This is a genomic window from Mycobacterium sp. NGS17 (assembly GCF_059813205.1).
This window is the reverse complement of record NZ_JCALED010000003.1, coordinates 451,367-503,218: the sequence shown is the minus strand read 5'-3', so window position 1 is coordinate 503,218 and position 51,852 is coordinate 451,367. Positions and strand designations below refer to the sequence as shown.

The 51,852-nt window shown below is 66.8% G+C and carries 46 protein-coding genes and 2 pseudogenes (1 of these 48 running past the window's edge); 27 read left to right on the top strand and 21 right to left on the bottom strand.

The window, feature by feature from the left end; genetic code table 11:
* Nucleotides 1–424, top strand: a pseudogene (locus AC5Y7E_RS10265) (MCE-family protein MCE1A); the annotation flags it as partial.
* 63 nt (nucleotides 425–487) lie between these two features.
* Here the strand turns inward: AC5Y7E_RS10265 and AC5Y7E_RS10260 are convergent.
* Complete coding sequence (locus AC5Y7E_RS10260) at nucleotides 488–1,405, bottom strand: DMT family transporter (protein ID WP_499921853.1); 918 nt, start codon at nucleotides 1,403–1,405, stop codon at nucleotides 488–490.
* 113 nt (nucleotides 1,406–1,518) lie between these two features.
* Nucleotides 1,519–2,412, bottom strand: a complete 894-nt coding sequence (locus AC5Y7E_RS10255) for an oxidoreductase (RefSeq protein WP_499921855.1) — start codon at nucleotides 2,410–2,412, stop codon at nucleotides 1,519–1,521.
* Nucleotides 2,413–2,594: 182 nt separating this feature from the next.
* Between AC5Y7E_RS10255 and AC5Y7E_RS10250 the strand changes: the two genes are divergently transcribed.
* The 5 genes from AC5Y7E_RS10250 to AC5Y7E_RS10230 all read left to right on the top strand — a co-directional run bounded on the left by AC5Y7E_RS10250 (nucleotide 2,595) and on the right by AC5Y7E_RS10230 (nucleotide 10,260).
* Nucleotides 2,595–3,587 carry a diacylglycerol/lipid kinase family protein gene (locus AC5Y7E_RS10250; RefSeq protein ID WP_499921857.1) on the top strand — a complete coding sequence of 331 codons (993 nt, stop codon included), beginning with the start codon at nucleotides 2,595–2,597 and terminating at the stop codon, nucleotides 3,585–3,587.
* A 449-nt stretch (nucleotides 3,588–4,036) separates the two neighbouring features.
* Nucleotides 4,037–7,297 (top strand): thioester reductase domain-containing protein, encoded by a 3,261-nt coding sequence (locus AC5Y7E_RS10245; RefSeq protein WP_499921859.1) that lies wholly within the window; start codon nucleotides 4,037–4,039, stop codon nucleotides 7,295–7,297.
* A gap of 22 nt (nucleotides 7,298–7,319) precedes the next feature.
* Nucleotides 7,320–8,237 carry a metal-dependent hydrolase gene (locus AC5Y7E_RS10240; protein WP_499948791.1) on the top strand — a complete coding sequence of 306 codons (918 nt, stop codon included), beginning with the start codon at nucleotides 7,320–7,322 and terminating at the stop codon, nucleotides 8,235–8,237.
* A 2-nt stretch (nucleotides 8,238–8,239) separates the two neighbouring features.
* On the top strand, nucleotides 8,240–9,169 hold the full coding sequence (locus tag AC5Y7E_RS10235; RefSeq protein WP_499921861.1) for an alpha/beta fold hydrolase: 930 nt from the start codon (nucleotides 8,240–8,242) through the stop codon (nucleotides 9,167–9,169).
* Between the two features lie 8 nt (nucleotides 9,170–9,177).
* Nucleotides 9,178–10,260 (top strand): PDR/VanB family oxidoreductase, encoded by a 1,083-nt coding sequence (locus AC5Y7E_RS10230; protein WP_499921862.1) that lies wholly within the window; start codon nucleotides 9,178–9,180, stop codon nucleotides 10,258–10,260.
* A gap of 70 nt (nucleotides 10,261–10,330) precedes the next feature.
* On the opposite strand, the gene AC5Y7E_RS10225 is transcribed toward AC5Y7E_RS10230, so the two are convergent.
* Nucleotides 10,331–11,386 carry a hypothetical protein gene (locus tag AC5Y7E_RS10225; RefSeq protein ID WP_499921864.1) on the bottom strand — a complete coding sequence of 352 codons (1,056 nt, stop codon included), beginning with the start codon at nucleotides 11,384–11,386 and terminating at the stop codon, nucleotides 10,331–10,333.
* Between the two features lie 94 nt (nucleotides 11,387–11,480).
* On the opposite strand from AC5Y7E_RS10225, the gene AC5Y7E_RS10220 reads away from it, so the two are divergent.
* From AC5Y7E_RS10220 to AC5Y7E_RS10210, 3 genes are all read left to right on the top strand, one after another.
* Nucleotides 11,481–12,764: a hypothetical protein gene (locus AC5Y7E_RS10220; RefSeq protein WP_499921866.1), complete on the top strand. Its 1,284-nt coding sequence runs from the start codon at nucleotides 11,481–11,483 to the stop codon at nucleotides 12,762–12,764.
* A 45-nt stretch (nucleotides 12,765–12,809) separates the two neighbouring features.
* Nucleotides 12,810–13,100 (top strand): YiaA/YiaB family inner membrane protein, encoded by a 291-nt coding sequence (locus AC5Y7E_RS10215; RefSeq protein WP_499921868.1) that lies wholly within the window; start codon nucleotides 12,810–12,812, stop codon nucleotides 13,098–13,100.
* 117 nt (nucleotides 13,101–13,217) lie between these two features.
* Nucleotides 13,218–14,534 carry an acyltransferase family protein gene (locus AC5Y7E_RS10210; protein ID WP_499921870.1) on the top strand — a complete coding sequence of 439 codons (1,317 nt, stop codon included), beginning with the start codon at nucleotides 13,218–13,220 and terminating at the stop codon, nucleotides 14,532–14,534.
* On the opposite strand, the gene AC5Y7E_RS10205 is transcribed toward AC5Y7E_RS10210, so the two are convergent.
* Both AC5Y7E_RS10205 and macS read right to left on the bottom strand, forming a co-directional pair.
* Nucleotides 14,498–15,163, bottom strand: coding sequence for a response regulator (locus AC5Y7E_RS10205; protein ID WP_499921871.1), 666 nt, complete (start codon nucleotides 15,161–15,163; stop codon nucleotides 14,498–14,500). The two genes, AC5Y7E_RS10210 and AC5Y7E_RS10205, sit on opposite strands and share 37 nt — an antisense overlap.
* Nucleotides 15,153–16,313, bottom strand: a complete 1,161-nt coding sequence (macS, locus tag AC5Y7E_RS10200; RefSeq protein WP_499921873.1) for a MacS family sensor histidine kinase — start codon at nucleotides 16,311–16,313, stop codon at nucleotides 15,153–15,155. Before macS ends, AC5Y7E_RS10205 begins: the two co-directional genes overlap by 11 nt.
* 139 nt (nucleotides 16,314–16,452) lie before the next feature.
* Here macS and AC5Y7E_RS10195 point away from each other — a divergent pair, with 139 nt between their 5' ends.
* The 3 genes from AC5Y7E_RS10195 to AC5Y7E_RS10185 all read left to right on the top strand — a co-directional run bounded on the left by AC5Y7E_RS10195 (nucleotide 16,453) and on the right by AC5Y7E_RS10185 (nucleotide 20,022).
* On the top strand, nucleotides 16,453–17,427 hold the full coding sequence (locus tag AC5Y7E_RS10195; protein ID WP_499921875.1) for an Acg family FMN-binding oxidoreductase: 975 nt from the start codon (nucleotides 16,453–16,455) through the stop codon (nucleotides 17,425–17,427).
* Between the two features lie 217 nt (nucleotides 17,428–17,644).
* Nucleotides 17,645–18,313: a response regulator gene (locus AC5Y7E_RS10190; RefSeq protein WP_499921877.1), complete on the top strand. Its 669-nt coding sequence runs from the start codon at nucleotides 17,645–17,647 to the stop codon at nucleotides 18,311–18,313.
* A gap of 59 nt (nucleotides 18,314–18,372) precedes the next feature.
* Nucleotides 18,373–20,022, top strand: a complete 1,650-nt coding sequence (locus AC5Y7E_RS10185) for a GAF domain-containing sensor histidine kinase (RefSeq protein ID WP_499921961.1) — start codon at nucleotides 18,373–18,375, stop codon at nucleotides 20,020–20,022.
* A 27-nt stretch (nucleotides 20,023–20,049) separates the two neighbouring features.
* On the opposite strand, the gene AC5Y7E_RS10180 is transcribed toward AC5Y7E_RS10185, so the two are convergent.
* Nucleotides 20,050–20,733, bottom strand: a complete 684-nt coding sequence (locus AC5Y7E_RS10180; protein WP_499948788.1) for a PAS and ANTAR domain-containing protein — start codon at nucleotides 20,731–20,733, stop codon at nucleotides 20,050–20,052.
* A 106-nt stretch (nucleotides 20,734–20,839) separates the two neighbouring features.
* Nucleotides 20,840–21,289 carry an Hsp20/alpha crystallin family protein gene (locus AC5Y7E_RS10175; protein WP_499921881.1) on the bottom strand — a complete coding sequence of 150 codons (450 nt, stop codon included), beginning with the start codon at nucleotides 21,287–21,289 and terminating at the stop codon, nucleotides 20,840–20,842.
* Between the two features lie 142 nt (nucleotides 21,290–21,431).
* On the opposite strand from AC5Y7E_RS10175, the gene AC5Y7E_RS10170 reads away from it, so the two are divergent.
* Nucleotides 21,432–21,797: a MerR family transcriptional regulator gene (locus AC5Y7E_RS10170; protein WP_499921883.1), complete on the top strand. Its 366-nt coding sequence runs from the start codon at nucleotides 21,432–21,434 to the stop codon at nucleotides 21,795–21,797.
* A gap of 63 nt (nucleotides 21,798–21,860) precedes the next feature.
* Nucleotides 21,861–22,397, top strand: coding sequence for a DUF1360 domain-containing protein (locus AC5Y7E_RS10165; RefSeq protein WP_499921885.1), 537 nt, complete (start codon nucleotides 21,861–21,863; stop codon nucleotides 22,395–22,397).
* Between the two features lie 11 nt (nucleotides 22,398–22,408).
* Here AC5Y7E_RS10165 and AC5Y7E_RS10160 read toward each other — a convergent pair whose 3' ends face one another.
* Nucleotides 22,409–23,719, bottom strand: coding sequence for an NAD(P)/FAD-dependent oxidoreductase (locus AC5Y7E_RS10160; RefSeq protein WP_499921886.1), 1,311 nt, complete (start codon nucleotides 23,717–23,719; stop codon nucleotides 22,409–22,411).
* 268 nt (nucleotides 23,720–23,987) lie between these two features.
* Between AC5Y7E_RS10160 and AC5Y7E_RS10155 the strand changes: the two genes are divergently transcribed.
* The 4 genes from AC5Y7E_RS10155 (at nucleotide 23,988) to AC5Y7E_RS10140 (ending at nucleotide 29,054) form a co-directional block, all read left to right on the top strand.
* On the top strand, nucleotides 23,988–24,695 hold the full coding sequence (locus AC5Y7E_RS10155) for a GAF and ANTAR domain-containing protein (RefSeq protein ID WP_499921888.1): 708 nt from the start codon (nucleotides 23,988–23,990) through the stop codon (nucleotides 24,693–24,695).
* A gap of 62 nt (nucleotides 24,696–24,757) precedes the next feature.
* Complete coding sequence (locus AC5Y7E_RS10150) at nucleotides 24,758–25,939, top strand: zinc-dependent alcohol dehydrogenase (RefSeq protein ID WP_499948786.1); 1,182 nt, start codon at nucleotides 24,758–24,760, stop codon at nucleotides 25,937–25,939.
* 92 nt (nucleotides 25,940–26,031) lie between these two features.
* Nucleotides 26,032–28,182 carry a glycogen debranching protein GlgX gene (gene glgX, locus AC5Y7E_RS10145; RefSeq protein WP_499921891.1) on the top strand — a complete coding sequence of 717 codons (2,151 nt, stop codon included), beginning with the start codon at nucleotides 26,032–26,034 and terminating at the stop codon, nucleotides 28,180–28,182.
* 104 nt (nucleotides 28,183–28,286) lie between these two features.
* Nucleotides 28,287–29,054 carry an SDR family oxidoreductase gene (locus tag AC5Y7E_RS10140; protein ID WP_499921963.1) on the top strand — a complete coding sequence of 256 codons (768 nt, stop codon included), beginning with the start codon at nucleotides 28,287–28,289 and terminating at the stop codon, nucleotides 29,052–29,054.
* Here the strand turns inward: AC5Y7E_RS10140 and AC5Y7E_RS10135 are convergent.
* The 3 genes from AC5Y7E_RS10135 to AC5Y7E_RS10125 all read right to left on the bottom strand — a co-directional run bounded on the left by AC5Y7E_RS10135 (nucleotide 29,051) and on the right by AC5Y7E_RS10125 (nucleotide 32,261).
* A complete protein-coding gene (locus AC5Y7E_RS10135) occupies nucleotides 29,051–30,022 on the bottom strand; it encodes an aldo/keto reductase (protein ID WP_499921965.1) in 972 nt (323 codons plus the stop codon). The genes AC5Y7E_RS10140 and AC5Y7E_RS10135 overlap by 4 nt on opposite strands.
* 87 nt (nucleotides 30,023–30,109) lie before the next feature.
* Entirely contained in the window at nucleotides 30,110–31,120 is a 1,011-nt protein-coding gene (locus AC5Y7E_RS10130) for a sensor domain-containing protein (protein ID WP_499921893.1), read from the bottom strand.
* A gap of 67 nt (nucleotides 31,121–31,187) precedes the next feature.
* Nucleotides 31,188–32,261: a hypothetical protein gene (locus AC5Y7E_RS10125; RefSeq protein ID WP_499948784.1), complete on the bottom strand. Its 1,074-nt coding sequence runs from the start codon at nucleotides 32,259–32,261 to the stop codon at nucleotides 31,188–31,190.
* Nucleotides 32,262–32,407: 146 nt separating this feature from the next.
* Between AC5Y7E_RS10125 and AC5Y7E_RS10120 the strand changes: the two genes are divergently transcribed.
* Nucleotides 32,408–32,968: a hemerythrin domain-containing protein gene (locus AC5Y7E_RS10120; protein WP_499921896.1), complete on the top strand. Its 561-nt coding sequence runs from the start codon at nucleotides 32,408–32,410 to the stop codon at nucleotides 32,966–32,968.
* A gap of 70 nt (nucleotides 32,969–33,038) precedes the next feature.
* The gene (locus tag AC5Y7E_RS10115) at nucleotides 33,039–33,701 is read left to right on the top strand and encodes a UdgX family uracil-DNA binding protein (RefSeq protein WP_499921897.1); all 663 of its coding nucleotides are present in this window, start codon (nucleotides 33,039–33,041) and stop codon (nucleotides 33,699–33,701) included.
* Nucleotides 33,702–33,711: 10 nt separating this feature from the next.
* On the opposite strand, the gene AC5Y7E_RS10110 is transcribed toward AC5Y7E_RS10115, so the two are convergent.
* From AC5Y7E_RS10110 to AC5Y7E_RS10095, 4 genes are all read right to left on the bottom strand, one after another.
* Nucleotides 33,712–35,505: a thiamine pyrophosphate-requiring protein gene (locus tag AC5Y7E_RS10110; RefSeq protein WP_499921899.1), complete on the bottom strand. Its 1,794-nt coding sequence runs from the start codon at nucleotides 35,503–35,505 to the stop codon at nucleotides 33,712–33,714.
* A 253-nt stretch (nucleotides 35,506–35,758) separates the two neighbouring features.
* Nucleotides 35,759–36,814, bottom strand: a complete 1,056-nt coding sequence (locus AC5Y7E_RS10105; RefSeq protein WP_499921900.1) for a DNA topoisomerase IB — start codon at nucleotides 36,812–36,814, stop codon at nucleotides 35,759–35,761.
* A 129-nt stretch (nucleotides 36,815–36,943) separates the two neighbouring features.
* Nucleotides 36,944–37,342: a heme-binding protein gene (locus AC5Y7E_RS10100; RefSeq protein ID WP_499921967.1), complete on the bottom strand. Its 399-nt coding sequence runs from the start codon at nucleotides 37,340–37,342 to the stop codon at nucleotides 36,944–36,946.
* A 243-nt stretch (nucleotides 37,343–37,585) separates the two neighbouring features.
* Nucleotides 37,586–38,404: an SDR family oxidoreductase gene (locus AC5Y7E_RS10095; protein ID WP_499921902.1), complete on the bottom strand. Its 819-nt coding sequence runs from the start codon at nucleotides 38,402–38,404 to the stop codon at nucleotides 37,586–37,588.
* A 168-nt stretch (nucleotides 38,405–38,572) separates the two neighbouring features.
* Here AC5Y7E_RS10095 and mbp1 point away from each other — a divergent pair, with 168 nt between their 5' ends.
* Nucleotides 38,573–38,809, top strand: a complete 237-nt coding sequence (mbp1, locus tag AC5Y7E_RS10090) for a microaggregate-binding protein 1 (protein WP_499921904.1) — start codon at nucleotides 38,573–38,575, stop codon at nucleotides 38,807–38,809.
* A 102-nt stretch (nucleotides 38,810–38,911) separates the two neighbouring features.
* Here the strand turns inward: mbp1 and AC5Y7E_RS10085 are convergent, their stop codons facing one another.
* The 3 genes from AC5Y7E_RS10085 to AC5Y7E_RS10075 form a co-directional block, all read right to left on the bottom strand.
* Nucleotides 38,912–39,676 (bottom strand): endonuclease/exonuclease/phosphatase family protein, encoded by a 765-nt coding sequence (locus tag AC5Y7E_RS10085; RefSeq protein WP_499921906.1) that lies wholly within the window; start codon nucleotides 39,674–39,676, stop codon nucleotides 38,912–38,914.
* A 118-nt stretch (nucleotides 39,677–39,794) separates the two neighbouring features.
* Nucleotides 39,795–40,568 (bottom strand): PIG-L deacetylase family protein, encoded by a 774-nt coding sequence (locus AC5Y7E_RS10080; protein WP_499921908.1) that lies wholly within the window; start codon nucleotides 40,566–40,568, stop codon nucleotides 39,795–39,797.
* Nucleotides 40,565–41,518 carry an acyl-CoA dehydrogenase family protein gene (locus AC5Y7E_RS10075; RefSeq protein WP_499921910.1) on the bottom strand — a complete coding sequence of 318 codons (954 nt, stop codon included), beginning with the start codon at nucleotides 41,516–41,518 and terminating at the stop codon, nucleotides 40,565–40,567. The genes AC5Y7E_RS10080 and AC5Y7E_RS10075 overlap by 4 nt, the downstream gene beginning before the upstream one ends.
* 295 nt (nucleotides 41,519–41,813) lie before the next feature.
* Here AC5Y7E_RS10075 and AC5Y7E_RS10070 point away from each other — a divergent pair, with 295 nt between their 5' ends.
* Nucleotides 41,814–42,389 carry a nucleotidyltransferase family protein gene (locus AC5Y7E_RS10070; protein ID WP_499921911.1) on the top strand — a complete coding sequence of 192 codons (576 nt, stop codon included), beginning with the start codon at nucleotides 41,814–41,816 and terminating at the stop codon, nucleotides 42,387–42,389.
* Here AC5Y7E_RS10070 and AC5Y7E_RS10065 read toward each other — a convergent pair.
* Both AC5Y7E_RS10065 and AC5Y7E_RS10060 read right to left on the bottom strand, forming a co-directional pair.
* On the bottom strand, nucleotides 42,386–42,643 hold the full coding sequence (locus AC5Y7E_RS10065) for a DUF7218 family protein (protein WP_499921913.1): 258 nt from the start codon (nucleotides 42,641–42,643) through the stop codon (nucleotides 42,386–42,388). The two genes, AC5Y7E_RS10070 and AC5Y7E_RS10065, sit on opposite strands and share 4 nt — an antisense overlap.
* A gap of 74 nt (nucleotides 42,644–42,717) precedes the next feature.
* A complete protein-coding gene (locus AC5Y7E_RS10060) occupies nucleotides 42,718–44,820 on the bottom strand; it encodes a catalase (RefSeq protein WP_499948780.1) in 2,103 nt (700 codons plus the stop codon).
* A 114-nt stretch (nucleotides 44,821–44,934) separates the two neighbouring features.
* Here AC5Y7E_RS10060 and AC5Y7E_RS10055 point away from each other — a divergent pair, with 114 nt between their 5' ends.
* From AC5Y7E_RS10055 to AC5Y7E_RS10045, 3 genes and pseudogenes are all read left to right on the top strand, one after another.
* Nucleotides 44,935–45,948 (top strand): chemotaxis protein CheB, encoded by a 1,014-nt coding sequence (locus AC5Y7E_RS10055; protein ID WP_499948778.1) that lies wholly within the window; start codon nucleotides 44,935–44,937, stop codon nucleotides 45,946–45,948.
* Nucleotides 45,945–46,703 (top strand): STAS domain-containing protein, encoded by a 759-nt coding sequence (locus AC5Y7E_RS10050; RefSeq protein WP_499948776.1) that lies wholly within the window; start codon nucleotides 45,945–45,947, stop codon nucleotides 46,701–46,703. Before AC5Y7E_RS10055 ends, AC5Y7E_RS10050 begins: the two co-directional genes overlap by 4 nt.
* 52 nt (nucleotides 46,704–46,755) lie before the next feature.
* Nucleotides 46,756–48,596, top strand: a pseudogene (locus AC5Y7E_RS10045) (CheR family methyltransferase).
* Here AC5Y7E_RS10045 and AC5Y7E_RS10040 read toward each other — a convergent pair.
* The gene (locus AC5Y7E_RS10040) at nucleotides 48,593–49,501 is read right to left on the bottom strand and encodes a chemotaxis protein CheB (protein ID WP_499948773.1); all 909 of its coding nucleotides are present in this window, start codon (nucleotides 49,499–49,501) and stop codon (nucleotides 48,593–48,595) included. The pseudogene AC5Y7E_RS10045 and the gene AC5Y7E_RS10040 sit on opposite strands and share 4 nt — an antisense overlap.
* 174 nt (nucleotides 49,502–49,675) lie before the next feature.
* On the opposite strand from AC5Y7E_RS10040, the gene AC5Y7E_RS10035 reads away from it, so the two are divergent.
* Both AC5Y7E_RS10035 and AC5Y7E_RS10030 read left to right on the top strand, forming a co-directional pair.
* Nucleotides 49,676–50,848, top strand: a complete 1,173-nt coding sequence (locus AC5Y7E_RS10035; protein ID WP_499948771.1) for a glycosyltransferase — start codon at nucleotides 49,676–49,678, stop codon at nucleotides 50,846–50,848.
* A 34-nt stretch (nucleotides 50,849–50,882) separates the two neighbouring features.
* Nucleotides 50,883–51,852, top strand: the 5' portion of a protein-coding gene (locus AC5Y7E_RS10030) for a helix-turn-helix domain-containing protein (protein ID WP_499948769.1). The gene runs 107 nt beyond the window's last position; only the first 970 of its 1,077 coding nucleotides appear in the window; it begins with the start codon at nucleotides 50,883–50,885; its stop codon lies beyond the right edge, outside the window.

The window sequence follows — 51,852 nt, the reverse complement described above, 5'->3', positions numbered from 1 at the left end:
AATCTACTGCTTGATGCGCAATGAACACGATGCGCTGCCCGCCACGGGCGCGGCCGAGGGCGGTTTCAACGGCTACTCGTTGAACATGAACACCGAGGCGCTCTCCGGGCTCGGATTGATCGCCAACCCGGTATCCGCGCTGCCCGTCCTCGCGTCGATGGTGGGCGGCGTCGTCGGCGTGGTGGGCGGGGCGCCCAACCCCTACGTCTATCCCGAGAACCTGCCGCGGGTGAACGCGCGCGGCGGCCCGGGCGGTGCGCCGGGGTGCTGGCAGAAAGTCACCCGCGATCTGTGGCCGGCACCGGAGTTGGTGATGGACACCGGCAACAGCATTGCGCCCTACAACCACCTCGACACCGGATCGCCGTATGCGATCGAGTACGTCTGGGGCCGCCAGGTCGGCGACAACACCATCAACCCATAGCAGCCCGTCAGGCGCCGTGAGAATACTTACCCGGCAAGCCAATTCGGTGTGTAGATCAGCCGCTCACGCTTGGGAAGCCGCCTTCGACCGCGCGCTGGATTTCAGGTCACGCCCAGCGCCGGCCGACATCGAGGCGGCCTCCCCGCGAGCCAGACCGACGGTCGCGATGATCACCACGGCCGTCGTCACCGCGATGACAAACCATTCCCAGCCGCCGGCTGCCAAGGTCTCGTTGAGCACGACGATGCCGAGCACCCCACCCACCACGGGCTTCGCCACGATGATCGTCGGCAGCGACGCGGTGAGGGCGCCGGCCCGATAAGCAGACTGGTGATAGATCATCCCGGCCACCCCGCAGGACACCAGCGCGTACAGCTCGAAGCTGTGCCACACCTGGCCGGGATGGCGTTCCAGGATGTCGACGACGCCCTTCATCAGGACCGCGAACACCGCCAGTAAGGTGCCGGCCACCGCCGCCAGCAGCAGAGCCGCAACCGGGCGATCCGCCCACACCCGCGCGCCGAACAAACCCAGCAGCAACAGCGGGACGATCACCACGGCCACCACGATCCACGTGTGCAGCGGTGCCCGCTGCTGGCCGCCGGTCGGGTCTCCGACCGAGATCAGCACCGCCAGCGCCACCGCCAGGACCAGCGCCCAGCTCCATTCCCGGCCGGTGATGCGGTTACCGGTCATCCGCGAATAGATCGGCAGGGCGAACAGCAACGCCGTCACCTGTAACGACATCACCAGCAGCACGGAGCCCTTGTCCAATGCGGCGGCCAGCAGCACGTAACTGCCGATATCGCCCAAACCGCCCAGCCACCAACGCTTGTCGCGCAGCAGCATGCCGAACAGGGTCAGGTGGCCCACCCGTTTGTCGGTCACTTCCTGCGCGGAGCGCTGCCGAACCACGTTGCCGATCGCGGACGCCAGCGCGGCGCACAGGGCGAGAAGGGCCGCCAGATTCGCGTCCGACATGGCATTACCTCCTCGCTGCGTGCGGTTGAGTTACCCAACTAATCTAGCCGCGCCCCGCGTGCCCGGTGCGCGGACGGGGTTGTCCGGGTGAGCGGGTTGAATGCCGGGACCGCTCAGAGCGGGAATTTCGTTTCGGTGAGCCGCTCGGACAGTTCCCAGAGGGCGGTGGCAGTGCCGGCGCGCTTTGCCGGCCAGTTGCGCCATGTCGGCTGGGTGCGGCCGTACAGTCCGAACCGCGGGCCGACGAAGGTGTCGCCCGGCAAATCCTGCGAGGCCGCATACAGCGTCTGGCGGGCGCCGAACTCGGCGTCGGTGGAGACGATCCGGTCGACCGCCAGGACCGCCGCGTCGCCCAGCTTGCGGCCCGAATTGCCTTGCAGGTTCGTGTGCGACCAGCCGGGGTGGGCCGCCAGCGCGCGCACCGATGTGCGGGCGCCGTCCAACCGCCGCTGCAGTTCCTTGGTGAACAACAGGTTGGCCAGCTTCGACTGGCTGTAGGCCAGCCAGGCCGAATACGGCCGGGACTGGAAGTTCAGGTCTTTGAGGCTGATGTAGCCGAAGTGGTGCATCAGCGAGGACACCGTCACCACGCGATCGGTCAGCTTAGGCAACAGCAGGTTCGTCAACGCGAAATGGCCGAGGTGGTTGGTGCCGATCTGGCCCTCGAAGCCGTCGACGGTGACCGCATGTTTGGTGGCCATGATGCCGGCGTTGTTGATCAATACGTCCACCGTGTCGATGCCCTCGGCGAAGCGCCGCACCGACGACAGGTCTTGCAGGTCGAGCTGACGCACCTCGGCCGTCCCCGCCCCGGTGCCGGGCGCTGAAGCGGTCATGCGCGCGGCGGCGGCATGGCCCTTGTCGGTATTGCGGACGGCCAGGGTGACCCGGCCACCGACCCGTACCAACTCGCGCGCGGTGATCTCGCCCAGCCCCGCGTTGGCGCCGGTGATGACGATGCTCCGCCCGGCGAACGAGGGCAGCTCCGCTGCGGTCCAATTCGGCATGGCAAACACCCTAACTTCGTAATTGCGACGGCGGCTGCCGGGCCGCGGGGACTGGCGGAGGCGTGCGGCAGCGTTGCGGGGCAACTCGGACGCGCGGGTATCGTGCCTGGGATGCCCAGCGAAATCCCACCTGAGCGATGGATCGGACGACATTTTTTCGGGCGCGCATGGGGGTTCGCCGGATGTATCTAGGCGTCATCGTCAATCCGAAAGCGCGGAAGAATCGCGCCGCCTCTCGCGACCGCATCGCCGGACTGCGTCGCATCGTCGGTTCGCACGGCGAGGTGCACGAGACCAACTCGATCGAGGAGCTGCACGGCGCCATCCAGCAACTCGCGCCGCGGGTGACCCACCTCGTCGGCGACGGCGGCGACGGTGCGCTGCACTGGTTGATCAACGAGATCGAGCGCTGCATCGATGATCCGCAGCGCTGGCCTTCGTTCGTCCCGACCAACGGCGGCAGCGTCAACGCCGTCGCGCGCAAGGCCCGGGTGCGCGGACGGCCCGAAAAGATCATCCGTGCGCTGGTGTCCGCCGCCGAGACGGATCAACCTCCACCCGACGAGATCCTGGACACACTGGTGCTCGACGGCGAAACCGACGACGGCGCAGCGTTTCACCGGCTCTGCTTCGGGCTGGCCGCCGGGGGCGTCGGGAACCGTTTCTACGACCGGTATTACGACTCACCCGATCACGGTCGGCTGGCGGTCGCCCGGGTGATCGCTCGCAGCTTCGGCGATTACCTCACCTCGAAGGTCGCCCCGAGCCGGGTGAAGACGCCCAACTACGCCTCCATCCTGTTCACACCGACGCGGGCGCGGGTGGTGATCGACGGCGATGAGGTTCCGTCGCGCACGCACAGCTTGTTGCACGCCGGCGCGATCGACCTTCGCATCGGTGGGCCGCTTCGGTTGTTCCCCAAGGCGTCCGAGCCCGGTGCGCTGCATTTCCAGGCCGGAAACCTCCGGCCATCCCTGATCGTGGCGCAGCTTCCGACGGCACTGACCAACGGCATGCTGCGCGGCAACGGGCTGCGCGACGTCAACGGCAAGGAGATGACGATCGAAGCCGAGGACGAACCCCTGTCGCCCATCATCGACGGTGAGCGTTTCCTCGGCATCGTGAAACTGGTGGCGCGCGCGGGACCGCGGATCCGCATCGCCAGGCCCGCGTAGCCGGCTGCGGCCGGCATCCAATCGCCCTTGGCGGCCCACCCGCACGCGCGGTTTCCGGGCTCGCGTTATCCTGCGGATAATTGCGATTTCTATTTGCGATTTGGCCTGTGAGTGCGACGATGGTAAAAGACTTAATTGACTCGGGCGGTCGCTTGACCGTTTATAGTAAATGCGCGGATTAGTAGATACGTACTTCAGTAATTCAGGCCGTGGCGCAGGGATAATACCTGGTCGCGAGCGACTGAGATACTGAAATCCGTAGCCGCGGAGATCAGCATCCGTGCATTTAAATCGGACGGGTATCTGAATCCTGTGAATGCAATGTGTGATGACCATTTAGGCTGTTCAACCCTTTGCTAAGGGCGGGCCGGCAGCGCTACATTGGATTAATAATTACCGACGTGAGTCGTGCTCGGGCCAAGCCAACCTGGAAGGGGGATCACTCCGACATGGAGACTCTGATCGATTACCTACACAAGTGGGAAGCGCAGAAGCCGGACCAGACCCTGTTTCGCTTCGTCGATGCCGATGGCCGGGAACTCGAGCACTACACCTACCAGGGCTTCGCCGAACGCACCCGTGAACTGGCCGCCTACCTGTCCAAGGAGGCCGGCCTCGAGTCGGGCGATCGTGCACTGCTGGTCTACTCGCCCGGACTCGAAATGGTCGCGGCGCTCTATGCCTGCGCCCGCATCGGGGTGATCGCCGTTCCGGTCAGCCCGCCCTTGCCGATGTCCTTCGATTCCGGGCTCGCCAAGCTCAGCTTCATCGCCCGCGATTGCGGGGCCAAAGCCGTGCTGTCGACGAAGCAGTTCGAATATGACTTCCGTCTGCTGCTTGGCCAACGGCACGGCCAGCAACTCTGGGCGGACGAATCCGGCGCCGGCCTGCCCGAGCTGCCCTGGTTCGCCACCGACGGCGCCCAGGACTTCGGCGGCGCGCCCGTCGCGGACACGCCCGGCGAGGTGCTCTTCCTGCAGTACACCTCGGGCTCGACGAGCGATCCCAAGGGTGTGATCGTCACCCACGCCAACATCATCGCCAACGGTTTCGCCTTCAGCGGCGGCGACGTGGTGGTGGCCTCGTGGCTGCCGCAACACCACGACATGGGGCTGATCTCGGCCTACATGTTCGTCGTGCTGTTGGGCGGAAGCACGCATGCGATGTCGCCCCTGGACTTCCTCGCCCGGCCGGCATCCTGGCTTCGGCTGATCAGCGACGTGCGCGCCACGCACACGCCGGGCCCCAACTTCGCGCTCGAATACTGCCTGCGCGAGGACAAGCTGCCCGCCGCCGAGTTGACCGGCGTGGACCTCAGCAGCCTCGAATGCATCGTGGTGGGCGCAGAACCGCTGCGCGCCAACACCTTCGCTCGCTTCCGGCAGCGATTCGCCGAGTATGGCCTGCGGCCCGAGGCGCTCACCGGCGCCTACGGCATGGCCGAATTCACACTGACCGTGTCGATCCGCGGGCGCCAGACCATCGCGGTGAACAAGCGTGGACTGGAGCGCAACGTCGCCCGCGTCGAAAAGGCGCTGCCCGAGAACAGCAACCAGGTCACCTTGGTCAGCTGCGGCAAGCCCATCGAGGATGCCGTGGTTCGCATCGTCGATCCCGAATCCCGGCAGGCGTTGCCCGACGGCCGCGTCGGCGAGGTATGGCTGGCCGGACGCTCCAAGGGTGCCGGCTACTGGAACCGGCCGGAGCTCACCGCGGAGATTTTCGGCGCGCGCGTCGCCGGTGATGACGGACGCACCTACCTGCGGACCGGAGATCTCGGCTTCGTCTACGAGGGCGAGTTGTTCGTCTGCGGCCGCAGCAAGGATCTGATCATCGTCCGCGGCGTCAACTGCTACCCCTCCGACATCGAAGCCGTCGTCGAGCGCACCGCCGCGCAGATCCGCAAGGGTTGCGTCGCCGCCTTCTCGGTCGAGCACGATGAGTCCGAGGCGCTGATCGTCGTCGCCGAGGCGCGCGACGAGCACAGCCTTCCGGACGCCAAGGCCCTGGCCCGCGCGATCCGGCGGCACTGCCACATCGATCCGCACACAATCGTTTTCGCACCGCCGCGCAGCATTCCGAAGACCACTTCGGGCAAGATCCGGCGCTCGTCGACACGCCAGCTGTGGCTGGACGGCAAGCTGCCCACCTTCGCGAGCTGGATCAACCAGTCGGCCAACCGAACTCACGATGGCCTGGCTGACGGCGCGGGTCCGCTGGAGCGCTTCCGCAATCTCATCGAGAGCTACGACCTGAGCGGCGACGAGGACTGCTCGTTCGCCGATCTCGGCATCGACTCGCTGGCGTTGGCCGAACTCCGCACCGACCTGCAGGCCTTGCTGGAGGAGAACGGCGCCGGGGAGTTGGCCGAAGAGGTCAACACCCGCCTGTTGCAGCGGCTGACGGTGTCCGAATTCTTCGGGCTGGTCCGCCAATTCGGTGAGGGGACCGGGCAGCCGCTCGAGGCGCTGCGCCGCGCGCTGGATCAGATCTCCGCCGAGTACGAGGCCTACGAGGCCGCGCAGATGCGGGCCGACGCGGCACTGCCGCTGCCGGAATTGGCACCCGCGCGGCCGGGCGAGCCCACGGATCTGCTGCTCACCGGCGCGACCGGATTCCTCGGGCCGTTCCTGGTGAGCAGCCTGCTGGCGCAAACCTCCTTTACGGTGCATGCGCTGGTGCGTGCCACGGACGCCGCGCACGGCCTGGACCGCATCGTGGCGTCGCTGCGCCGCGCCCAGCTATGGACGCCGGCGCTGGAAGCCGACGTTCGCGCGCGGGTCCGCGTCGTCTGCGGCGATCTCGCCGAGCCCGCGCTGGGCATCGGGGAGGCGGCCTTCCAACAGCTGGCGCAAGACGTCGATGCCGTCGTGCACAACGGCGCCCTGGTCAACTACGTGCGCACCTATGACGCCCTGCGGCCGGCCAACGTCGAGGGCACCCGCGAGCTGTTGCGGCTGGCGATGACCAACCACCGCAAGGCTTTCCATCTCGTCTCCAGCACGTTCATCTACGGCTGGAGCACCGAGCCGGTGGTCGGGGAGTGGGACGCCAACGAAAAGATGGCCGGCCTGGACTTCGGCTACTCGCAGACCAAATGGGTCGGCGAGCAGCTGGCGCTGGCCGCGCAGCGCAAGGGACTCGACGTCCGCATCTACCGGCCGTCGCTGATCTCGCCGACCCGCGCGGGCTTCGGCAGCCAGGACGACATCCTGGTGCGCTTGACGGCGTTCATGATCGAGCACGGCGTCGCCGTCAACGCGCTCAACCAGATCAGCCTGCTGCCGGCGGACCTGATCGCGGATCACATCGTCACGCTGATGGGCCTGCCGGACGAGTCGGGCAGCGTCTTCAACATGACCGCCGACGACTACTACAACCTCACCGACGTCACCCGGATCTTGTCCGAGCGGTACGGGTATCGCTTTGACTACCACGACATCCCGTCGTTCACCGAGCAGCTGAACCGCCGCTGCACGCCGAACGATCAGATGTACCCGCTGGTCGATTTCCTCACCCGGTCGGCGGACAAGATCGCGGCGATGCGGGACAAGCGCTACGACAACACCCAGTACCGCCACCGACGCGGGCTGGCCAAGGTCCGCCTGCGCGAGCCGGCCCTGACCGAGACGGTCGATCATCTGGTCCGGTTCTTGCGCAGCGAGCGTTTGATCACTGAGGTGGAGGACGAGGCGCAGCGCAGCGCCTAGCTTTACGATCTGACGGAAAGGGATGGCGACGATGTTCACCGTCGATGACAAGGCAACCGGCCCGCACGACGCTTCGCTCGACCACGAGCGAATCGTCCTGCAGGCGCGCGACGTCGACTTCGACTGGTCGACGCTGCCGTTCTACTACGTGCCCAACGAGCCCTTCACCACGCACTTCTGCAACGTGCTGCACCTGTTGTTGCCGGCGGGTGAGGAGTTCATCGTCGCCGCTTTCAAGGACACCCTGCCGCTGATCAAAGACGATCAGCTGCGCCGCGATGTGCAGGGATTCATCAGCCAGGAGGCGATGCATTCCCAGGCGCACGCGGGGGTGCTCGGGCACTTCGCGGTCAAAGGCATCGACGTGACCCCGTTCACCGACCAAATGCGTTGGCTTTTCACCCAACTCATCGGCGACCGGCCGCGGTGGAGCCCGCGCCGGCGGCAGAGCTGGTTGCTCGAGCGGGTGTCGATGGTGGCCGCACTCGAGCACTACACCGCCATTCTGGGCGAGTGGATTCTCGACACCCCGCAGCACGACGCCATGGGCACCGACCCGGTGATGCTGGACATGTTGCGTTGGCACGGCGCCGAGGAAGTCGAGCACAAAGCGGTTGCCTTCGACACCATGAAGCACCTGCGCGCCGGGTATTGGCGGCAGGTGCGCACCCAGCTGCTGATCACCCCGGCGCTGCTGTGGTTGTTCGTCCGCGGCGTGCGATTCATGTACTCGGTCGACCCCTACCTGCCCCCCGGCACCAAGCCGCGCTGGCGGGACTACTTCCGCGCCGCGCGCCGGGGTTTGGTGCCCGGCCCGTTCCAATTCCTCCGGGTCATCGGCGCCTATTACACGCCGAGTTTCCATCCTTCCCAGCTGGGCGGGGTCGGGCGCGCGGTCGACTACCTGGCCCGCTCGCCCGCTGCCCGCGCGTCGCACTGACGATGACGAACGAATTGGTGTCAACTACCGTCACCGCCTCCGACGGCGTGCGACTGGCGGTGCATGCCTACACCGACATCGACCCGGGGCGCCCGACGATCCTGGCCATCCACGGCTATCCGGACAACCACCACGTATGGGACGGCGTGGCGACGACATTGGGTCGCCGATTCAACGTCGTGGCGTACGACGTCCGCGGTGCCGGCCAATCCTCAACGCCGCCAGGCCGTTCGGGATACCGGCTGCCACAGCTGGTCGCCGACGTCGGCGCGGTGATCGAGCGCCTCGGCGTGGACGAGGTGCACCTGCTGGCCCACGACTGGGGATCGATCCAGGCCTGGGCGGCGGTCACCGACGACGCCGTGATGGGCAAGATCGCCTCGTTCACCTCCGTCTCCGGCCCGCACCTGAACTACGCGGGCAAGTTCTTGCGGTCGGCCCGCACGCCGCGCGCGCTTCTCGACGTGGTCAAACAGGTCCTGGCCTCGTCATACATCTGGTTTTTCCTGTGCCCGGGCGTGCCGGAGCTGGCGATCCGGGCCCGGGCGACGGTGAAAGTCTTTGAGGCCGTTGAGCGTATCGGCGGATCGAGCGCTCGTAGCCGCGGCGGACGTGGTGCGAATTACCGCTCGGTCGATGACTACCTGAACGGGCTCAACCTGTATCGCGCGAACATGCCCGCACCGATGCTGGCGCCCCCGGCGCAGTTGCCGCGGACCACCGTTCCGGTGCAGGTGCTGGTCGCACGCCAGGATTATTTCGTGTCGCCCGCCCTGCAACGGTTTACCGGCTCCATCCCGGAGGGCGGCAGGGTTGTGCCGATCGAGGGCGGGCATTGGGTGGTCACCGCCTACCCCGACGTCATCGCCCGGCTGACCGGTGAGTGGGTCGACCTGATCGCCTCCTCCGGCGACCGTCGCGGCATCGGCTAGATGTGAGGATGATTGTGGCGCAGACTATTTGGGACAGCGTCCCGGCCGACCTGTACGGCCGTCGCAAGCGTGACCGCATGTACACCGCGTTGTACGGCGTCGGTTCGCTGTTCGGCGGCCTAGCGTCGGCGTCGCGGTGGACATCCGCGCGGGTTCAGTCCGTGCGGCGCACCACCACCGCGGTGGTTGCCAAGCGCGAACTAGTGACGCCCGACGTGGTCGCGCTGACGCTGGTCGACCCCGACGGTGGGTTGTTGCCGTCCTGGACACCCGGCGCCCACATCGACGTTCGGCTGCCATCGGGCCGGCGCCGGCAGTACTCGCTGTGCGGTTCGCCCGGCCGGCGCACTGACTATCGCATCGCGGTGCGCCGCATCGCCGAGGGTGGCGGTGGTTCGATCGAAATGCACGATGCGTTCAAGGCCGGCGACAAACTCGAGTTCGAAGGGCCCCGCAACGCGTTCTATCTCGTCACCGACGAGCGTGAGGTGTTGTTCGTGATCGGTGGCATCGGGGTGACACCGATTCTGCCGATGATCCGCACCGCCCAGCAGCGCGGAATCGATTGGCGCGCCGTCTATGCCGGTCGCAGCCGAGATTACATGCCGCTGCTGAACGAGGTGGTGTCGGTGGACCCGGACCGGGTCACCGTGTGGGCCGATGACGAGCGCGGCCGATTGCCCACCGCGTCCGACTTGCTTGCCTACGCGGGGCCGGGGACGGCGGTGTACGTGTGTGGCCCCACCGCCATGCTGGAATCGGTGCGCATCGCGCGCAACGACCACGCGGACGCGCCGCTGCACTACGAACGTTTCGGCCCGCCGCCGGTGGTCGATGGTGTTCCCTTCGAGTTGGAACTGGCCCGCTCGCGGCGAGTGCTCAGCGTGCCGGCGAACCGGTCGGCGCTGGACGTCATGCTCGACCGCGATTCGACCACCGCATACTCCTGCCAGCAGGGGTTCTGCGGAACCTGCAAGGTCAAAGTGCTTGGGGGACAGGTCGATCGCCGCGGGCGCACCGTCGAGGGTGATGACGAGATGCTGGTGTGCGTTTCCCGCGCGAAATCCGGGCGCGTGGTGATCGACGCCTGAGCGCTCGATGCGCCAGCTAACGGGCGGTAACGCAGGGCAATTCTCTTCGAATACAGTAGGTTTCGAGGACCTACATCGGTCCGGGAAGCTCCCCCAGATCAGACAGCTCGGCGTGGACGGATTCGATGGCGGCCCGGTATTGCTCCTCGCTGAGCGTTTTTGTGTAGTACCGGTTCATCCGGAGCTGGTATTGCTGGTCTCGAAGTTGCCGAATGCGGTCGAGCCGGGCGGTGTCGGTCGCCGAAAGTTTGAATTCCTCGATGCTGATGTGGCCGGCCATAACGTGTTCTATCGGAGAGAGCCGATAGCCGCAATGAGCCAGCATCTCCAGATAGGCCTTGTAATAAGGTCTTTCGCCGACGCGCCACGTGTCGCGTTGGGCTCCCCACTCGAAAGCGGCCAGCACCATCGCCAGGATCACGACATCGGCGCGCACGTCGACGTTGGCCCGCGCCGCCAACTGCTCTCCACTGGATTCGTTGATCCCCAGCATTTCTGCCGCCAGCGTCATGCTGGCGGGACAGTGCAGCTCGGTCAGGTAGTGGAAATTGCGGGCGATGAAGACGTCGATCCACGGCGGCGGCGCCGCTAGCAGATTGGCCCGAACCCACTGGCGCCGCGCATCGGCGACCCCCGAGGCGCGTCGGTCCAGTTCGCGCATCATCACCCAGTCACGCTTGGCATTGGCCGCCGCTTCGGATTCCAGCTTGACCGGTCGGCTGCCTGTGCAAGTGGGGCCGCCCGTCAGCTCGTCCAGTGCCATTGGCCGGGCCTGGTCATGGGTCAGGTACGACACGTATACCTCCAACTCCGGCAATCCCGTCCAACGGGCCAGCTCGCCCAGCGTTCTCTCGCCGGGGTATAACCTGCAGATCTGATCCTGCTGTTTGAGGTCATCGCGGGTGTAGATGAGGCCGACTTGCTGTTGTTCGTCGCCGCGAGTCCCGAGATACACGCGCCACCCGGCCGGTCCGGCAATTCCCGGTAAGAAGTGCGAAGAGATTTCGACCAACAAGTCATCGATCGTGGCCGAGGCGGGGAAAACCCAGAACTCGCGGTGCGAGTCAACATCGTCGCCCATGGCGACCGAGCCGCGGTCGACGGACACCTTCACCGTGTCTGACATCGTCAAGTCCTCACTGCCGCTGGGCCTACAAAACTATCGAAACCGCGCCGCATTGCGGGAACCATTAAGTGCTCCGTTGGGTCATGCTTAGGCAATGCCGAAGAAATCGCTCCTGTCGCTGCAGCCGGAAACCGGCTTGGGGGACCCGACGGTGGGGACGTGGCGGGCCGCCGCGCTGAGCATGGCGGTGATCGCGCCCGCGGCCTGGTACGGGCTGGGCGCGCTGCTCGGGGCGGCGGTGGCGATTCCGGTGATCTACGCTCTAGCGCGGTTGCGTGGCCATGCTCCGGAAGCGCGCAGCACCGCCGAGTTGATCGGCGCCACGCTGGGGCCGCGAGCGGGGGCGGCCGCGGGCATCGTTCAGCTGCTCGCCTACCTGGTGCTGGCAGGGAAGTTCGCTGCGACGCTCGGATTGCAAGCGCTGCAGGTGCTTTCGCCCGGTGACGATCCCGCCGCGATCGTGTCGTGGCTCCCGGTCGCCGCCGCGGCTGCGGCTCTCGTCATCGGGGCCGCGGCCTGTTGGACATCGACTCGTGTCGTGGCGTCGCTGGCGATGCCGCTCGTGGTCGCGGGCCTGCTCCTCTACGTCTGCCTCGCGGCGGCGGTGATCGCCCTCGTCGCGCTGAGCACCGACCCCGTCGTCATCGGGACGGCCGCATCACCGCGCCCGCTGTCCGGCCAGCTCGTCGGCTTCGGCCTGGGCATGGTGGGCGTCGAACTGCTCACCCTCCGCATCACGCGCGTCGCCAGGCCGGGGCGATCCATGTCGCTGGCCGTCGCGCTGGTGGTCGCGGCCGCGGTGGTGTTGTGGGTCGGTGATCACCGTGGCGTGGCGGGGCCGTGGCGATGGAGCGCCAAGATGCTGGCCGAGGCCGTGCCCGAGTTCTACGCCGACGACGGCCGGCGGTGGATGGCGGTGGCCGGCACCGCGTTGGCTGTGGCCGCCGCGCTGGTGTCCGGCTGGGCCGCGGTGCGCGCCGCCTCGGGTCTGGCGGTGATGCGCGGGGCGTCACCGAACGCCGGTCTGCGACTTTCGGTGGTGGGGCTCGTCGCGGTGGTTGCCGTCGTGGTCTCGGCGCAACGCGCTGGCTGGATCGGGCCGGCTATCTTCGGCGCGGTGCCCCTGCTGCTGATGGTGCTGTATGTGTTTGTTACAGAGGCTAATTCGCGGATCCCCGGCGACAGCGTGGTGGCCTGGTGGGTGCGGCTGGTGATGCCGGCGCTTGCCGTGGTGGCGGTGGTCAAGCCGCTCGTGGATTCCGAGTTCGCCGGCGTCCGGGTGGCGACGGTGGTCGCCGCCGCGATCGGCGTGGGCGCCGCGGCCGCTGCGGCGGCGGTACTGCCGTGGCGCCGCGATACACCGTTGAAATCTGAGTAGTCTTACGGATGCCCGCGAACGGTCCACTGCCGCAGAGTCATTGGCATGACCGTTCCCAGCAGCATGTCGAAAACCACCGCCGCCTTCTTCGTTCAGGCCGCTGTCGCGTTCGCGATCAGCTTCGTGGCCGCGCTCGGCGGAATCTACTTCCTTCCGCTTGATCCTTGGCCACGATTGTTTCTCGGCATCACCTTCCTATTCCTGGTGTCCAGCGCGTTCACCCTGGCCAAGGTCATCCGCGACCAGCAGGAGGCCGCGACCGTGCGGGTACGCCTCGACGAGGCCCGCATCGAAAAGCTGCTCGCCGACTACGACCCGCTCAACGCCGCGAACTGAGTAGTACTACTCAGCCTCGACGCGTAGAAGTGCGCAGGCTCGCGCGCGCATCCTCGGCGAGGCTTCTCTCATCGCTTTTCCACCACAACGCATCCGCAGAAGGGCAGATCCGCTCCCATGACAACTCTTGTGAAGTTTCCCGGCGTCGCCGAGGTGGCCGCGAGCACGCCGGCCGATCGCGATCGCGTCCTCGACGTCATCCGCATCACATCGCTGGTCGGCGTGGTGCTCGGCCATACCGTGATGGCGGCCAGCATTATCGAAAACCACGTATTGATCTGGGACAACCTGCTCACCAGCTCGGTGCTGTTCCAGGCGATGACGTGGTTGCTGCAGATCATGCCGCTGTTCTTCTTCGCCGGAGCGGCGGCCTGCGTGTCTACCTGGGCTCCCGGCACCAACTGGGGCGGCTGGCTGATGAAACGCTGCACCAGGCTGTTCCGTCCGGTGTTCTACTATCTTGCGTTCTGGGCCGTCGCGCTGACGGTGCTGTATCGGGCACTGCCGCAACACATCTACGAGCCGATCGCCGGCGTCAGCACGCAGCTGCTCTGGTTCCTGGGAGCCTACGTCCTGGTGCTGGCGGCCATGCCCGTGCTGTACCGCATCACCACGGCCGGGCGCCTGGTTGCCGGTGTGGCGACGGTCTATGGCGCGATCGCGCTGATCGACACGATCCGGCTGCACTGGCCGGCGATGATGCCGCTGGGTTACCTCAACCTGGCCGTCTGGCTCATTCCCGCCATGTTCGGCGTGGCCTACCGCCGCGGGCTACTCGGTGGCCGCGCCGCGCTGGCCGTCGCCGCCGCCTTCTTCGCCGTGGACGTCGCCCTGGTGCACTGGGGGCCGTATCAGATCAGCATGGTGGGCACCGGTGACCACCAGCTGTCCAACACCAGCCCGCCGTCGCTGCTGCTGGCGGGGCATGCAATCATCCTGAGCGCGTTGGCAATCGCGGCCGCACCGACGATCGCGCGCTGGGCGCAGCGTCCGCGGGTGTGGTGGTGGACCGCCATCGGTAACTCCGGCGCGATGACCCTGTACCTGTGGCACATGCCGGTGCTGCTGGGCGTGCACCTGGCCTTCGATTACCTTGGCTGCCCGCGCTTTCTGGGCGAGCAGGACTTCCTCGCCGTCAGCCTCGCGCAAGTGCTCATCGTCGTCGTCGCGGTGGCGGTGCTGTTCGTCGCGCTGCGGCCGCTGGAGAACAACCCGCTGTCCGGTTGGGACGGCGCACCCGCGGTGACGTCACGTGGGCAGGGTCGCGCCATCGGTGCCCTGCTATGCGTGGCCGGCGTGGCCTTGCTCGCCGCGATCAGGTGGGGACTCAAGGACGACGGGCTGGTGTGCATGGCCGTGGTGGTGACCGCGCTGGTGACCGCCCGGATCGTGGCGGGTCACGGCTCTTCGTCCAGGCCGTGCTCGATAGCGTAGCGAGCCAGCTCCACGCGATTGGCGACCTGAAGCTTGCGGAATGTCGCCTGCACATGGTTCTCCACAGTGCGATGGCTCAGCGAAAGCTTGTTGGCGATCTGCTTGGCGGACAGCCCTTTTGCGACATAACGCAACACCTCGGTCTCACGGTCGGTGAGGCTGGGGCGCGCGGGGCCGTCGTCCTTGCTCTGCGCGATGCGCCGATATTCGCCCAGCACCAGCCCGGCCAGGCTCGGGGTGAACACGGCCCGCCCCGCCGCCGTGGCCGTGACCGCCTGCGCCAGTTCGGCTTTCGAGGCACTCTTGACCAGGTATCCCGTCGCGCCGGCCTTGACCGCCTCCAGCACGTCCTCGCGTTCGTCGGAGGCCGACAACACCAGCACCCGCGATGAGGTCGAGACCGCGAGCACCGCGGCGGTCGCCTGCGCGCCGTCGCCGTCGGTCAACTGCATGTCCATCACCACCACGTCGGGCTGGACCGCGGCCGCCCGCCGCTGTGCGGCCGCCACCCCGTCGGCGGTGGCGACCACGGTGAAGCCGTGCTCGGCCAGGTCACGAGCGACCGCGTCACGCCAGATCGGATGGTCGTCGACCACCATCACCGTCGTCGGCGTCCCGTCATCCGCCATGGCGTCCCTCCCCGCGCGGCACGCACAACTCCCACTCGGCGCCTTCTCCGGGCTCGCTGCGCAATTCGGCGCTGCCGCCCAACGACGTCAACCGTCCCACGATCGATTGGGAGATGCCGAGCCGTCCCTGGCGCTTCGCTTCCTCGAGCCGGCCCGGGGTGATTCCCACTCCATCGTCGCGGACACTGACCAGAACTGAATCGCCGAGGTCCTCCAAGAGTACGAACGCGTGCGCATCCGGACCGGCGTGGGTGACCACGTTGTCCAGCGCATTGCCCACCGCTGCGTCGAGTTCAGTTGCCGCCCAACGTGCTAACGGCACCGGGGTGCCGGGCAGGCTGAACGACACCCGATCGGATTCCCGGCATTGGAGCAGCGTGCGCAGGTCGACGGTGGCGCCGTCTGTTTCCTGGCCGATGTCCGTGCACGCCAGCCAGCGCCGCAGCGCGCGTTCTTGCTCGCTCGCCAGGTCGGCGAGTTCTGCTGTGGCGCCGCCGATCTCATGCCCTTTCTTGGCGACCAGCGCCAGCACCTGGATGGCTCCGTCGTGTACCTGCCGCGACAGCCGGTCGCGTTCCTGCACCGCCGCCGTCAACTCGGCCGCTCGTTGTAGCTCGGCGTGGGCGCGGCGCGCGGTTTGCGCGGCCATCCCGATCGCCATGCCGATCGCCAGCTCGATGATGATCGTGGCGTTGTGCCCGAGGTTGAGCGCGAGGTAGTTCTTGACGGCGAAGTTGGTGGCCATCACCGCCAGTCCCGTCAGCATTCCGCCCGCGGGACCGAATTGGATGGCGGCCGAGATCGTGGGATTGCTCGCCCATAACGTCGTCGGCCAGGTTTGGTTCTCGGCCGCCCAGTGCGGGCTCGCAACGAAGTTGTTCGACCACATCAGCAAGACGACGACCACGAGCTCGGCGAGCACCCACGTCGGTTTGCGGCCGAACCCCCGCAGGTAGGCGAACGCGCACGCCGCGCTCCAACCGATCAGGGCCGCGAACAGCACCCAACCCAGCGCGGGCCGAATCAGATCCGGGTTGACCGCGATCTGAAATCCGGTGGCATAGACGCAGCTCAGCAACCGGAACACTTGCGCCGCGCGCCACAGCGGCGTGGTGGGATCGGGGCCGTGATTCGCCATCGTGGCCAGCATAAGGGCGGACGGCGCCGCGGTGGACCGGCCACGAAGATTGGCCGAAAGTCCTTTGATTTAGAGCCGTCGTGCCCTCGTGGCGTCGCCGATGATGCGTGACGGTGATACGAACAGGCGCTAGGAGAGAGGGAGAGCGAGGATGAGCATCCGCTTTCCGGACGCCGGCACGATCCGGACGGCCCTGACTTTGGCATCGCGCGCCCCGTCGGTGCACAACACCCAGCCATGGCGGTGGCGCGTCGAGGCGGCAAGCCTGCAGCTGTACGCCGACCCCGACCGTCGACTCCCCAACACCGATCCCGATGGTCGCGACCTGATCCTGAGTTGCGGGACGGCGCTGCATCACTGCGTTGCGGCGTTCGCGGCGGTGGGATGGCGCTCCCGGGTGAGCCGGCTGCCGAACGCCGACGACCCCGATCACCTTGCCACCATCGAGCTTTGGCCTCAGTCGGCCGATTTCGTCGACATCGCGCTCGCCGCGGCCATCCCCCGGCGGCGAACCGATCGACGCCACTACAGCTCCTGGGCGGTGCCGATGGGCGATATCGCGCTCATGGCCGCGCGGGCCGCCCGCACCGGTGTCACGCTGTGCCAAGTGGAAGACATCGACAGGCTGCACGACATCGTCGCCGAATCCGTCCGCGATCACCTGACCAACGACTATCTCGCCGAGCTCACGACGTGGAGTGGGCGCTACTTCTCGGTTGCGGGCGTTCCCGCCCGAAATACGCCGATATCGGATCCGGACGCCAAGATACCGAGTCGGCTATTCGCCGGTGCCACACTGCCGATGGCGCCGGATTCGTCCGCGGCCGACGACAACGCCGTGGTTCTCGCGTTGGGCACCCGCCACGACGACCGGCTGGCGCAACTCCGCGCCGGTGAGGCCACCAGCCTCGTGCTGCTCACCGCGACGTCGACGGGACTGGCCAGTTGCCCGGTCACTGAACCACTGGAGACGGCCGAGACCCGCGCAGCGGTGCGCTCCGGCATCTTCGGCGACAGCAACTACGCGCAGATGCTGCTTCGGGTGGGTTGGGCGCCGATCAACGCCGACCCGTTGCCGGCGACCCCGCGACGTGACCTGCGCGACTTCGTCGAGTGGGCCGATTGATCGCAGGCCTAAGCGGTCATCGGACCTGCCCCTGCGGGGGATCGACCCGTCCCGCAATGGGCTACGGCCGCAACGCTATTGAAGCGACATCGACCGAACGTCCTCACCCGCAGGGTCCAAAGTCGTTGAACCAGTTTCTTCTCGACGTCATCCGCCGAGAATATGAGATATTGGGTTGGTCTGCCGCGATGGATAGACCGGCAGGAAAGGGCCCGCCATGGTCAAGGTGTTCCTGGTCGACGACCACGAAGTCGTCCGCCGCGGTCTTTCCGATCTGCTCGCTTCCGACCCCGATCTCCAGATCGTCGGCGAGGCGGGCACGGTGGCGGAGGCGAAAGCGCGGATACCGGCGCTGTCGCCCGACGTCGCCGTCCTCGACGTTCGTCTGCCCGATGGCAACGGCATCGAACTGTGTCGCGACCTGGTGTCGGATCATCCCGACCTACGCTGCCTGATGTTGACGTCGTTCACCTCCGACGAGGCGATGCTCGAGGCGATCCTGGCCGGCGCCAGCGGGTTCGTCGTCAAAGACATCAAGGGCATGGAGCTGGCCCACGCGATCAAAGAGGTGGGCGCCGGTAAATCGCTGCTGGACAACCGGGCGGCCGCGGCGCTGATGGCAAAGCTGCGGGGCACCACCGCGCGCGACGACCCGCTGTCCGGGCTGACCGAGCAGGAGCGAACGCTGCTCGGACTGCTCAGCGAGGGATTGACCAACCGGCAGATCGCCGCGCGGATGTTCCTCGCGGAGAAGACGGTGAAGAACTACGTCTCGCGGTTGTTGGCCAAACTCGGCATGGAGCGCCGCACCCAGGCCGCGGTGTTCGCTTCGAAACTGAATCAGCGGGCCGGCCCATCATCGACAGCGCCGGACTGGTCGGGGTGACCGGCGGCGAAAACGGCTCGGGGTCCACGGAATTCGGGCAGCGCGGGCTGGTCACCAAGATGCACGCCCAGCTCGACGAGTTGCTGGACGCGCGCGATCAGATGGAGCGATTGCTTCGGGTCATCGTCGAGATCGGCGCGGGCCTCGATCGCGACGCCACTCTGCATCGGACCCTCAGTGCGGCAAGGGATTTGACCTCCGCACAATACGGCGCGCTGGCTATCCGCGATCGCGACGGCAACTTGAAGTCGTTTGTCCACGAGGGCATGGACGCCGAGACGGTTTCGCGCATCGGGCACCTGCCGGTCGGCAGGGGTCTGTTGAGCTTGTCACTGCTGGACACGCCCGCGCTGCGGATGGACGATCTGACGACGCACCGCGCCGCCGTCGGTTTTCCCGAGCACCATCCGAGAATGCGTGCCTTCCTCGCGGTTCCGATCACCATCCGCGACACCGTGTTCGGCAACCTGTATCTCACCCACACCGATCCGAAGCGGGTGTTCTCCGAGTCCGACGAGGTTGCCGCCCGCGCGTTGGCGTTCGCGGCCGCCGTCGCCATCGACAATGCGCAGGTCTTCGAACGCGAACGGACATCGGTGAAGTGGATGGAGGCCAGCCGCGAGATCACCACCGCGCTGTTGTCACGTTCCGAACCGCACCACCGCCCCCTGCAACTGATCGCCGAACGCGCGCGCGTGTTGACCGGCGCCGAACAGGCCATCGTGCTGGTGCCGGCCGACACCGACGCGGCCGACGACGATGCCGACACGCTGGTGGTCTCCGCTGCGGTGGGTTTGCACGCCTCCGATGTGCTCGGTCAACGGGTTCCGGTGGACGGCTCCACCAGCGGCGCCGTGTACCGATCCGGCGAACCGCTGATCACCGAGGAATTGCAGTACCCGATCCAGGCCTTCACCGACGTCGGGCAGCGCCCGGCGATCGTGATGCCGCTACGCGCCCGCGACGAGGTCGTCGGGGTGATCGCGATCGCCCGCGGCGCCGAGCAGCCGCCGTTCAACGAGAGCTATCTGGACCTGGTCAGCGATTTCGCCACGCATGCCGCCATCGCGCTGGTGCTGGCGTCGGCACGCGAGGACGCGCGGCAGTTGGCCATCCTGGCTGAGCGCGAACGCATCGCCCATGACCTGCACGACCACGTCATTCAACGCCTCTTCGCGGCCGGGATGAACTTGCAAGGCACGCTGGCAAGGGCGCGTTCGCCCGAAGTGGCCGAGCGGCTCAATCGCACGCTCGACGATCTGCAGACCATCATCGAGGAAATCCGCACGACGATCTTCGCGCTCAAGGACCCGATCGCCGCGAGCGGTGATTTCCGCCGGCGCATCCAGCGGGTGGTGGCCGACCTGACCGAAAACCGTGATCTCGTCGCCACCGTGCGCCTGGACGGGCCGACGACCGCCATCGGTACCGAACTGGCCGACCACGCCGAAGCCGTCGCCACCGAAGCCGTCAGCAATGCCCTGCGTCATGCGGGCGCGTCGCGGCTGACCGTCGACGTCAGCGTCGCGGACACCTTCACCCTGGACGTGGTCGACGACGGATGCGGCATACCGGCCGGCAACACGCGGCACAGCGGCTTGGCCAACATGAAGCGGCGCGCCGAACAACTCGGCGGCACTTGTGAGATCACCAGTGCGCCCGGCGGCGGCACCCGGGTCCACTGGGTCGCCCCGCTGATCGACCACTGAGGGCCAAAGGCGTTGCCCGCCAAAGTTTTACTCGTGGTCGGCGGACGGGTGGACGCGCTCATGCGCGGTCAGCATCAGGTGATCGAATTGCGACTGCGTGTTCAGCGGCAGGCCGGCTCGGCGGAAGTCTTCGGCAATCTGCTCGGCCAGCGGTCGCAGCTTGACATTCGCTTCCTGGGACAGCCACCTGAGCAAATCGAACGCCGCGCTTTCGCTGAGGCCGTAGATCAGCATCAGCATGCCCTTGGCCTGTTCGATGGCGGCCCGATTCTCGCTGATTTCAGCGATTTTCGCGCTCATCTCGTCCTCGCGCGATCGCTCGCGCGGTCCCGAGACGTCGATGTAAAACCCGTGCGTTCCGATCACGTCACCGTCGTCGTCGAAGATCCGGTCGCCGACGACGACGACGTGGCGCACATTTCCCCGGGTGTCGACGATGCGATGCCGAGTGCTGAACGCCTGGTGCGTATGGACTATTTGATCGATGGTGGCCGCGACATGCCCGCGGTCTTCGGGATGCTTGTGCGAGAGCACCAGATCGGTGGTCGGAGTGACGCTGCCGGGCTCATACCCGTGCATGCGTTGCACTTGTTCCGACCATTCCCAGCGTTGGTCGGTGAAGTAGAACCGAAACCAGCCCGCCGGTTGTGCGGCGCCGCCGGCCAACGCCCGTTCGACGTTGGCCGTCTGGCCATCGAGTTCCCATTTCATCTGGATTCGGTCTTCCTGGCGCCGGGCGAGACGTCCGCACCGGTGGTCCGGGGCCGGCGGCGGGCGCTGGTCGGGGGAGTTGACCGCCGCCCGGGCCGCCGGTCGGTCAGGCGTTGATGACCTCGCGCTCGCCGGCGCTGTCCCGGACGGCCCGCGGCGTGTCCCCGCGGCCGACCGTGATCTTGCGCGGCTTCGCCTTCTCGGCCACCGGAACATGCAGGCGCAGAACGCCTTCGGCGTAGGAGGCCTCGATCTTTTCGGTATCGAGATTCTCGCCGAGCACCAGCTGGCGGCTGAAGACGCCGCGCGGCCGCTCGGTGGCCAGCATCTCGCGGTTGGGATCGACGGCCGGCCGTTCGGCGCGCACGGTCACCACATTGCGCTCGATGTCGATGTCCAGCGAGTCGACATCGATGCCGGGCAGGTCGAACTCGACGACGAATTTCTCGCCTTCGCGCCAGGCGTCCATCGGCATCACTGCCGGCCGGGCGGCAGTGCCGAGGACTTGGTGAGCGAAGCGGTCGAGCTCACGGAACGGATCTGAACGCATCAGCATGGTGGTCACCTCTCACTCCAATCTAGGCGGTGGGTCGGCAATTTCCTATGTCTAATGACATAGATTTCATATAGCACTCTCGACAGAATGATGCAAGTGTGCTAGATAGATTTTTTGTGCGGGTGGTTGAAGGAGATGGGTGATGGCCGACTACCGCGGCGACGCGGGTGCCCCCTCGTCCGACCATGGTGTGTACGGCATCTCGGTGGCCGCCGAATTGTCCGGGATCGCGGTGCAGTCATTGCGGCTCTACGAGCGCTACGGCTTGATCACACCCGCCCGCAGCGAAGGCGGCACCCGCCGGTATAGCGCCGACGACCTGATGCGGCTCAGACGCATCAGTGAGCTGGTCGACTCCGGGGTCAACCTGGCGGGCGTCGCGCGCATCCTCGACCTGGAAGATCACAACGCCACGCTGTCGGCGGCCAACACCGACCTGCGGTCCACCAACCGCACCTTGCGGGAAGCCGCAAAAAGGACCAACGCCGTCGAACCGGACACAGCCTGAGCCGTTCCGGATTGCGCCGGCCGACGCCGGGTACCCAACCCGCTATGCCTTTGAGGAGAAGCGATGGGTGAGTTGACGGATACCGGTGCCCAGGTCGCCAGCAGCGCGCGGCAGGAAGCCGATGCCTACCGGGGCGACAACGACCGGCCACTGGGCGGCTACCTGGCGGTGATGTTCGTCTATGGCGTCGTAGTGGTCTTTGCGGTGCTGGCCGCGCTGGCCAGCGGGCGCACACTTCCGACCCGGTGGCGGGTCCAGGACCTCGTCCTGCTCACCCTGGGCACCCACAAGCTGTCGCGCACCTTGACCAAGGACGCGGTGACGAGCCCGCTGCGAGCGCCCTTCACGCACTACGCGGGCACGGGCGGACCGGCGGAAGTCCAGGAAGAGGCCCGCGACCAGAGTCAGCTCCGGCACAGCTTGGGCGAGTTGCTCACCTGCCCCTTCTGCCTGGACATGTGGGTCGCCACGGGATTCGCCATCGGCCTGGTTTTCGCACCCAGGTTCACCCGGCTCGTCGCCGGGGTGTTCACCGCACTGGCCGGCGCGGACTTCCTTCAACTCGCCTACGCGATGGCGCAACAGTCGGCCGAAGGCTGACGCCGGTCGAGTCAACTGGTCTTGGGCATGGGGATGCCCTCGCTGGCGGTGAATTGCGCGTCGTCCTCCGAGGACAACCCGATCGAAACGACCGAGCGGGTGAACAGCAAGTCGGTCAAGTACGCCAGTGACACCGCCCACCGATTGACGCCGCGTGGAATCGCGTACAAGTGGTACGACCTGGTGACGGCCTTGGCGGGCAATCCGGACAAGTGGATGTTGAGCGGGTTGGCCACCGCGTAGCGCGGTCCGAGGTCGACGACCAGGCCGAGGTTGCGGTGCTTGTACTCCTTGCTGCTGCCGTAACCGAGGCTGGCCGCGACATTGCGGGCCAGCGCCTTGCCCTGCCGGGTCGCGTGTTGGGCGGTCGGCGGCGTGACCTTTCCCGGTTGGGTCAAGTCGGGCACCGCGGCCGCGTCACCGGCCGCGAAGACGTCGGGGTGATCGGGCACCTGCAGATCGGGCTGCACGGTGAGCCGGCCTTTCTCCGTCGGTAGCCCCAGGTTCTGAATCAACGGCGCGCCGACTACCCCCGTCACCCACGCGATCGTGCGTGTCTCGATGCGCGAATCATCGCTGAGCACAACGTGATCGGCGTGCGCCTCCTTGAGGGTGATGCCGAGCCGAACGTCGATGCCGCGCTTACGTAGCACCTTGAGCGCGGCGTCACCCAACTTCTTCCCCACCTCGGGCATCACTTGGTCGGCCAGGTCCAGCAGCAAGAACCGCACCTCGGCGGGGTTGAAACCCATCTGCTTGGCCGCGGCATCGGCTAGAGCGCGCAGCTGCGCCACCAGCTCGGTGCCCGAATACGACGCGCCGACCACCACGACGGTGCGCCGGGCGGCGGCCATCCGGGCATCGTCTTCGATGTTGGCCAGCTCCAGCTGTTCCACGAAATGGTCTCGCAGATAGAGGGCTTCGGCAGTGGTTTTCAGCCCGCGCGCGTGCCTGGCGAGCCCCGGTACGTCGAACAACCGCGTCACCGAACCGGGCGTCAGCACCAAACGATCCCAGGACATGGAATGGCTGCGCTCTTCGGGATCGCAATAGGTCAGCGTGTGCCGGGCGAAGTCCACAGCGTCCACGCGTCCACGCACAGCGCGGACACCCTTGAGCGAATTGGCCAGTGGCACAGCGACAAAGCGGGCATCGACGACACCACCGGCGACGTCGGGTAGCAGTGGCGTGTAGAGCATGTAGTCGACCGGCGAGATTATCGTGATGTCGACCGGGGCGCGCCGCCGCCGCAGAATTTTGGCCAGCCGACGGGCGCAGGTGAATCCGGTGAAGCCGCTTCCCACGATCACAATGGAGGTCACCCAGCCGAGTGTAGGCGGCCGTCGGGGACCGGCGCGGTGCCCCTTCGATCCCGCGCTCGCGGTCGACGCGAAAGACGTTGTGCGGGGCAGTTTTTGATGTTACCTTCGCACCGAAGCCCCTCTGTGCGCTGGGTGGGCGGTCATCGCTTGATGGGCATTCGTTGTCCGGCCTTGCGCTTCGCTAAATGGCTCATACACTTGTCAATGCCACTCTGACCCCTGCGAGAAGGGGCTCTGCGGCCCGACAGGCCCGAGGGGGTGATGTTCGATGCGAGATGGACGCGCCACCATCGTCAATCAGCTTGTGGAGCTGGTGACGAACCTGGAGCGGGAGAACGGCGATACCGCGGCCGGGCTGCACGAGCTGATCGATAACGGCGTCGACCACGTGACCGGCGCCAAGTATGCGGGAATCACGTTGGCCGAGAAGAGCCGGTCGGTCAGCAGCGTGGCCGCCACGCATCACTACCCGATGGTTCTTGACGCGATTCAGAACAGGTACGGCGAGGGGCCGTGCCTGGCCGCGGCCTGGGAACACCACATCATGCATATCGCCGACCTGGACGCCGAACAGCGCTGGCCGCGCTACCGGCGGCATGCGCTCGAGCAGACCCCGATCCGTTCCATCCTGTCCTATGAGCTGTTCGTCGACGGCAGCAGCATGGCAGCGCTGAACTTCTACGCCGACGCCCCGCGCGCATTCGGCGGTGAGTCAGTGGAGCTGGGCACGGTGTACGCCACCCATATCGCCTTGGCCTGGACGATGATGCGCCGCCAGGACCAATTTCGCAGCGCCCTGGCCACGCGTGACATCATCGGGCAGGCCAAGGGCGTCATCATGGAGCGCTTCAACCTCGATTCCGTCGAAGCCTTCGGGCTGCTCACCCGTCTTTCGCAGCAATCCAACATCCGGCTGGTGGACGTCGCGGCCGCCCTCATCGACAGCGAACATCCCCTCAAACACCGCCGCGGTTAAAGCCATTCGCGACAGCGGTGGCAAAGCGGTTTCGACGGGTGCGAGACGGGTATCGCCCTCCCATGAAGGCTGTCACGTGGCACGGCAAACGCGATGTGCGGGTGGAATCGGTGCCCGATCCGAAGATCGAGCAATCTACCGACGCGATCATCGAAGTCACCTCGACCAATATCTGCGGGTCCGACCTGCACCTGTACGAGATTCTCGGGGCGTTCATGAACCCCGGGGACATCCTCGGGCACGAGGCCATGGGCATCGTGCGGGAGGTCGGCGGTCAAACGGGTGACCTGCGGGTGGGGGACCGGGTGGTCATCCCCTTCCAAATCTCCTGCGGCAGTTGCCATATGTGCGACCAACAGCTCTTCACCCAATGCGAGACCACTCAGGTGCGCGATCAGGGTATGGGCGCCGCCCTGTTCGGCTATTCGGAGCTCTACGGCGAAGTCCCCGGCGGACAGGCAGAGCTGCTGCGCGTCCCGCAGGCCCAGTTCACCCACATCAAAGTTCCTGTGGGACCGCCGGATTCACGCTTCGTCTACTTGTCGGACGTGCTGCCGACCGCGTGGCAGGCGGTGGCCTATGCCGACGTCCCGGATGGCGGCTCGGTGACCGTGCTGGGGCTGGGTCCCATCGGGGACATGGCTGCGCGCATCGCCGATCACCTGGGCTACCGCGTCATCGCCGTCGACCTGGTGCCCGAGCGGCTCACCCGCGCCGCGAAACGCGGTATCCACACCATCGATTCGAGTCGGCTCGACACCCCGCTGGGTGACGTGATCCGCGACCTGACCGACGGGCGGGGAACCGATTCCGTCATCGACGCGGTGGGAATGGAGGCGCACGGCTCGCCGGCGGCCAAACTGGCACAGCAGGTTGCCGGGTTGCTGCCCGATGTGCTGGGCAAGCGGGTCATGCAAACCGCCGGCGTGGACCGCCTCAGTGCCCTGTACTCCGCCATCGACATCGTGCGGCGCGGCGGCACGATCTCGTTGAGCGGCGTGTACGGCGGGATGGCCGACCCGTTGCCGATGCTCACCCTGTTCGACAAGCAGGTGACGCTGCGGATGGGGCAGGCCAACGTGAAGCGCTGGGTCGATGACATCATGCCGCTGCTGACCGACGAAGACCCGCTCGGCGTCGACAGCTTCGCCACCCACGTGCTACCCCTCGACGAGGCCCCGCACGCCTACGACATCTTCCAGAAGAAGCAGGACGGTGCGGTGAAGGTCATACTCAAGCCGTGATCTCCTATGCGCCAAGGCTTTCCAGTAAGTCGCGGCGCTTTCGGGCGTGACGCACAGTTTGACGGTCCGGTAAGCAGGGTATTGATTGCGCCATGACCACCGCAGACGCTGTCGCTCCCACACCCACCGGAGAGGTGTGGCCGGGCAGGGCTTACCCGCTGGGGGCGACGTACGACGGCGCGGGCACCAACTTCGCGGTGTTCAGCGAAGTGGCCGAGCGCGTCGAGTTGTGCCTGTTCGACGCCGAGGGTGTCGAGAGCCGCGTCACCCTGCCGGAGGTCGATGGCTTCATCTGGCACGCGTACATCCCCAACATCGAACCGGGCCAGCGCTACGGCTACCGCGTGCACGGGCCGTTCGACCCGGCCGCGGGGCACCGGTGCAACCCGAACAAGCTGCTGGTGGACCCGTATTCGAAAGCCATCGACGGCTCGTTCGAATGGAATCAGTCGCTGTTCAGCTACAACTTCGGCGACCCCGACAGCCGCAACGACGACGACTCGGCGGCCAGCATGCCCAAGTCGGTCGTGATCAACCCCTACTTCGACTGGGGTAACGACCGGCCGCCGGACCATCAATATGCCGACTCGGTCATCTACGAGGCGCACGTCAAGGGCCTGACCCAGACCCACCCCGACATCCCCGAGCCGCTGCGCGGCACCTACGCCGCGGTGGCGCACCCGGTGATCATCGAGCACCTCAAGGACCTCGGCATCACAGCCATCGAATTGATGCCGGTGCACCACTTCGCCAACGATTCCACCCTGGTGGACAAGGGGCTGTCGAATTACTGGGGCTACAACACGATCGGATTCTTCGCACCCGACTTCAAGTACTCCAGCGCCACCACGCCGGGCGGCCAGGTTCAAGAGTTCAAGGCCATGGTGCGCTCGCTGCACGAGGCCGGCATCGAGGTCATCCTCGACGTGGTCTACAACCACACGGCGGAGGGCAATCACCTGGGCCCGACCCTGTCGATGCGCGGCATCGACAACGCCGCCTACTACCGGCTGGTCGAGGACGACAAGCAGTACTACATGGACTACACCGGCACCGGCAACAGCCTCAACGTCGGACATCCGCACGCGCTGCAGCTGATCATGGACTCGCTACGCTACTGGGTGACCGAGATGCATGTCGACGGCTTCCGGTTCGACCTGGCCTCGACGCTGGCCCGCGAGTTCTACGACGTCGACCGCCTGGCAACGTTTTTCGAACTCGTGCAGCAGGATCCGACGGTCAGCCAGGTCAAGCTCATCGCCGAGCCGTGGGACGTCGGCCCGGGTGGTTACCAGGTGGGCAACTTCCCGCCGCAGTGGACCGAGTGGAACGGGAAGTACCGCGACACCGTGCGCGACTTCTGGCGCGGCGAGCCCTCCACCCTGGACGAGTTCGCCTATCGACTCTCCGGATCGGCGGATCTCTACGAGCACACCGCCCGGCGGCCGGTGGCGTCGATCAACTTCGTCATCGCCCACGACGGCTTCACGCTGCGCGACCTGGTGTCCTACAACGAAAAACACAACGAGGCCAACGGCGAGGACAACAACGACGGCGAGAGCCACAACCGGTCCTGGAACTGCGGAGCTGAGGGTCCCACCGACGACGAACAGGTCAACCAGCTACGCGCCCGCCAGCAGCGCAATTTTTTGACCACGCTGCTGTTGTCCCAGGGCGTGCCGATGATCTGCCATGGCGACGAACTCGGTCGTACCCAGAACGGCAACAACAACGGCTACTGCCAGGACAACGAACTCACCTGGATCGACTGGGACAGCGCCGACGCCGGGCTGCTGGAATTCACCCGGACGGTGTCGGCGCTGCGCGCCGAGCACCCGGTCTTCCGCAGGCGCCGCTTCTTCTCCGGCAAACCGCTGGGGCGTCGAGGTCAGGACGGGCTGGCCGACATCGCCTGGTTCACCCCGGAAGGCACCGAGATGACCGAGGAGGACTGGGGCGCGGGCTTCGCGAAATCCGTCACCGTGTTCCTCAACGGGCACGGCATCCCCGACCGCGATCCGCGGGGGCAACGGGTGCTCGACGACTCCTTCCTGCTGTGCTTCAACGCCCACTACGAGCCGATCGAATTCACCTTGCCGCCAAAGGAATTCGGCGCTTCTTGGCAGGTTGTGGTCTTCACCGGGCCCGAAGAGACCACACCGGCCGACGAGGTGCCCGGCGGAGGTACTTTCACCGTCGACGCGCATACCGCCGTGGTGCTGCAGGCGCCCGACGGCGGCTGACCACGTTGACACAAACCCGCCCGAACGTTACGTAACGCGCCGCCTGCCGATACGCTGTGGCTGCAGCGGGGTCGTTACAGGAGAGGGCGAATATGTCAAGGACAGTGGTCATCGGCGCCTCCAGTGGGTTGGGGCGCTGCATAGGCGTCGGTCTTGCGCAGCGCGGCGATCAGGTCGCGCTACTCGCCCGGCGCCGGGAGCGCATCGAAGCCGCGGCCAAGGACGCCGGCCCGAACGCGATCGCCGTCGAATGCGATGTCACCGACCAGGGCTCCTGCCGCTCGGCCATCGACCACGCCGCCGACGCCCTCGGCGGCATCGACAACATCGTCTACACACCCGCGGTGGGGCCGCTGGTCCGCATGGTGGACACCGACGCCGACACGTGGCGGCGCATCTTCGACACCAACGTCATCGGCGCATCGTTGGTGACGGCCGCGGCGGTGCCTTACCTCACCGCGTCGGCCGGCAAGGCAGTGTACCTGTCTTCCGACGCCGGCACCTTCGGGCCGCCGTGGCCGGGTCTGGGCGCCTACGGCGTCAGCAAGGCCGCCCTGGAGCGGCTCGTCGAAGCGTGGCGAGCCGAACACTCCGACATCGGCTTCACCAACCTGATCGTCGGGGAGTGCGCGGGCGGAGAGGGTGACAGCCAGACCGGCATGAACGAGGGCTGGGATATGGATCTCGCGATGAAAGCGGTGCCGCTGTGGTCGGCGCGCGGCTGCATGCCCGGCAAGCTGATGCCGGTCGAGGACCTCGTCGACGTCGTCCACACCATCCTGCGCACCAACGCCTCGACATCGATGCCGCTCGTGGTGGCGCGCGGGGCGCCGGCCAGCCCCGCCGCGTTCGCCGAGGCCAACCAGTCTTAACCGCGGCCGAGCTTCTCCTTGGCCAGGTCGGTGAGGAAACGCGCCGTCGACGTGGGCCGGAACGCCAGGGCCGCCTCGGTGAGCGCGTCACGTGATGCGGTGGGCAGTTCGATGTCGGCGGCGGCGACGTTGAACTCGAGCTGCTCGACGCTGGAGGCGCCCGGAATCGCGACGACGCCCGGATAGCTGATCAACCAGGCCAGTGCCACCTGCGCCGGCTTGGCGTCCACGTCCTTGGCGACGTCGCGCAGCAGCTGCAGCAGCGGCTCGACGCGGCGCAGGTTTTCGGCGCCGAACAGCGCGTTCACCGCCCGCACGCCGCCGGGGCGGTTGTCGACGCCGTACTTGCCGCCGAGCAGGCCCTGTGCCAGCGGGCTGTAGGCGATCACGATGCGGTTCTCCCGCTCGGCAAAGGGCACCAGGTCCTTCAGCGCCTTCGGGAAGGCGAGCGAGAAGTGCACCTGGTTGCTGATCACCGGGCGCCCGAGCGCGGCGTCGGCCTTCTGCCAGCGCTGCAGCGAATAGTTCGAGACGCCGGCCGCGCCGATCTTGCCGCGCTCCAGCAGGTCGCGCATGCCCGGCATGATCACCGAATCCGGCACCACCGGGTTGGGCTGGTGAATCTGATAAAGCGGGATCCGGTCCAGCCTCAGCCGCTGCGCGCTGGCGCGGGCGCGCTGCTTGACCACGGCGGGAAAGGGCGCGACCGGCATGATCTTGCTGGCCACCGCGACGTCCGCGCGCTTGTCGCCGAGGGCTTCGCCCAGGATCCGCTCGCTCTTGCCCAGGCCGTACACCTCGGCGGTGTCGAACAGCGTCACCCCCATGGCAAGGGCGCGGCGGACGATGTCGCCGGCTGCACCGGCGGCGTAGCTATCTCCGTAACCCCATTCGCGCGAACCGAACTGCCAGGTGCCCAGGCCGATCCGGCTGACCCGGCCGACCCCGTCGACGTCGACAAATTTCATGGGCTCAGCGTAGTGGCGATCGCGAGCGCGGCGGAGCCGGGCGCTGCGGGTCGCCACGCTCGTGGGTCGCGGCGAACCGTAGCCCGCTCAGCCGGGGATCTTGCCGAGGATGTAGTTGGCGATGCTGACCGCGGCCGCGCGGGGCGGCCCGCTGTCCGTGGTGCCGTTGGCGGACACGCTCAGGTCGATGACGACGTTCGCCTTGGTGGCGATCGCCCGCGCCGAGCGCACCTGAATGGCCTTGGGCGTCAGATCCAGGGTGGTGATGCCGTTGCCGGCGTCGGCGGGCGTGCCCAACGACATCGGGATCGGCCGTCCGCCGGGGGCGGTCACGGTGACGGTGTAGCCGCCGCACTGGCGCCATCCCGACAACAAGCCCGCAAGCTGGGCCTGGGCGGCGGCGGGATCGCGGAACGCCCCCACGCCCTGGATGACCTGCATCGACTTCAGCATGCTGCGCGTATCGGTGAATTGCCCGGCGTGATATCCGGCCAGCGCCCCCGGAGGGTAGGCGTCCGGGCTGCCGGCGGCGATGCTTCCCCAACACTCCGGGCGGTCGATGCTGCCGTCATCCGCGGGTCGGCCGGGGCTGTTCCAGGTCGGTCCGGCATCGAGGTTCGCATCGCCGGTGATGTTCCGCAGGGCGTCGAGCCCGGGTAGCAGCGTGGCGATGGTCTCCGGGGGGACTGTGGGCGGCGGCGGCCCGGCCGCCGTGCTGGACCCGGGAGGCGTCCGGTTCGGGGAGGTCGAACCGGAAAGCGTGGCCCACCCGGCCAGGGCGACGACCGCCAACAGGATGAAGATGTACGACAGCGTCACGCCCACCAGCGCGCGGTCGCGGCCGAGTTCGCCGGTGCGGCGGATCTGCGACAGGCCGAGATGTCCCAGAATCGCCCCCGCCGGCGCGAAGAGGAATGCGAAGACCAGCGACAGCGTCGCCATGGTGTTGACCGGCGGGCGGTAGGGCGCTGGCGGCGGCGTGAAAGGCGAAGGCGCGGTGGGCAGCTCGTCGGGTAGCTCCTCGTCGGCCGGCGGGACGCGGCCGAGCGGGTCATAGCTGAGCGGGTTTTGCCAGTACGGGTCCTGCGGGTTGGTCACCCCAGTGCCTCCTTAGCGGGGAGAACCTGCCCGAAATGTAGCCGACGAGGGCGCTTGGGCAAACCCGTCACAGGCGCGGTTTGGCGATGCCGACCACGTAGGGCGCGTGCGCGAAGGTCAGGTAGACCCGATGCGGCCCGACGGCCATTCCCGAGAGCTGGGCCGCCCGGGCGTCGGGTGGCAGCCCCGACCGGTAATCGATGGCGCGCAGTACCGGGATGTGACCGTCCGGAAAACCGGTGAAGCACGCCGCCTCCAGCGTCACCAGTTCGTGGTCGGTGGCCGCATAGATCCTGGTGTCGTCGGTGCCGAGTTCGCGGATCGGGGACGGTAACCGCGTGCTGGCCAGCACCTCCAATCCCTTTCCGCCGCGGCGCGAGTCGACGGCGCGCAGGGTGTCGTCGTCGCGTCCGGCCACGTAGCTGCGTGTCACCGCGGTGCCGTCGCCCGCCGAAACCGCGACGTCGAAGTCCAGTGATCCGCGTTCCGCCGCGGGCGACGATGTCCCCTGGAAATGGCGGATGCCCGACGAGCCGAACAGGTGGTAGTCCAGCTCGCGGCCGCGATTGGCGCCGTCTATGGTGTCCGCGCTCTCGCCGGTGGTCGCGGTGGGGAGCTTGCGGTAGCCGTACTGATCCACCGGCGTCACCGCCTTCCCATCCGCCGAAAGCGCAAGCAGCATCCGCAATCCCGAATCCTCGGTCAGGTAGGCCGGCGCCGGTCCGGCGTCAAAATCGTTGACCTGGCGCAGGCTTTCCAGGTCGACCTCCGCCACCTTGCCGCGCTCGGGTTGTGGCACGAACACCACCCGCTCGTCTTTTCGGCTGATTTGCAGGTTGCGCCCGGACGCCATGGGCGCGGAAAACCGCGTCTTGGCCCCTGCGCCGTGATCGCCGGCACTGACCTCGGCCAATCGGTGGTCGTCGGTGAGCGCGACCAACGCGTTTATCCGATACGACCACACCGGCTCGTGCAACGCGGCGCCTGCCTGCCAGAGTTCGACGTCGGGCGCGGCTTCCAGCGATGCTCCGGGGCGCGAACAGCCCGTGCTCAGCGCGGCCGTCGCGAGCACGCCGACGACTCCGCAGCGCAACAGAGCCCGGATGCGGTGGCGAGTGCGGGAATCGATTTCGGCATCCATCGACCGCGAGCTCCTTTCGCTGTTTGTCCAGTACATACCCCGCGCGGGCGCGGCCACACTCCGTTTGACGCCCGGATTCGTCGGGTAGCCGTTGACGGAGCGCGCACAGCCTTGCGCGTCGAACCAAAGTAGATGGGAGGGACACTGTGGCAACGAACGCCATCAAGTCGCCCACCGACGTGGTCGACTTCCTCGTCAGTCAGCATGAGCAGATCAAAGCGATGTTCGCCGAGACACTGGCGGCGTCCGGAAAGGCCCGCGAGAAGGCCTTCGTCGAGCTTCGGCGGCTGCTCGCCGTCCACGAAACCGCGGAGGAGGAGATCGTGCACCCCCGCGCCAAGCGCAAGATCTCCGACGGCGCCGCCGTGGTCGACAAGCGCCTCCACGAAGAGCACGAAGCCAAGACCGTTCTGCAGAAGCTGGAAAAGCTTGACGTCGACAGCGAGGAGTTCACTCGCGAATTGACCAAGCTGCGCGACGCGGTCATCGAACACGCCGAGCACGAGGAGTACGACGAATTCGCCAAGCTGGGTGAGGAATTGAGCGGCGAGGAGCTCGAGCGCATGGGGCGCGCCGCCAAGCTCGCCGAGGCGATTGCGCCCACCCGCCCGCACCCCGGAGTGGAATCGCAGGTGGCCAATCTGGCCGCCGGACCGTTCGCGGCGATGCTTGACCGGGCCCGCGACACCATCCTCGGCAAAGGCTGACGCAGCCACCCATGGCGTGGTACCCCCTGCTCGGTGGGGGAGCGGGGGGTACCACGCCCTTCAGCGCACCATGGCCGCAACATCGAACGCACCCGGGGCCGACCGCTACCTTCCGCAGCAGCGGGACCTCGACGCGCTGCGCGACGCGGCCGAAACGTGCCACGGCTGTTTACTTTTCGAAGACGCCACCCAAACGGTGTTCGGCAACGGGAATTCCGGGGCGCCGATCATGTTGGTGGGCGAGCAACCGGGCGACCAGGAGGACCGCGCTGGCGAGCCGTTCGTAGGCCCGGCCGGGCGGTTGCTCGCCCGTGCTCTCGACGATGCCGGCATCGACCCGGCGCTGGTCTATGAGACCAACGCCGTCAAGCACTTCAAGTTCACCCGTAAGGGCGGCAAGCGACGCATCCACCAAAAGCCCGGCCGCACCGAAGTAGTCGCGTGCCGACCATGGCTGATCGCCGAGATCGAGGCGGTGCGGCCCCAAGTCGTCGTGTGCCTGGGTGCGACGGCCGCGCAGTCCTTGCTGGGCAACACCTTTCGTGTTTCCACCCAGCGTGGCCAACAACTGCGGCTGCCGGCGTCCGTCGACGTCGACCTCACACCGGAGCCGATCGTCTTTGCGACGGTGCACCCCTCGTCGGTGCTGCGCGACCGCAGCGACCGACACGATCAGGTGTACAACTCGTTCGTCGACGACCTGCGCAGCGCGGGCGCGAGCCTGGTGAGTTGACCCGCGCGGGTCAACTCTTCTTGTGCGGCAAGAACTCCTGCGCCTTGGTCTTCAGTCCGACCTTGACGAAGCCCACCCGGTCTTCGTCACCGGAGAGCACCGCCGCGGTCGCCGACTTGAACTGTTCCCAGGTGGCGTGCGGGGGGATGGGCGGCATGTCCGGGTCGGTGTGGACGTCCAGCACGGTGGGGCGGTCCGCGGACAGCGCGTTGCGCCAGGCGTCCGAGAGCTCCTCCGGGTCCTTGATGGTCATCGCGTTCAGGCCCAGGCTGGCCGCGAACGCGGCGAAGTCGATGTCGGGAAGATTTTGGGACTCCGCGAATTTCGGCGCGCCGGCCATCGCCCGCATTTCCCAGGTGACCTGATTCAGGTCGTTGTTGTGCAGGATCGCGATGATCAGGCGCGGATCTTTCCACTCGTTCCAGTACCGCTTGATCGTGATCAGTTCGGCCATGCCGTTCATCTGCATTGCGCCGTCACCGCTGAACACGATGACGGGCCGGTCCGGGTGGCCGAACTTGGCGCCGATGCCGTACGGAACCCCCGGGCCCATCGTGGCGAGGTTGCCCGACAGCGAGCCCCGCATGTTGCCGCGGAAGCGCAGATTGCGCGCATACCAGTTGGCCGACGAGCCGGAATCGGCTGCGACGATGGCATTGTCGGGCAACTGCGGCGACAGCTCCGAGAACAATCGCAACGGGTTGACCGGGTGAGCGCTGACCATGGCCTCCTTGTCCATGGTCTCCCACCAGCGGGCCACGGTCTTCTCGATGCCCTCGCGCCACGAGCGGTCCTCTTTGCGGCGCAGGTGTGGGATCAACGCCCGCAGTGCGGTCTTCGCGTCGGCAACCAGGTTGACCTCGAACGGGTAGCGCATGCCGATCATCCGGCCGTCGACGTCGATCTGCACCGCGCGCGCTTGACCGAATTCCGGCAGGAACTGCGTGTACGGGAAGCTCGAGCCGACGGTCAGCAGCGTGTCGCAGTCGCGCATCAACTCATAGCTCGGCCGCGTCCCCAGCAAGCCGATCGAGCCGGTGACCCAGGGCAATTCGTCCGACAACACGTCCTTGCCCAGCAACGCCTTCGCCGCGCCCGCACCGAGCAGGTCGGCGACTTCGGCGAGCTCGTCTTGGGCGCCGCGGGCGCCGGAGCCCACCAGCATGGCGACCTTCTTGCCCGCATTCAGCACATCGGCGGCGCGCGCGATGGCGGTGTCGTCCGGGGCGATTTCCGGATATTCGATGCCGAGGCTGGAGGGCACCATCTTGAACGCGTGTTCGGGCGGAGAGTATGGCAGCTCCTGGACGTCGCTGGGGATGATCAACGCCGTCGGGGCCCGCTGGGTCATCGCGATGCGGATCGCGCGGTCGAGCACGTTGGGCAATTGTTCGGGGACGGTGACCATCTGGACGTAGTCGCTGGCGACGTCCTTGAAAAGGGTCAGCAGGTCGACCTCTTGCTGGTAGTTTCCGCCCATCGCGCTGCGGTTGGTCTGGCCGACGATGGCCACCACCGGAACATGGTCGAGCTTGGCGTCGTAGAGGCCGTTGAGCAGGTGGATCGCGCCGGGGCCCGAGGTGGCGGCGCAAACTCCGACCCGGCCGGTGAATTTCGCGTAGCCCACCGCCTCGAAGGCACTCATCTCCTCGTGGCGCGACTGGATGAACTTGGGTTTGTTGTCCGCGCGTCCCCACGCCGCCAGCAGGCCGTTGATGCCGTCGCCGGGGTACCCGAATACATGTTCAACGCCCCACGCCCGCAAGCGCTCTAGCAGATAGTCGGAAACCTCTTTTTTGGACATGTTTTCGCTCCTCGGCAGACGGTCCTACTGTGCTGGCGGATGGGCGGTGTGGCTATTGTTTGAACCACCTGCGTGGCACCGTTGTCGAGACGCGAACCAGCCGCTAGCGGCCGCCGCTGACAGACGAGACCCACGCAGGCTGCCGCCGCGAGGACGACTTGGGCACTTCCCACACGAGCCCGGTTACCCGGATTCGCCGGTGTTATTCGGCAGGTCAGGCGACTCTCAGCCAGTTTTCAGCTGGCGCGACCGCTCACGCCGATTTGGGCAGCGCCGAGGATCCACCAGCGCTGTGGCCCTTGGCCACTCGCCGGATCAACATGCGGGTGGCCTTGTCCAGGATCTCCTGGGCGACGTCGGGTTTGCGGGCGCGTTCGGCGCGGCGGGTCGCCGCCGCGATGGTCAGCCCCTGCTCGTAACCGGTGACCACGCGGGGGTCGACGTAGGATCCGCGCGCGACCGCCGGAGTGTTGCCCAGCTCCTCGGCCACCTCTTTCATCACTGCGGATTCAACGCGTTTGGCCACCCGGCGAGAGACGGCAGGGTCCGCGTCGGCGAATGCCGCGGCCGCCAGCACCGTCCCATGCCACGTCCGCAGGTCCTTCACGGTGTATTCGTCGCCGACCAGTTCCTTGAATCGCTCGTTCAGGTCGGCGGCACGAACATCGAGCCAGCCGGATGAGGTGCGGCACACCAGCAATCGCTCGGTGCGGTCGGGGCGGCGCGTCAACGCACGCACCGCGCGGACCACGTCGGGATCCTCGATTTCCACGGTGCGCCGGACTCCGCTCTTGGCGGGGAAATCGAACTCGACCGCATCGCGCCGGACCACCACATGCTCACATAGCAGGGTGGACAGACCGTAGGACTCGTTCTCCTCGGCGTATTGCTCGCCGCCGGCGCGAAAGTACCCGCGATCGAGCAGCCGCAGCGCGAGCGCCAGCACCCGCTTGCGGGTCAAGCCCTTGCGCGTCAGGTCTTTGGCAATCTCGGCGCGCCACACCGGCAGCCGCGTCGACAGTTCCAGCACACGGTCGAATTTCTCCTCGGCGCGTTCCTGTTGCCAGAGGGAGTGGTACAGATACTGCCGCCGCCCGGCGGCGTCGACGCCCACGGCTTGGATGTGGCCGTTGCTGTACGGCGCAATCCACACGTTCTTCCAGGCAGGTGGGATGACCAGATCCTTGATGCGCTGCAGGGTTTCCGGGTCGGACAGCGGTTTGCCATCCGGCTGGTAATAGGCGAAGCCTTTACCGCGACGCTTGCGCGCGATACCAGGCTTGCTCAGCACGCTCCGGCGCAGCCGCATTTTCCGCCCTCCAATTCTGGTAGCTGACTGCACAATTACCCGCCGGAGAAGTTGTTCACACGGCCGAACTAGCGCCCCCACATGGCAACGACCCGCCACGGCGCTGTGGCGGGTCGTGTCGTAGCGCAATCAGCCGGCCATGAACTCGTGGTAAGCCGACTCCAGGTTCGGCGGCAGGGCGGTGACATTGCACTGCCGCTCGGTGTCGCCGATTGGCGCCAGAATGCCGCGCAGGTCGTTGTACTCCTGCGGGTGGCCGGTGAAGTAGCCGCGCAGGCTCGATTCGGCCTCCGGCCGCGGCTGCCCGTAGGCGGCCGTCACCACCTGGTTCGCGCCCGGATGCGCCGCCAGATACTGCTGGGCGGAGCCTTCCACCGAGGAAACGGTGTTGTTCACACCGGCTGGGCTGCAGTCGGGCGCTGCGGCCGCCGAGGGCGCACCGATGATGCCCATCGCCATTCCCCCGAGCAGGCAGCCGGCACTGATCCCGGCCGCTTTCCGGCGCGCGACGATACTGCTGATTTTCATGATCTTGTTGTCCTTCGAAACGAAAATGATTGTTTCTGCGAGAGGCTCCCGATCCTCGGAATCCAAAGTAGCGGAAGCGGACGGTGGCAGTATTCGCTGATGTTCGCCGACGACGAACGCTAGCGGTCGTTACCCCCTTTCCGGCGGTCGTTTGCTAAGCGAACGATTAAAGGAGCAACGAATTCTTAAGAAAACGGCCGGGGTCTTAGGGAATCGTCGGCGGGATCGTGACGGGATCGTTATTTACTGGCTGGTCCCGAAGTGCGGACTCGAGCCGTCGGCGCAATGGTGGCCGTTGGTGCCGGGGGGAGCCAGGGTCTGCAGCCACGTGTCGACGCCGGGGCCGACGACGACGGCCTGGCCGGGAGCGAGCAGCGCTCCGGCGCCCAGTGCGGCAACCGCGGGCTGCACGGTTCGCACCTGTCGGCTATCGCCCTGCTGGGCAAGGAGTTTGGATGTGAGATCGGGCAGCCGGATGGCGTCCGGGCCGGTGATGGTGCGCGGTGCGTGTAGCTGCCCCAGGGCCGCCTCGACCATCACGTCGGCGACCGTATCGGCGGCGACGGGTTGAATCAGCCAGTCCTCGACGATGACCTCGTCGGAGTTGCATGTCACCGCGTCGTCGTTGGTGGCGAATTCGAACCATTGCGTCGACCTGACGATCGTGGTCGGTACCGGACCGTCGAGCATGATGTCTTTGGCCCTGCGCTTGGCTTCGTAATAGGCGAAGCCGTCGAACACGGGGTCCTCGATTCCGGCGATCGTCGACACCACCAGGCGCTGAACTTCTTGCGCGGCACACGCGCCCACGATGTTGTGGGAGGCCGCCGCCAGGGTCTGGCCGATGTCGGACCGGCCGTCGGGAGGCACCGGGTTGGACACGTCGATGGCGACGTCAACGTCCTTGAGCGCGCGCGAAAGACCGGGCCCGTCAAACAGGTCGACACCATGCTCACGCGATATCTCTACGACGGCGACATCGCGCGACCTCAGCCGGGCGACAATGCGGGTACCTGCGGTGCCGGTCGCGCCGATCACGGCGATAGTGGTCAGCGCCATCACCCCCTTCGGCGTGGCTACTACCCAAACAGGCCTCGTTCAAACGGACGGATTCGGCGGTCGCGTCGAAGGGTCACGCGGACCGCGCGCGTTTGATGGGGCGTGCGGTGGGAACGCCCTAGGTGCCATGCGAGCGCAAGCTCAGTAATCACCGAGAGGGAGGTTGAACCCATGGGGGATGACAAGAGCGGGCCGGAGGAAGCGGTCAAGGGCACCGTGGAAGGCGTGAAGGGGAAGGTCAAAGAGGTCGGCGGGGCCGTGCTCGGGCGCGACGACTTGCACAGAGAGGGCCAGGCCCAGCAGGACAAAGCCGACGCTCAACGCGATGCGGGCAAGAAGGAAGCCGAAGCTGAGTCGGCGCGCGCGGGCGCCGACGCCGCCGAGGAGCGGCAGAAGAAGAACCAGTAGGTCACCCGCAGGGGGCTCGGTCCGATTGACGGACCGGGCCCCTTTCGCGCGTCGGGTATGGCGGCTGCGCCGACGAGATGCCTTCGGCCGACGGTTGAAATCTCAGGCCCGCTGCAGATCGACCACCAGCGGACGATGGTCGGAAATGGTCATCAGGTCCGATCCCACGACGCCCCCGCGCAGCCGGCGGTCGTCGGTCAAGATGTGGTCGAGCTGGCGATTGGGCGTGTCCGCGGGAAACGTTTGGGCGGTGGCCAACGTCCGCATGCCCGACCACCGGCCCACCGCCTTCGGGGTCATGTTCAAGTCCCCGGTCAGCAGCCGTGGTCCGGGAAAGCCGCGCAGGTCATGAATCAGTCGGCGTAGCTGACGCCGGTTCCAGCCCGGGACGAAGGACAGGTGAGTGTTGGCCACCGTGAGCGCGCCCAGGGGCGTGCGCATCTGCGCGATGACCGCCGCGCGCGGCTCCTCGTTGACGACCATGACCCGGTTGGGTCCCGGGAGGTACATGGGAAACCGCATCGGTATGCGGGGCAGCCGTAGCACCTGCCAGCTGGTGACTGGGTATCGGGACAGCAACGCGATTCCGTATGCGGCGGTGCCGGGTTGCTCGCGGCCCGTGGCGGCCATCCAGGTCGCCCCCGGCGTGCCCGAAATCGCCGCCACGAACCGGTGTTCCACGGCGCCCATGGCTTCGGCCGCCGCTGCGGTCAGGTCGGCGCGCTCGGAGCGCGGTTGGTCGCAGTCGACCTCTTGCAAGCTCAGCACGTCCGGATCGAGGCGTTGTACGCAGTCACGCAGCCGCTGGAGCACCACGCCGTCGCCGACCGTGCGCCCGTGCAGGATGTTGAACGTCGCCACACGCATAGGTTTCCCCTATCACTTTTTTCCCGGTGCAGTCGCCGCCGTCCCCGACGCGCGGGCTCGCTACGACACGAACCGACGGGGGCGCATCCTGATTGGAACACCCGGCGGTCGGTGCGGGTCACCGAAAGACGACCTCGCCCACCGCGCGCAAGCGCGGCAGCACGCAGCCCGGCAACCTGGGCGCGGCGCCGTCGCCACTGCGCTCGAATTGGCTTCGATAACATTGCGCCGCACGCAGTTTGCGTTCCGACGCCCAACTGGGTGCGGGCACCGAGTAGGCCCGGTCCCACGGCACCGCCTCGTCGGCTGGAAATGCCAAGTGCCACATCCACACCGGATATTCCAACAATGTCGTCGCGGTACGCGCACACGCGGCCGAAGCCGCGAGGCCGACGGCTTCGTGGTCGGGATGGCCGTCCCCGCGCCACGTCGCCGCACACCAGGTCCCGGGTCCGGCCTCGTCGAGGATTTCGGTCAGCGTCTCGGTGATACCGTCTTCGTGGTCTGCCAGCTCACCGTCGGGCAGACCCAGCATCAACGGCGGCGGGGCGTTCAAAAGGTTTGTCGCTCTGCGTAATTCGCAACGACGGATGGTCTGCCTGCGAAGCCGCTCCGACGCTGACGTGCCGGGCCGGGCGGCGCCACCGTCGCTGACGCAGACCACTCGAACGCTAACCCCGCGCGCGGTCAGCTGAGCGATTGTGGCGCCCAGCCCGAGGGTTTCGTCGTCGGGGTGAGGAGCCACGACGATCAGCCGTAAACACTCCGTGAGATCCAACGTCGGCAGGGGGCTCTCCGCGAAAGCGGCCAGCCACAACGGCGCTGGCGTGCCGCCGTGGGTGAGCGATTCGGCCGCAAACCGGGTGCGGTTGCCCGCCGACGCGGTTGTCATGGCGCCCGCATCCCCTGCTGTCCCGCCAGGCGTCCGAGCTCGGCCAAATCCCGCTCCGCATGGCTTTGCCGGATGTAGATGCTCAGATCGGCCACGCGTTGCGCGTGCCGGCCGTCCTGGCACAGTGGGCCGGGGCCCAGAGCGCGCCCGGTGCGCGTAATCGCTTCATCGACCGCGTGTTCCACCACCGTGCGGACTCGACGGGCGAGAAGCTGCGCTGTGCCGGCCCTGTCGAAGGGGTCGTCATCGATCTGAGTCGCCGCTGCGGACAGGATCGCATCGCCGGCGGCGAGCGCGGCGTCCACCGCGCCAAGGTGCGCGAGCGAGTACGCGTCGGCCGACTGGCTTGCGGCGCAGCGGTATAGCGGGTCGGCGACCCGCCGCGCACCGCCCAGCCAGCAGGCAGCCACACCGATGGCGCCGTGCCAGAACCCGGGCCGCTCCAGATAGGCGTCGGGATCGCCCACCGCCACGGCTTGGGCATTGGTGAACTGGACCGGCCTGGTATCGCTGCCGGCCATCCCGGCGTTCCACCACGTGCTGGGCAACGCCTTGACGGTGGGGTCTATCGCGGCGACGGCGAACAGCCCGCGCGTTCCGTCGTCAAGGCGCGCGGTGACCAGCGCGTGCGTGCAGAATCCCGCGCCCGCGCACCACACCTTCGTCCCGTTCAGCGAGAACGCGCCGTCGTTGCTGGTGGCCGTCAGAACGGCGTCCGGCGCCTCGGCCGTCCACACCCCCCACAATTGGCCCGGTTCGGGCGGCTTGCCGCCCAATTCGTGAAGTATCGCTACCGCATCGACGTGCGCTTCGGCGATCCTGGCCGCCACGATGTTCTCTTCGGCCAGGCGCGCCAGACGCTGCCAGCGTTCGGCTGTGCGCCCCGATGCGGGAAAGGGCAACTCAAGTCGTCCGGACTCCAGCCAGTGCTCAACAAGGCCCGCCGTCACGCGCAATCACCCGCCGCCGTTCTCCCCAATGGTGTGAGGTAATCGGCGAATCCGTACGGGTCCCGAGCCGGGATTCGCTTCGACGTGATCACCGACAAGTCGGTGTCACGATCTGTGTGGTGGCCGACCGTGTGCGCGCCGGACCTCAGCTGACCGACCACTACAGCGGCAGCGTCATAGGCGCATGGCACGGCGGTTGACATAACCCCGAGATTTCCCAGTTCGCCACAAGTTAAACGGCCTTGGCCGCCTCGCCAGGTTGCTCCCGGGACAGGCCGGGTATGACCTATTCACCATGGCAGCTACCGAAGCCCAGCCCGATCCACCCGCGTGCGCCACGCCGTTGCGGGACGCGCTGCGTGGCGCGGCGTCAGCTCTCAAGGCGAACGGACCACGTTTCGCCCTGGCCGGCAGTTATGCGTTATGGGTTTACGGGGCACCGGAACCCCGTCACGACGTGGACCTGGTGGTGGCGGAGTCCGATGTCGAAGCGGCCGTGACAACCTTGGCCGACGCGGGATTCGTCATCGAGCGTCCGCCGGAGGACTGGCTGTTCAAGGCCCGCAGCGCCGACACGCTCGTCGACGTCCTGCACCGGATCAACGGAGTCCCGGTCGACGCGGGCATGCTGGACCGCGCCGAACAGCAAGAGGTGCTCGCCATCGGCATGGCGGTGTTGCCGCCCACTTTGGTGATCGTCCAGCAGCTACGGGCACTGCACGAGCACCACTGCGACTTCGCCAGGTTGCTGCCGGCGGTGCGCGCGGTACGCGAACGGCTGGACTGGGAGGCGATCCGAACGATGACCAAGGACAACGACTACGCGGTCGCGTTCTTGGTGCTGGCCGAGCGGCTCGGCCTCACCAGCTAGTGATTACGCAGTTTGGCGACCAACTTGTCTTTGGTCAGGCTTGAATAGCCGGACATACCAAGCTCTTTGGCCCGCTTCTTGAGTTCCGCCACGGTCCAGTCCTGATAAGACCCGGACTTGCCGCCCTTACGCGCGACCTTCGACTTGCCCTGGGCGGCGGCCGCGTTAGAGATGCGCGCGGCCTTCTCCTTGGAGTCGCCCTTTTTACGCAAATCCTGATACAGCTTTTCATTCTTGATCGACGAACGCGGCATCAGCGATCCTCCTGTCCACCATGAGACGCCCCGAATCTCGGAGTGCCCGCCCCGGGCGCGGAGAAAACCACGTCTTAGGCAGGAATCGGGTCGGTGCGCCGCTCCCAGCAACGGTGGCGGGCGAGAGCGGCGGCCAGCTCCTCGACGAAGCGGTCCGGCAACTCATCGGCAGCGGCTTTGGTGGTGATGACGGCTTGATCGTTGACGACGTCGGTGTCCTCGGCGAGTCGATTCGTGATGCCGGCCGTGCGGAGCAGGTCGACGCCCGCCCCGTAGGCGCCGATCGGCTTCAGATGTTTGAAGGCCTCGGTCACGAAGTGCACCGCGTAGCCGTCGTCGGACAGGGTCTGCACCGATTGTGGCCCGCACGCCACCACGACGGCGTCATAAAGCACCGATGCCATCGTCGTGAACGATCGGTCGACCGGAAGCTCGCCGCCGGATCCGCCCTCCAACGTGCCACCGGCGACCGGTGCCAACACCTCGACCATGGCGCCGCGTTCGCCCATCTGCTCGATGAGGCGTTGCGTCCCCACCACGTCGACACCGTTGGCGGCCAGGACCGCGATTTTGCGCGAGGTGATGGTGTCGCTGACACCGATCTGGGAGAGCGCCGGCGACGGGGCCACCCGATTGTCGACGGGCTCCTCGGGCGGATCGGGAAGACCCAGCTTCGCCGCCACCTGCGCGGCCAGCCCACTGTCGACTCGCGCGAGTTGTTCCACCACGGCCGAACGGATCTCGGGCACTTCGACCTTGCCGAGCTCGAAGGCGAACGCGGCAACGATGTGTTCGGCTTCGACCGCCGACATGCTCAGCCAGAACATCCGCGCCTGGCTGTAGTGGTTCTCAAACGACTTGGCGCGCTTGCGCATTGTCTCCCCGTCGAGTCGCTCTGTGTAGTGGCGGAAGACGTTCTCATCGGCCAGCGCCGGGCAGCCGCCGCCGATGCTGTTCTTGAAGTAGCTCGAGCGCCCCTGCGGGATCGCGTGCTGTCCGTAGCCGTCATGCTGGTTGGTTCGCACTTCGGCCACCGGCCGGTTGATCGGCAGTTGAGCGAAGTTGGGGCCGCCCAGGCGGATCAGCTGAGTGTCTAAGTAGGAGAAGTTGCGGAACTGCAGCAGCGGATCGTTCGTGAAGTCGATGCCGGGCACCACGTTCGCCGTGTGAAACGCCACCTGCTCGGTCTCGGCGAAGAAATTGTCCGGGTTGCGGTTCAGCACCATTTTGCCCACCGGGCGAACCGGAACCTGTTCTTCCGGAATGAGTTTGGTCGCGTCGAGCAGATCGAAATCGAAGTCGAACTCGTCGGGCTCGGCGATCAGCTGCACGCCCAGCTCCCACTCCGGGTATTGCCCGGACTCGATGGCCTCCCACAGATCGCGGCGATTGTAATCGGGATCCTTGCCGGCGATCTTTTGGCATTCGTCCCAGATCAGTGAGTGCACCCCGAGCCGGGGCTTCCAGTGAAACTTGACGAAAGTGCCTTCCCCGCTGTTGTTTACCAGCCGGAAGGTGTGCACGCCGAAGCCCTGCATCATGCGGTAGCTGCGCGGGAGCGCCCGGTCCGACATCAGCCACATGATGGTGTGCAGGGTCTCGGGCTGCAGCGACACGAAGTCCCACAATGTGTCGTGTGCGGACTGCGCCTGCGGAATCTCGTTGTGCGGCTCTGGTTTCACCGCGTGCACGAAGTCGGGGAATTTGATGCCGTCCTGGATGAAGAACACCGGGAAGTTGTTGCCCACCAGGTCGTAATTGCCTTGTTCGGTATAGAACTTGGTGGCGAAGCCGCGTACGTCGCGCACCGTGTCGGCCGATCCGCGCGACCCGGCCACCGTGGAGAATCGAACGAACACCGGCGTCTGAAGGCCAGGAGTGGTCAAGAATTTCGCCGCGGTGTGATCGGCCAGCCAGTCTTCGTATGGCTCGAAAAAACCGTAGGCGCCGGCTCCACGTGCGTGCACCACGCGCTCCGGGATGCGTTCGTGGTCGAAGTGGGTGATCTTCTCGCGGGCGTGGAAGTCCTCCAGCAGTGTCGGTCCTCGCTCACCGACCGTCAGCGAATCGTCGGTGTGGTCGACGCGAACGCCCTGTTGCGTGGTCAGGTATCCGGTGTCACGGCGGAACCGCGCGGAGTCCAGATCGCGCTGTTTCGGATTTTGATCGGCGGCCATGGCTCGCCTCCTTTCAACCGTGGGGAGTACCACCGTCTGACCGGCGCAAACGGGATGACCGCAGCCCTATCCAGGAGGGAAAGGGTTGCCTACCATCTATAGGGGTAGTCGAAAGTGGTGGTTGAGACGGCTGAAGTCGGCGCCCTGCAAGGTGTGGTAGCGATCGGTGCGTCGGCGGGAGGCGTCGAAGCGCTGTCGAACCTTGCGGCCGGGTTATCGCCGGACGTGCCCTACGCCTATCTGATGGTGCTGCACATCCCCCCCGGCGCGCCCAGCATCTTGGCCCGCATCATCGACCGCAGCGGTCCGCTGCCCGCGGTCGCCGCCGAGGACGGGGCACCCCTGGAACAGGGGCGCATCTATGTCGGGGTTCCGGATCGCCATCTGCTGGTCGCCGACCATCATGTACTCCTGTCGCAGGGGCCAACCGAGAACGGGCACCGGCCTGCGATCAACGCGTTGTTCCGGTCGGTGGCCCTGAACTTCGGGCCCCGCGCAATCGGCGTGTTGCTTTCCGGCGTGCTCGATGACGGCGTGCTGGGAATGGGAGCCATCCGTTCGCGCGGCGGCACCACCATCGCGCAGGCGCCCGAGGACGCGTTGTTCCCGGCGATGCCCACCACCGCCGCGCGGGCCGGCGTGGTGGATCGGCAGTCCCCGGCGGCCGATATCGGCGCGGTCCTCAAAGAGCTGTCGCACCGAGAGATAAGGGATTTTGACATGGAGCGCGACGCCGCCATGGAGCTCGAGAACCGCATCGCCATGATGTCGCGGTTCGCGACCGACTTCGACACCGAAAAACTGGGGCCCCCATCGGGCTACACCTGTCCCGACTGCAACGGCTCGCTGATCTCCATCAGTGAGGCCAACTTTCGCTGCCATGTGGGCCATGCGTGGACGGCCGAGGCGCTGCTCGGCGCGCGGGACGCCGAGCTCGAGGGGGCGCTGTGGATCGCGGTGCGCAGCCTGCAGGAAAAGGCCAAGCTAGCCCGCGACATGGCCGGCAAAGCCGGAACCGGTCCACTGCACCGGCGCTACACGGCAATTGCGGCCGAGACCGAGCGTGCCCTGACACTGCTCAGCGACCGGCTGTCGACCGCTGCCCAGCAGGAGGGCGAAACCGGATGAGTAACGATCGACCGGCGGTCCGAATCGAGCTGGAAACCTCAGAAGACCTACCGATCCTGACCATCGAGGGCGTGCTGGACAGCTCGACCTATCGGACCGTTCGCGACGCCGTCATCAAGGCCGCGATCGACGAGCCCCGTGCGGTGATTGTCGACATCAACCGTCTGCGCGCGCCGTCGGCTTCCGCATGGACCGTATTCACCAGCGCCCGCTGGCACGTCAGCATCTGGCCGGACGTGCCGATCCTGCTCGTGTGTGGCGAGGCGTGGGTGCAGCAGGAGATGATCAACGCCGGTGTTACCCGCTATGTGCCGATACACGCCAGCCTGGAGCTCGCCCGAAATGCCCTGCAGGACCGGTTGTTCCAGGTCCGTCGGCGGGCGCGCGCCAGCCTTGCGCGAAACGTCAGCAGCCTGCAGGTCGCGCGCAGTGTGATCGCCGAATGGCTCACCCAGTGGGACATCAGTGAGGTGATACCGGTCGCTGCCACACTGGCCACTGTCCTCGTCGAAAACGTTCTGGACCACACGGAGAGCGCACCGGTGCTGATCGTCGAGAGCTATCAAGACACAGTCACCGTCGCTGTGGAGGACAGCAGTTCCCACCTGCCGGGGCGGCATGAAGATGCCGACCTCGGCGCGGATGTCGTCTCGGGACTGGCCATCGTCGCCGCTATGTGCCGGGCATGGGGTGCGACCCCGACCTCGTCGGGCAAAACGGTATGGGCATTGATCGGTCGGGAAAACCACTTCTGACGTCGCGAGTAATGTTCAAATCCTTCGATACACCCCTATCGACGGGACTTGGATGGAATCCACGACTGACGAGGCGTTCGAAGCCCTGCTGCGCTATATGCGGGACTCGCGCGGCTTCGACTTCACCGGCTACAAGCGCACCTCTCTGATGCGCCGCGTCCGCCACCGGATGGACCAGGCGGGCTACACCGCATTCGACGAGTACCTCGATTTCCTGCAGGCCAGCTCCGACGAATTCACCGCGCTGTTCAACACCATCCTGATCAACGTCACCTCGTTCTTCCGGGACCCGGATGCCTGGGAGTTCGTCAGCGCGGAGGTCATCCCGCGGCTGCTGGCCGAGCGCGGCCCCAACGATCCGATCCGGGTGTGGAGCGCCGGCTGCGCCTCCGGACAGGAGGCCTACACGCTGGCCATGCTGCTGGCCGAGGCGCTGGGACCCGACGGATTCCGGCAGCGCGTCAAGATCTACGCCACCGACGTCGACGAGGACGCGCTGAGCGAGGCGCGCATCGCCTCCTACGACGCCAAGGCGGTCGAATCCGTACCCGCGGATCTGTTGGAACGCTACTTCGAACACGTCAACGGCCGCTACGTGTTTCACAAGGACCTGCGCCGCGCGGTGATCTTCGGGCGTAACGACCTGGTCAAGGACGCGCCGATTTCGCGCGTCGACCTCCTGGTGTGCCGTAACAGCCTGATGTACCTCAATGCGGAGACCCAACGAAACGTGTTGGGGCGTCTGCATTTTGCCCTTGCGCCGCAGGGCACGCTGTTTCTCGGGCATGCCGAGATGCTGCTGAGTCACGGAGACAGGTTCACCCCGCTGAACCTCAAGCACCGCATCTTTCGCAAGGCGGCCGGAACCCACGGCGGCGTGGATCGCTACGACCCGAACGCGGCGTTCTACGAACGCAACATCGACCTGTCTGGGCTGACGACGGTGCGCGACTTGGCCTTTCGTGCCAGCCCGGTGGCACAGATCGTGGTCACCGGTGAAGACACCGTCGCGATGATCAACCAGCAGGCCGAGTCCATCTTCGGGCTCTCGGCCCGCGACATCGGCCGGCTGCTGCGCGATCTCGAGGTGTCCTACCGTCCGGTCGAGCTGCGCGCGTACCTGGAGCAGGCCAAGGTGGAGCGGCGCTCGGCGCGGATCCAAGACGTCAAATGGCAACGCCCGGGCGCCGAAACGGTGTGGTTCGAGATCCACGTCAATCCACTGGTCGACGCCGAGAACGGTCTGCTCGGCGTGTCGATCGTCTTCTTCGACGTCACCGCGACCCGCGCGCTGCTCGACAAGGTCGTCCAGACCAACCGCCAGCTGGAGGCCGCCTACGAGGAGCTGCAGTCCACCAACGAAGAACTCGAAACGACCAACGAGGAATTGCAGTCCACCGTTGAGGAACTCGAGACCACGAACGAGGAATTGCAGTCCACCAACGAAGAACTCGAGACGATGAACGAGGAGTTGCAGTCCACCAACGACGAACTGCACACCATCAACGACATGCTGCGCGAGCGCAGCCTGGAACTCGACGAAGCCAAGCATTTCCAGGACTCGCTGATCGACTCGGTGCAGATGGGCATGGTGGTGGTCGACCGCGAGATGAAGGTGATCTTGTGGAACCGCGGCTGTGAGGAGCTCTGGGGATTGCGTGCAGATGAGACGACGGGGACCGGGCTGACAAATCTGGACATCGGCCTACCGCTCGACGCTGTGCGGCCGCTGATCGGCAACGCTTTCGTCGACCCGGAGAGCTCCGCGAAGTCGTGGTGGAGGCGGTCAACCGGCGTGGCCGCCCGGCGACCGTGCGCATCACCTGCACGTCGTTCCGTTCGATCGAGGGGACGGTCGGCGGGGCGTTGCTGCTGATGGAGGTGGTGGGTTAGCCGCCCGCAATGGGGTGGCCCGCTGCTGTGGTGGGCCACCGGGTGGTTGCCTCCTCGGCCGCCTGGTGAGCCAGCTGAGCGCGGGACCGCGACTCCTGCGCCCTACGCCGGGCCATGGCGACCGTTTCCCGCGTGGCACCGAATCCCGCCGTCAGCTCCTTGCGGCGGCGTTCGAGCTCCGCCGCGCGCAGCCGGGCGAGCTCGCCCCGCGCCGCCGCGCTATTGGTCGCAAACTTCGGAGGCAGCCGGTCGAGAACGTCGTAGGTGAGGACGGCATCGGGTCGGTCCTCCGGAGTCGGTGCCGACGATTTGCGCCGTGGGGGGAGTGCCGCCCCTCGGACAATGCCGATGAGAACGTCGGAGATTTCGGCGACGTCCAACACCAGGTCGGCGCCGGCGCGGGCGGCAGCGATCGGCATTGACGGGTACTGCGCCGTCTCCGGGCTTTGGGCGATGACGGCGGCGCCGGCCAGCTTCATCGCGACGGTGCCCGCCGCGCCGTCATGTCCGGAACCTGACAGCACCACGGCGACGCTGCGCGGGCCGAACGAGCCGGCGACCGACGCCAGCAGCACGTCGAACACCAGCGCCTGATGCCTCTGGGCAGTCTGCAGGCGGCAGCGGCCGTCGGGGTCGAGTTGCAGCAGTACCGTCGGTGGGCAGACGACCACCTGCCCGGACCGCAGCACCATTCCGTCCTGCGCCCAGCCGATCGCACGTCCCGTGTGCCTGTGCAGGATCGTGGTCAGCAGACTGTGGTGACCGCCCAGGTGTTGTTGCACGACGACCGCGGCGGGAAAGTCGGAGGGCAAACCTCGCAATACGGTCGACAGCGGTTCCAGACCGCCTGCCGACGCCAGCAGGACCACCAGCTCGACGCCTCGGCCATGCTCGTCAGTCGTCACCTCTCAAGTCTCCTCCTTGTGCAGAGGCCGTCATAGTGCTGCGGCGGACACAAGGGTCGACCGGCGAAAGCTGGGCCAGCCTGCGAAGATGCGCTCGCGTCGTTTCGCGAGTATCGGGCAGGGTATCTCAATCTAGTGTTGGCGGATGGACGATGGGCGCGGAGGGAATTGCAGTTGAAGATTGCAATTGTCAGCGGCGACGACGTTGTCGGGGACGACCCGGAGCAGCTGTGCGCCGCCCTGGCAGCCCAGGGGCACGACGCGACGGCGTGCCTTCGGCGAGCCGGTCGACGCGCGGGACAGGCGGCGGCCGAGGACCACTACCGATGCCTGTCGATTCCCGTGGGCCCGCGCAGGGCCGCACCGCCCGTCGAGGTCTTGCCCTATGTGGGGGAATGGGCCGCCAAACTCGAGCGCGCCTGGTCCAGAGAACAACCCGACGTCGTGCACGCCTATGGCTGGCTGGCCGGGGTGGCTGCTCAATTGGCGGCTCGTCGTCGGCGCATCCCCGTGGTGCAGACATTTCTGGGTTTGGCCGCGACGTCGCGCGGACAGGCCGACGCGGAACATCACAGCGAACGACTGCGCCTCGAGCCGCTCCTGGCGCGCAGTGCGGCATGGGTAACGGGCGAGAGCAGCGACGACGTCGACGCGCTGGCCCGGCTGCGGCATAGCCGCGCCCGAGTGTCCGCCCTGACCTGCGGCGTGGACGCGTCGCGCTACTCGCCCATCGGTCCGATGGCCTCGCGCAACGGCCTGCAACGCATCCTCTGCGCGACACCAAACCCTTTGCGGTGCAACGGTATCGATATCGCCATCCGTGCCCTGCCTAACGTGCCTGGTGCGGAGCTGGTGATCGCGGAGAATGACGCCACGAACGGTGTCCACAACGACGCGCGGGCTCGGCTGCGACATCTTGCTGTGGAGCTGGGCGTGGGCGACCGCATCCGCTTTGCCGGAACCGTCAGCGATGACGAACTGCCGAAGTTGATGCGGTCCGTCGACGTCGCGGTGTGCACGCCTCGGCAGCCACCACGCGCCACCGCCGTGTTACAGGCCATGGCCACCGGGATGGCGGTAGCCGCGGCCACTGTGGGAGTCCTGGCCGACGTCGTGCTGGACGACATCACCGGCGTCATGGTGTCGCCGGAGAACCCCGCGGCCTTGGCTGTGGCGTTGAGAAAGCTTGTGAGCCAAAGATTTCAAAGCGAGAGCATGGGCGCGGCGGGCCGAACCCGCGCCGTGTCGCGCTTCGCGTGGGAGCGAATAGCGCTCGATGCGCTGAGCATCTACGGAAGCATCGGGTCGCCGGATCGGGCAGGTTTGCGACCGACGGCGGCGCGGTGATGCGAGCGCACGCGGTCCTTGTGCAAGGCCGGCCATGACCATCGCGACGAGCGGGATCGACGGCAAAGCCGCCAGGGTCGTCATCGGTTCTGCCGGCGAGTCGCCCGACGGGCCTCGATCCGACTACTGCCCGAATCGTCCCACGCCGGATGCCGAGCACGGGTTCCGTCCGGTTGTCGTGCAATACAAGCAGTTTCGCACCGCCGATGCGCAAGCCGCGCGGCGGTTCTTCGCCGGCGCGTATCAGCCGGGCTGGCGCATCTCCGGGCTTACCGGCCACGTTGCGGTGTCGCACCGGCGCAGTGAAGCCGGCTCGATGATGGTCGACGAGGTGATGATCCAGGGGCGTGTGACGCTCGAAATCCCGGCCGCCGACACCATGGTGATCCAGCCGCGCGCGGGATCGTTGAGTGTCGCGGGCGGCCCCGTTGCTGATGCGGACTTCCCGATTCTCGTCGCTCACGGGATGCCCTGCGTATTGCACTGCAATGGCGCGCGGTTCGACGCGGTGACCGTCGAGGCTGACGTGCTGAACAAAGTCGCCGCGGATTGGCAGACGTCGCTAGGGCAGCAGACTCAGTTCGTGAATTGGCGGCCGCGTTCCCGTGCCGCCGTGCGGGCCTGGCACCGAGCGCTGGATTACGTGGCCGGCACCTTGGCCTCCGCTGACATCGCGCACCAGCCGCTGATCGCGGCAGGCATGGCCAACCTGCTCGCCGGTGCGCTGCTCGAGTGCTATCCGTCCAATCTCACCGAGCAAGACCCGGCCAGTGATCTCGCGCTGCCCGAGACCCTCAAGGAGGCGGTGTCTTTCATCCATCGCCACACAGCAGAGGACATCGGCATCAACGAAGTCGCCGCCGCCGTGCATCTGACGCCCCGGGCAGTCCAGTACCTGTTCCGCCGGCAGCTCGACACGACGCCGACGGAGTACATGCGCCGTGTCCGGCTCAGCCACGCCCATCAAGAGCTGATCGCGGCGACAAGTACTACGGCGACGGTCA

Excerpts from the sequence above, each read along its gene's own strand:
- AC5Y7E_RS10180 (WP_499948788.1), bottom strand. The coding sequence starts at position 20,733 with ATGAAATGGGAACTCGATGGCCAGACGGCCAACGTCGAACGGGCGTTG.
- AC5Y7E_RS10085 (WP_499921906.1), bottom strand. The coding sequence starts at position 39,676 with ATGCGTGTGGCGACGTTCAACATCCTGCACGGGCGCACGGTCGGCGAC.
- AC5Y7E_RS10110 (WP_499921899.1), bottom strand. The coding sequence starts at position 35,505 with ATGTCCAAAAAAGAGGTTTCCGACTATCTGCTAGAGCGCTTGCGGGCG.
- AC5Y7E_RS10125 (WP_499948784.1), bottom strand. The coding sequence starts at position 32,261 with ATGGATGCCGAAATCGATTCCCGCACTCGCCACCGCATCCGGGCTCTG.
- AC5Y7E_RS10105 (WP_499921900.1), bottom strand. The coding sequence starts at position 36,814 with ATGCGGCTGCGCCGGAGCGTGCTGAGCAAGCCTGGTATCGCGCGCAAG.
- AC5Y7E_RS10235 (WP_499921861.1), top strand. The coding sequence starts at position 8,240 with ATGACGAACGAATTGGTGTCAACTACCGTCACCGCCTCCGACGGCGTG.
- AC5Y7E_RS10255 (WP_499921855.1), bottom strand. The coding sequence starts at position 2,412 with ATGCCGAATTGGACCGCAGCGGAGCTGCCCTCGTTCGCCGGGCGGAGC.
- AC5Y7E_RS10080 (WP_499921908.1), bottom strand. The coding sequence starts at position 40,568 with ATGACAACCGCGTCGGCGGGCAACCGCACCCGGTTTGCGGCCGAATCG.
- AC5Y7E_RS10135 (WP_499921965.1), bottom strand. The coding sequence starts at position 30,022 with ATGAAATTTGTCGACGTCGACGGGGTCGGCCGGGTCAGCCGGATCGGC.
- AC5Y7E_RS10190 (WP_499921877.1), top strand. The coding sequence starts at position 17,645 with ATGGTCAAGGTGTTCCTGGTCGACGACCACGAAGTCGTCCGCCGCGGT.
- AC5Y7E_RS10065 (WP_499921913.1), bottom strand. The coding sequence starts at position 42,643 with ATGCCGCGTTCGTCGATCAAGAATGAAAAGCTGTATCAGGATTTGCGT.
- AC5Y7E_RS10060 (WP_499948780.1), bottom strand. The coding sequence starts at position 44,820 with ATGGCCGCCGATCAAAATCCGAAACAGCGCGATCTGGACTCCGCGCGG.
- AC5Y7E_RS10210 (WP_499921870.1), top strand. The coding sequence starts at position 13,218 with ATGACAACTCTTGTGAAGTTTCCCGGCGTCGCCGAGGTGGCCGCGAGC.
- AC5Y7E_RS10050 (WP_499948776.1), top strand. The coding sequence starts at position 45,945 with ATGAGTAACGATCGACCGGCGGTCCGAATCGAGCTGGAAACCTCAGAA.
- AC5Y7E_RS10155 (WP_499921888.1), top strand. The coding sequence starts at position 23,988 with ATGCGAGATGGACGCGCCACCATCGTCAATCAGCTTGTGGAGCTGGTG.
- AC5Y7E_RS10100 (WP_499921967.1), bottom strand. The coding sequence starts at position 37,342 with ATGAAAATCAGCAGTATCGTCGCGCGCCGGAAAGCGGCCGGGATCAGT.
- AC5Y7E_RS10165 (WP_499921885.1), top strand. The coding sequence starts at position 21,861 with ATGGGTGAGTTGACGGATACCGGTGCCCAGGTCGCCAGCAGCGCGCGG.
- AC5Y7E_RS10195 (WP_499921875.1), top strand. The coding sequence starts at position 16,453 with ATGAGCATCCGCTTTCCGGACGCCGGCACGATCCGGACGGCCCTGACT.
- AC5Y7E_RS10070 (WP_499921911.1), top strand. The coding sequence starts at position 41,814 with ATGGCAGCTACCGAAGCCCAGCCCGATCCACCCGCGTGCGCCACGCCG.
- AC5Y7E_RS10240 (WP_499948791.1), top strand. The coding sequence starts at position 7,320 with ATGGCGACGATGTTCACCGTCGATGACAAGGCAACCGGCCCGCACGAC.
- AC5Y7E_RS10245 (WP_499921859.1), top strand. The coding sequence starts at position 4,037 with ATGGAGACTCTGATCGATTACCTACACAAGTGGGAAGCGCAGAAGCCG.
- mbp1 (WP_499921904.1), top strand. The coding sequence starts at position 38,573 with ATGGGGGATGACAAGAGCGGGCCGGAGGAAGCGGTCAAGGGCACCGTG.
- AC5Y7E_RS10115 (WP_499921897.1), top strand. The coding sequence starts at position 33,039 with ATGGCCGCAACATCGAACGCACCCGGGGCCGACCGCTACCTTCCGCAG.
- AC5Y7E_RS10250 (WP_499921857.1), top strand. The coding sequence starts at position 2,595 with ATGTATCTAGGCGTCATCGTCAATCCGAAAGCGCGGAAGAATCGCGCC.
- AC5Y7E_RS10220 (WP_499921866.1), top strand. The coding sequence starts at position 11,481 with ATGCCGAAGAAATCGCTCCTGTCGCTGCAGCCGGAAACCGGCTTGGGG.
- AC5Y7E_RS10185 (WP_499921961.1), top strand. The coding sequence starts at position 18,373 with ATGCACGCCCAGCTCGACGAGTTGCTGGACGCGCGCGATCAGATGGAG.
- AC5Y7E_RS10215 (WP_499921868.1), top strand. The coding sequence starts at position 12,810 with ATGACCGTTCCCAGCAGCATGTCGAAAACCACCGCCGCCTTCTTCGTT.
- glgX (WP_499921891.1), top strand. The coding sequence starts at position 26,032 with ATGACCACCGCAGACGCTGTCGCTCCCACACCCACCGGAGAGGTGTGG.
- macS (WP_499921873.1), bottom strand. The coding sequence starts at position 16,313 with ATGCTGGCCACGATGGCGAATCACGGCCCCGATCCCACCACGCCGCTG.
- AC5Y7E_RS10170 (WP_499921883.1), top strand. The coding sequence starts at position 21,432 with ATGGCCGACTACCGCGGCGACGCGGGTGCCCCCTCGTCCGACCATGGT.
- AC5Y7E_RS10225 (WP_499921864.1), bottom strand. The coding sequence starts at position 11,386 with ATGTCAGACACGGTGAAGGTGTCCGTCGACCGCGGCTCGGTCGCCATG.
- AC5Y7E_RS10205 (WP_499921871.1), bottom strand. The coding sequence starts at position 15,163 with ATGGCGGATGACGGGACGCCGACGACGGTGATGGTGGTCGACGACCAT.
- AC5Y7E_RS10150 (WP_499948786.1), top strand. The coding sequence starts at position 24,758 with ATGAAGGCTGTCACGTGGCACGGCAAACGCGATGTGCGGGTGGAATCG.
- AC5Y7E_RS10260 (WP_499921853.1), bottom strand. The coding sequence starts at position 1,405 with ATGTCGGACGCGAATCTGGCGGCCCTTCTCGCCCTGTGCGCCGCGCTG.
- AC5Y7E_RS10175 (WP_499921881.1), bottom strand. The coding sequence starts at position 21,289 with ATGCTGATGCGTTCAGATCCGTTCCGTGAGCTCGACCGCTTCGCTCAC.
- AC5Y7E_RS10230 (WP_499921862.1), top strand. The coding sequence starts at position 9,178 with ATGATTGTGGCGCAGACTATTTGGGACAGCGTCCCGGCCGACCTGTAC.